Origin of the sequence: Streptomyces sp. NPDC094448 (genome assembly GCF_044763775.1) — a bacterium.
Taxonomy (GTDB): Bacteria; Actinomycetota; Actinomycetes; order Streptomycetales; family Streptomycetaceae; genus Streptomyces.
In genome coordinates this window covers 333,588-382,707 of sequence record NZ_JBIWGU010000009.1, presented here as the reverse complement: position 1 = coordinate 382,707, position 49,120 = coordinate 333,588, and the positions used below count along the sequence as shown (strand labels likewise).

The window sequence follows — 49,120 nt, the reverse complement described above, 5'->3', positions numbered from 1 at the left end:
GGGGCCGTTGGGGGTGCGCTTCCAATTTTTTTTTTCGGTCAACCGGGCGCCCCGCGGCGGGGGCCCCCGCGGCGCGGCGGCCCCAGGCCGCCGCTGGCTCCATGTCTCCGCCACCGCCTGCGACGGCCCCCGTCCGCTCGCGCCGCAATAGCCCGGGGAGCGGGCAGTCAGACCCGTGAAAAACTCCGCCCGCCGCCCCACGGCGAGCACGGCCGCCAGCAGCGGGACATACGCCAGGAACGCGCGGGCCACCGCGGATTGCCCTTCACCCAGATGCGGCCGGGGCGGTCGGCCTCCACGGCTTTGCCCACCTGTTCGGCTCGGGCCCGCGTCGGGCAAGTCCAGGGGGCCACTCGATCAAATTCCGGGCAGGATCAAAGCCTGCCCGAGTTTGCCGGACAGCGTAAGGCCCCCTGAACATGCCCGACCCCAACCCGAACAGGGCACCGGCCAAAGTCGCTCCGGCCGACCGCGTTGACCTGTGCGCAGTCATCGTCAAAAGCCAGGGACGGGGCGGAAATTGACGCACGCGAGCCCCAGCGCGGAGGGGGTGCGCTGGGGCTCGTGCAGGAGGCGCCGATCAGGCGGGGGACGAGGCCGGAGGACGGACCCCTGTCAGGTTCTCCGCGCGTCGGCGCAGGAGCGGGGCCAGCTCGACGTACCAGCCGCGACCCACGGCCTGGAGCATCTCGGCGAGGGCGATCTGTTCGCCGATCAGGCCGGCGGGGGTGTCGAGGACGTGGGCGAACTCGGCACGGATGCGGTCGGCGACGGCGGGGACGCGGAGGCTGTTCACGTAGAGCATCGCGGGGTCGTAGCCGACGGGGACGGCACCCCAGCGCTCCCAGTCCAGGATGACGAGGGGGTCGTGGGTGAGGTTGGCCCACTGGAGGTCGGCGTGCCCGGTGACGCGTTCGGTGATGGCCGGGGCGGGGATCCCCAGGAACTCGGGGAAGACCCGGTCGGCCCAGGACTGGCGGATGGTCTCGCGGGGCGGTTCGGCGGTGCTGAGAGCGTCCAGGCTCTCCCGCAGGGTCCTCCACCAAGAGTCCGGCAGCCCCGGATCCGCAGTGAGATCGGGCGTTTCCGGGGAGATGACGGGCTGGGCGATGTAGTCGATCAACTCCGCCTCGAAGACGTACTCGCCACCGCCCCAGCGGTACAGGTCGTGGAGGTGAGGGCGGGACACCTTGTCGGACACCCGCTCCTCGGCGAGGGCGATCCCCTCGTTCCGGGTGGCGGGGGTCTTGGCTGCCTCACCGCAGTGGACACGGAGCCAGTGACCGCCTGCGGTGCGACTGCCGACAGTGCGGCCGAGCCAGCCCCAGGCCGGCGCCCCCGTCGTCGTGGTGGACAGGTGGGCAGCGGCGTGGGCCAGGGCGTCCGCCATGCGTGCCCTGGTGGTCTCATCCTTGGGCGAGTACATCGGTGACCTTCCTGAGATGGTCCGGATCGAGCGGGGCGGCGGTGATGGCCTTCGCGGTGGCCCAATGGTGGGCAGTGCTGGCAGACAGCAGTACCACGTCCAGGCTCGGGCAGGAGGCCGCAGCGAGAAGGCAGGCGGTGCCCGGCGAGGCTCCCGGGCGGATGAACTCAGCGAGTTCGGGCGTGACGAGGCCGGGTAGCTCGCCGCCGTGCAGGGGCGAAGAGCCGAAGGTGATCAGACCCGCCGCGCGGGCCAGGGCGAGGGGGCCCCTGCTGTCGAGGGCGAGGGCGATCGGCCTTGCCATGACGAGGCTGACCGGCTGTTGGACGGCCCGCAGATGATGTTCACCCGAACCAGCGGCCTCGATGGCCAGGCCAAGGAGTTCGGGCACAGAGAAGGCGTCGTGCTGGAAACCCGACCAGGTGGCCACGCCGTACCCGCCGATCCTGCCCGTGGCAGAGAACGTTTCCAGCACCGCGAACACGTCACGCAGTGCCGGATGCAGCTCCGTGGGGCTGAGGCCGGCGTGCTCCGGGTTGTGGACGAACACGAGGTCGATCCGGCCGAGAGCGGTCAGGGACCTTTCCGTCTGCCAGCGGACGAATCCGGGGTCGAGGCTGTGTCCGGCCCGGACCTGGTCGGCAGTGAGGAGTCCGTCCTGAAGAGCAGTCGCGCCCTCATCCGGGGTGAAGAAGCCCGTCTTCGTCGCCACCATGGCGCGTGGGTGATCGGCGATGACGGGGCCGAGCGCCTGGTGGGCACCGCCGTAGTTGGGGGCGGTGTCGATCCACACCAGCCCGTCGGCGCACGCGGTGCGGCCCGCCTGTTCGACGGCGCGCACCCGGTATGTCCCCAGTCCCAGGGAAGCGGTCACGAGGAGCCCCCGACCACGGCAACGGCTTGACCGGCAACCAGCGCGGAGACGACTTCCGCCACCTGTACGAGGGTGAGATCGGAGGCGGCGGCCAGGTCCGCCAGGGTGGCCGGTGATCCCCCAGAGAGGAGGCGGAGGACCGGGGCGACGGGGAGGGCGAAGGTCCACTCGTTCCCTGCCCCGGCAAAGGTCACGGCCTCGTCGTCCTGGTCGATCCGGGCACGGGGCACTGTGGCATGGACAGTGATGCCGGGTTCAGCAGGAACGGCGGTCAGGTGGGGCAGTGACAGGCGAGGGCGCCCGGGGTGCGTCGCGTCCAGGGTCCTTTCCCAGCGATCGAGAACCGCAGGGTCGTCCAGGGCGGCCAGCACCTCCTTCCGTACGGCAGCCAGGTAGTCCCCCCGCTCCTCCGGGGTGCCGAAACGCGGTACATCCGCCCGGACGGTCACGCTGGCCCGCAGGTCGTCGCACAACCAGCCCAGGAACTCGGCGCCGGTCTGCGTGGCGAGTCCGAAGGTGAGGTGCAGTGAGGCGGTGCCCTGATCGGCGCTCACGGCGTGCCACCAGCCGCGCGGCAGATAGAGAAGGTCGCCGGGCGTCAGCACGACGTCCGCGATCGGGTCGCCCGTCGGGGCCTCAGGGGCTTCCACGTCGCGCCAGGCGGGGGCCTGCCGGGTAGGGCCGTAGATCTTCCACCGCTTGGAGCCTTCGAGCTGGAGCACCACCACGTCGTGGTCGTCCCAGTGGGTGCCGAAGCCTTCCTCGGCGGTCCACGAGGCATACGCGTTGACCTGCACGGGGGTGCGGAAGAACCGTTCGAGGCCGGCCGCGGCTTCCCGGACGGGCGGGTGGATCTGGTCGATCGCGTCGATGACGAGGGACGCGCCCTCGGCGAGCCGGGCGTGGAAGTCGGCAGGCTGGGGCTGGTACCAGGACACCCCGCGGCGGTTCGTGCGGAGGATGGAGTAAGCGGTGGCCGGGACAGCCTCCCCGGCACGCGAGAGCCGCATCCGGGGCGGTTCGAGCCGGTGAGCGGCCACGATCTCGTTGAGGTCTCCCCAGGTCAGTGGCGAGGGGGACGTGTTGCCGTTGGAGCGGATCACTTTGTGGGCCCGGAAGCACGTCTGGGCGAGGAACGTGTCCTCGCCCAGACGCTCGGCCCACGATGCGGAATCAATCACCGTGGGTCTCCTCGGTCGATCAGGTGTCGTTCATGTCCGACTTGCCGCCGGTGTTGTCCGAGGCTTCCTCGGCACGCGAGCGGGCCGCCGCGATGCGGCGAACGCCGATCAGCAGGCCACTGTTCTGCTCGGTGGGAGCGTTCTCGTTCATTCCGTACTCCTTCCTGATCTCGATGGATCCCGCCGGGGTCCCGGAGGGAAATCTGTGAGTCAGCTCCCGGGGCTTCCGGCTACGGCCAGGGTGACCACCAGGACGCTGACGGCGACGACGTACACGAGGACGGCGAGCTGCTGACGCCAACCCCAGGGGGCGCGTGCGGTCAGCCGCGTTCCAGGCTGGAAGGGTCCCCACCCCACCGCCCTCCGGCCGGACGAAGACGGCGTTCTGCATGAGGACGCGAGACTTGGGGTCCTCGAATTCGCCGATGAACTGGACGATGCCGGTGCGGCCGTTCAGCGGGTCGCGGATGCGGGTGTCCCCGCTGACCCAGCCGGGCACGGTCTGACGCTGACGAAAACGGCTCTTGGTGGACACTGCGCCTCTCCTCGGTCTAGGTCGGGCACTGCACTCCGGGGACACAGCGGGCCGCAGGTGTGACGTTGCGGACGGCCCTGCGACCCGCTGCGAGGGGGAGGCCGCCTCTCCGGGCGGCTGAGACCAGTCAACTCCGCTGGCCAAGACCCCAACAGGGCATTCCACTAGGCACGTTGTAGGCACTCAGAAGGCAGATTCCGGCTACGATTTCGGCGCCCGGCTCGACCAGCGGACGGCGGGATGATGGCGAACGAAGCTCTTCGCAGACACAGAAACTCCCAGCGATGGACTCAGACCCAGGTCGCGGAGCGCGTGTGCGCTCAGGTTCAGGCAGCCACCGGGCGCGATCCGGAGCTTGATGCGAACTGGGTCTCCCGCCTTGAGCGAGGAGCCATCACGTGGCCTTCCGGTGACTACAGGGCCGCCTTGTGCGCGGTGTTCCAGGTCGCCAGCGAAGAGGAGCTGGGCCTGTACCCGAAGGGGTCCGCCGCACCGGATGAAAGGCCAGCCGAAGAGGCTCCGTCTGATGATGTCCGATCCCTGGCCGCCGACACGGAGCTGTCAGCCCGGCTGGCTCGCCACGCGGCGGAGACCAACGTCAACGCGCTCGTACTGGAGCAGTTCGACGCTGACGTCGAACGACTCGCCCGGGACTTCGTCAGCCGACCTTTGCCTCTCCTGATCCCGGAGATCCGCACGGCTCGGGGTGCGGTGTTCCGGTTGCTGGAGGGCCGCCAGCGCCCCAGCCAGACCCGTCACCTCTACGTGGTTGCGGGGTGGTTATCCGGTCTCGCGGCGCATGTGTCGCTTGACCTGGGGGACCGCTCCGCCGCAGCTACTCATGCCCGCACGGTGGTGCAGTGCGCGGAGATCTCGGAGCACTCCCCGTTACGCGCATGGGCACGGTCGTTCCAGTCGCTGGCCGCCTACTGGGCGGGGGACTACCGGCGGGCGGGAGACCTTGCACAGTCCGGGCATAGCGAGGGTCGAGGTCCCGGCGCAGGCACGATCAAGGCCCGGCTACTGAGCTTGGAGGCCCGAGCCCGTGCGGCCGAAGGGGACAATCGCAGCGCGCTGCGGGTACTCGCGTTGGCACATGAGGCACGGAGTACTGCGGGACCTGACGAGTTGCCCGGGGTCTTCTCGTTTCCCGAGGCCAAACAGTGGGCCTACGCCGGTACCACCCTGTTGGCCGTCGGGGGCGACGAGCAGACCCGGCACGCCATAGGCGCTTCCAATCGTGCCGTTGAGCTGTACCACGCCGGGCCAGAGGGCGACCGCTCCCCCGGCGATCTACAAGCCGCCCACCTGGACCTGGCCACGGCCTACCTTGCGAGTGGCCAGGTTGAGAGGGCCGGTGCGAAGCTCTCGGAGATCTTCACCGCCGAGATGTTCACGGCGAGCATCACCATCAGGCTCCGCAATCTAGCCGCGCTCCTCGGAAGCGAGCCGTACCGTGGCGCACAGCCGGCAGTCGATCTCCGCGCGCACATTCACGAGGTGACCGTCCGGCCCGCTCTCGCCAGCAACCCCACGGAGCCCCGATGACCGCTCAGCCCACGCCTGATCATTTGGTCACCGACCGCAGCCTTCTTTCCACCAAGGCGTACGGCACGGGTCAGCACCTGGCCGCCCGCCAATCCCTCTACCAATGGCAGACCCCCAGCCACGATCTTCCGGGCATCGTCGTGAACGAACTGGCCGACGTACGCGGTGCGGTCGCGGACGTGGGGTGCGGAAACGGGAAGTTCGTCGCCCGGGTGCGGGAGGACCGTCCCGACCTGGTGGTGCTTCCCATGGACGTGTCTCACGGCATCCTCGGTGCCATTCCGGGGGCCCTCGTCGCGGATGTTCAACAGCTCCCCATCACCACTGGAGCCCTTGGTGCGGTGCTTGCGCTCCACATGCTGTACCACGTCGAGGACCAGGCCCGGGCCGTGCGGGAGCTGGGCCGTGTACTCGCGCCCGGCGGAATCGCGATCGTCTCCACCAACAGCAGGACCGACAAGCTGGAACTGGAGCACCTTTGGCGCCAGGCCGCGGGCGATGTGCTGGGCATCCAGGAGGGACCGGCGCGAGTGCAGTTGTCCGCCCGCTTCACCCTGGAGGACGCGTCGGCGATCCTCGGTACCGTCTTCGGAGAGATCCGCACGATCCCCCTTCCCGGGGTCATCGAGGTGACCGACGCTGAACCGGTCGTCGCGCACTTGGCTTCGTACGAAGCCTGGGCCGGCAAGATGGGCGTTCCGTTCCGGGAGACGATCGAGCGTGCCCGGGAGCGGGTCAACGAGACCATTCAGGTAGAGGGCTCTTTCCGCGTCAGTTGTCTTGGCGGCATGCTCGTCTGCCGGTGAGTCCGGCTGTCCCGTACCTTTTCGCGTCCCTGCCCCCTCAAGCCACAACCACACAAACGCAGAAGAGGGCCACGCCGTAGAGCGCAATAGCAACGTGCAGCAACACCCAGAGGCGATGCAGCCGGATGCGGTGCAGCCGACGAAACCTGTTGTTGTGCTCATCGCGCGCTTGCACGAGCCCCTCTTTGGACCCCAGCACTCCTCGCGCCACCAGGTCGGCGGTCAGAATCGGTGGACGGTCGCGCCAGGCGTCTGGGGTGAGTTGACGGAGCGGGCGTGGGGGGCTCTGCTCCCAAAGGAATCGTAGAGGTGTTGGGCCGTCTCTGGGCCGCCTGAGGGTGGCCCAGGGGCACCATCGCCCACCCACAACCACTGCTTCTCCGTTGCTGCCGCCTACGCCTCCGGGCATCACGAAAGGTCGCGGAAGGGCTCGTCACTTCCTCCGCAACAAGAAGCAGGAGTGGGAGGAGTACCGCTCCGAGGTCACCGCCTTCGAACTGCGGAAGAACCTTCCGGTGCTGTAGTCCGGATCACCGGATCACCGGATCACCGGATTCCGCGGGATTTCCGCGGGATTCCGTGGATTCCGCCGGGTCGCCGAAATCCGCCGGTGGACGCCGGTACGCGCCTTCGCGGGCGCTGCCGGGATCTCCCGGGGCTGCCCGCGGCCCGGCGCGCGGCGGCGGCGCCCGTTCAGGCGCCGCCGGCCGAGACCAGCCCCGACTCGTAGGCGATGACCACCAACTGGGCCCGGTCATGGGCCCGGAGCTTCGCCAGCAGGCGGCGTACATGGGTTTTGACCGTGGAGACGCTCAGCCCGAGGTGCTCGGCGAGTACGGGGTTGGGCAGGCCCCGGGCGATCAGACGGAGCACCTCCAGCTCCCTCGGCGTCAGATCCGACAGCGTCCGGGCGGCGCACGGGCGCGGCTCGCCCCGGCCGGCGAACTCGTGGATCAGCCGCCGGGTGACGGCGGGGGCGAGCATGCCCTCGCCGGACGCGACCACCCGGATGGCGTTCAGCAGATCGGCGGGCAGGATGTCCTTCAGCAGAAAGCCGCTGGCCCCGCCGCGCAGCGCCGCGTACACGTACTCGTCCAGGTCGAACGTGGTCAGGACCAGGACCCGGGTCCGGCCGGCGCCCGGGTCCGCGCAGATCCGCCGGGTGGCTTCCAGACCGTCCGTGCCCGGCATGCGGACATCCATCAGCACCACGTCCGGCCGCAGGCGTAGCGCCAGCTCCACCGCCTGCTCGCCGCTCACCGCCTCGCCCACCACGGTGAGGTCCGGCACGCTGTCGATGAGCAGGCCGAACCCGGTGCGCAGCAGCGGCTGGTCGTCGGCGAGCAGAACGCGTATCGGCCGGTTCACCACGACCGTCCCGGGCCGCCCGGCAGCAGGACATGGACCCGGAACCCGCCCCCGGCCAGCGGGCCCGCCGAGACGACCCCGCCGTGCGCCGCCGCCCGCTCCCGCATCCCGGCGAGCCCGTGACCTCCCCCGGTGTGCTGCTCCCGGGGTACGGCCGGCCCACCGGTCCGGGGCGGCGGGCCGTTGACGATCTCGACCTCCACCGCAGCCTCGGCCTCCACGCCGCCCCGAGTGCCCAGCGGGCCGGGGTCCGCCCGGCGCAGCGTCACCCGGCAGTCGGCCGAATCCGCGTGCTTGACCACATTGGTGAGCGCCTCCTGGACGATCCGGTAGACGGCCGGGCCCAGGTCCGGCGGCAGGTCCAGCTCCGGGTCCACGCACAACTCCACCCGCGGGCCCGCGCCCGCGGCGAGTGCGGGAAGGCCCGCCGCCCCCGGCCCCGTACCCCGCCCCGGCTCCGTACCCTGCCCCGGGTACGGGACCGGACCCGGCCCGCTCTCGTCGAAGGGCGATCTGAGTACGCCGACCATCCGCCGCATCTCGGTCAGGGCCGCCCGTCCCGCGCTCCCGACGAGCGCCAGCGTCTCCCCGGCCTCGCGCGGGTTCGTATCCGACACCGCACGGGCCACCTCCGCACGGACCGTGATCACGGCCAGATGGTGCGCCACCACATCGTGCAGCTCCCGCGCGATCCGCAGCCGTTCGTCCGCCACCGCCTGCCGGGCGGCCAGCTCCGCGTACCGGCGCTGCTCCCGCGTCGCGGTGCCCACCAGCCAGGGCAGGACCATCACCAGCGAAGCGAGGACGGCACCCGACACGGTCCCGGCGGCCGTCGTCGACGGCGACACCACGGCCCCGGCCGCCGCGACCGACGCCAGCGACGCGGCGAGCGCGATCGACGCCACACGCCGGGGCTCCCGCGCGGCCACCGTGTACAGCACGGCGCCCAGAACGACCCAGACGTCCTCCCAGCCGGTCAGCAGCAGGGCGCAGACGACCCCGCCGAGCACCGAGTACAGCACCGGCACCGGCCATCGGCGCCGCACCGCGACCGGCAGCCAGACGGCCGCGGCGGCCGCCCCGGCGGCCCAGCCGTGTTCCACCGTCCCGCCGGCGCCGAACCCGAGCGCGAACAGCACGGCCGCCGCGGTGTCCACGGCCCGCCAGTGTCCCTCGCGCAGCCGTCTGACGACCCAAGGCCGTGACTCCCCGTCATCCATGGCCGCACGCTATCCGCGCCCGGCGGCCCGGCCGGTCAGCCCCGAGGACGTCATCTCCCGGGCCGACTCATCCGTGAGACCGAGGCCTGCCGTACCCCCCTGGGCCGACGCCCGGTTCCTGCCCCCGGGGGAAGCCGCCGGACCGGCCGGCCGGAACAGTGGAAACCATGAAACGGAGAACACTCGTGACCGCGTCCGCCGCGCTGCTCGCCACCGCCGCCACGGCCCCGGGACCGCTGTCGCCCGCGGCCGCCGCCCTGCCCCTGCGGCGGGCGGCGGCGCCCGTACGGTTCGATCTGCCCGCCCCGTCCGGCCCGTACCCGATCGGTACCGTCGCGCTCCGGCTGCGCGACACCTCCCGCCCCGACCCGTGGACCGCCGGCCGGCCCTGCCGCGAACTGATGATCAGCATCTGGTACCCGGCCGCCGGGGGAGCCCCGGCCCCCGCCGTGCCCTGGATGCCGCCCCGGGCCGCCGACCGCTATCTGGGCTCCCTCGGCCTGGCGTCCGGGGCGGTTCTGCTGGGGTACGCCCACGGCCGTGAACGTGCCCCGTTCCGCTGCCCCGGGGGCCCGCTCCCGGTGGTGCTCTACTCGCCCGGCTCCAACGCCTCCCGCTCCTTCGGCACCGGAATCGTCGAAGACCTCGCCGGGCACGGATACGTGGTTGTCACCGTGGACCACCCCTATGACGCGGCGGTGGTCGAGTTCCCCGGCGGCCGGGTGGAGACGGCGCCCCCGGGCGGTCTGCGCGACTACGCCAAAGCCCTCACGGTCCGCACCGACGATCTGCGTTTCGTCCTCGACCGGCTGACCGCGATCCGGGCGGGCGACGACGGTACGGGCCTGCCCGGCGGGCCGCTGCCGCCAGGGCTGCCGGATGCGCTCGACCTGCGGCGTATCGGCATGATCGGGCATTCGCTGGGCGGCGCCGCCACCGCCGCAGCGATGCACGCCGACGGGCGGATCGCGGCAGGCGCAAGCCTCGACGGCGGCGCGGCCGGGCCCGTCGTGGACGCCGGTCTGGACCGGCCGTTCCTGGTCGTGGACACCTATGGGAAGGGCGGTATGGAGAGCAACCCGGCCCTGCGCACCTTCTGGTCGAATCTGCGCGGCTGGCGGCGGCACCTCACCGTCGCGGGGGCCGCGCACCAGTCGTTCGGCGACGAAACGCTGATCCTCCCGGAGATCGCGCACCTCCTCGGCATGGACCGGGCGACCCTGGAGGGAGAGGTGGGGACGATCCCGACCCACCGGGCGCAGGCGTTCCAGCGCGCCTATCCGCGGGCCTTCTTCGATCTGCATCTACGGGGGCGGGGGAGGCTGCTCGACGGGCCGTCGCCCGATTTCCCCGAGGTCCGCTACCGGCGGTGACCGGCCGGGTGGGGAGCGGCAGCGGCCGTCCCCCCGGGGCCTGCCGACATGCGGAACCGGACCGGCGCTGTGACCCTGGAACTGCGGGGGAGCAGCGAGCCGAAAGGGTGACCCCATGTCCGTGTTGGACAAGCTCAAGCAGTTGCTCAAGGGCCACGAGTCCCAGGCGGACAAGGGTGTCGACAAGGCGGGAGACGCCGTCGACGCCAAGACGCAGGGCAAGTACGGCGGCCAGGTCGACCAGGCGCAGGAGAAGCTGAAGGGCCAGTACGGCGGAGGCCAGGGCGGCGGAACGGACCGGCCGCCGCAGCCCTGACGCCCCTTCGGGGCCGCGGTTGTCGCCGGAGCCCGCGCGGGCCGCGCCGCATCGCGTCCCGCGCGGCTCGTCGCCGCTACCGCTGGTCCGGGGCGACGCCGGTCCGGGTCATCCGCTGGTGGCGGTCCGGATCACCGGCTCGTGACGGACCGGGAAGTTCACCGAACGCGCGATGAAGCAGACCTCCGGGACCTTCCCGTGCAGCGCACGGGCCTGCTCCGCAGTCGAAGCGTCGGCGACGGTCACCTCCGGGCGCAGGACGACCTCGGTGATCCGGCCCCCGCCGCCGCTTTCGTCCATCGTCATCACCGCGTGCGCCAGGTCCTGGTAGTCCACCACCGTCACCCCCTCGGTCGAGCAGAAGTGCAGGTACCACAGCATGTGGCACTGGGCGACGGAGGCGACGAGCAGCTCTTCCGGATTCCAGCGGTCGCGGTCCCCGCGGAACGCGGGATCGGAAGAGGCGGCGATCGTCGGCTTGCCCTCGCCGAGGACATCGTGCGCACGGCTGTAGGAGCGGTAGTTCTCCGTTCCCGTACCGAGATTCCCCGTCCAGCGGACGGCCACGTCATAGGTGTGAGTTACAGGCATATGCGCAGCGTGGCACGGCGTCCCGGCGGCCCGCGAGCTTTTTCCGCGGCCGCCGGGGCACCACCGCCGCCGGATCAGCGTTCGGAGAGCGGGGCCGGGGCCTCCTGGACCGTCCAGCTGTTGCCGTCGGGGTCGGCGAAGAAGAGGGAGGAGTTCCACTCCCCGCCCTTGCCCTCGGTCCAGCCGCCCTCGCCCGGATGCATCACGGCCGAGGCGTCAACACCGCCCGCCACCAGCGCCTCCCTGGTGGCGGTGATAGTGGACGCCGGGGGTGGGTACCGGGCAGGGGCGCCGGGCCGTCAGGCGGCGGGCGGGAAGCGGAACCGGGTCTGCGCGTACGGGTCCTTGGCGAAGCCGAAGACGGTCCGCGGCCCGACCCGGTAGACCAGCGCCGGACCGCCCTCCCCGTCGAGGACGCCGTCCCCCACGGCGAACGTCCAGTCGGCGCCGTACTTGGCGACGTAGGCGTCCGCGACGGTCCGGAGCGCCGCCCCGTCCGCCACCCGCTCGGCCGTCCCCTCCACGACCAGGTCGCAGCCCCTGCTCAGGGAGTTGGTGCCGGTCGTCAGGACCACCTCCGGGTTCTCGCGGAGGTTCCCGGCCTTGCGCTCGCCGACGCCGGTGCAGAAGTGCAGGGCCCCGTCCAGCCAGAGGGTGAGCAGCGGTGTGACGTGCGGGCGGCCGTCCGGCCGGACGCTCGACAACCAGAAGATCTCGGCCTCGGCGAGCAGGCGTTCGGCCGTCGCCCAGTCGAGGGCTTCGGCCGCCGGGTCGCTGAAGGCGGCGGCGATCTCGCCGCGGGGGGTGTGTGCGGTCATGGTGTGCTGTCTCTCCTCCGGGGACCTGGTCCCCGTCCGTCCGGTGGGCGTCGTGGTGCGCGCGGTGGGGCGCGTGGTCGTCGGATACGTTGCCGGTACTGACCGCGAACCGTCGGCCAACTCATCCATGCACACAGAAAATTCACTCACGCGTTCGAATTTCCGGGGTGGGTGGTGCGTCCGGAACCGGCCCGTACGCCGGGGTGTTCCGGCCGGTCCGGCGGATGCCGCACGGAGCCCGAGCCACTGAACAGGCCTTAGGCTCGATGTCTGTGACCTCGACCGTGGACGGAGCGGCGGAATGACGACGGCGCCGGGACGCAGAAGCAGTACCTTCACCCGACTGCTGCGGCACGGATTCACCGACCCCGCCACCGCGGAGCGGGTGCTCGCGCTGCCCGCTCTCGCCCCCGTCCGCGAGGACCCCCTCCTCCTCGGCGCGCTGGGCGCCACCGCCGACCCCGACCTCGCGCTGACCGGACTGGTACGGCTGGCGGAGGCCCAGCCCGACGGCGACGACCGGGTCCTCCTCGACACCCTCACCACATCGAAGCCCCTGCGCGACCGGCTCCTCGGGGTGCTCGGAGCCTCCGAGGCGCTCGGTGACCACCTGGCCCGCCACCCCGGCGACTGGCGGGCCCTGGCCACGTACGAAGCCTCCGATCTCCACCCCGGCGTCGCCGACTTCGAGGACTGCCTCGCCGACGCGGCGGACCCGGTCGCCCTGCGCATCGCCTACCGGCGCTGTCTGCTCTCCATCGCCGCCCGCGACGTCTGCGCCACCACCGATGTCGCCCAGACCGCAGGTGAACTCGCGGACCTCGCCATCGCGACCCTGCGGGCCGCCCTCGCCATCGCCCGCGCCGCCGCGCCCGAGGACGCCGCCCGCTGCCGGCTCGCCGTCATCGCGCTCGGCAAATGCGGCGGCCAGGAGCTGAACTACGTCTCCGACGTCGACGTCGTCTTCGTCGGCGAGCCTGCGGGGGGTGCCGACGAGAACACCGGAATCCAGGCCGCCACCCGCCTCGCCTCCCATCTGATGCAGATCTGCTCCGAGACCACCGTCGAGGGCGCCATCTGGCCCGTCGACGCCAACCTCCGGCCCGAGGGCCGCAACGGGCCGCTCGTCCGGACCCTCTCCAGCCATCTGGCCTACTACCAGCGGTGGGCCAAGACCTGGGAGTTCCAGGCGCTCCTGAAGGCCCGGGCGGTGGCCGGCGACCCGCTGCTCGGCGAGGAGTACATCGAAGCCCTCTCGCCCCTGGTCTGGCAGGCCGCCGAACGCGACAACTTCGTCACCGACGTCCAGAAGATGCGCCGCCGCGTCGTCGACAACATCCCCGCCGCCGAAGTCGACCGCGAACTGAAACTCGGGCCCGGCGGGCTCCGGGACGTCGAATTCGCCGTCCAGCTGCTCCAGCTCGTCCACGGCCGCAGCGACACCACGCTCCGCAGCGGCAGCACCCTCGCCGCGCTCCAGGCACTGGCCGCCGGAGGCTATATCGGCCGGGTCGACGCCGCCCAGCTCGACGACGCCTACCGGTTCCTGCGCGCCATGGAGCACCGGATCCAGCTGTTCCGGCTCCGGCGCACCCACCTCGTCCCCGAGGACCCCGCCGATCTGCGCCGCCTCGGCCGCTCCCTCGGCTTCCGCACCGACCCCGTCAACGAACTCCACCGCGAGTGGCGGCGGCACGCGTCCGTGGTCCGGCGGCTCCACGAGAAGCTCTTCTACCGGCCCCTCCTCGACGCCGTCGCCCAGCTCACGCCCGGCGAGGCCCGGCTCAGCGCCAAGGCCGCCGGACAGCGACTGGAAGCCCTCGGCTACGCCGACCCCGCCGCCGCCCTCCGGCATATCGAGGCCCTCGCCTCCGGCGTCAGCCGCAAGGCCGCGATCCAGCGGACCCTGCTGCCCGTCCTCCTCAACTGGTTCGCCGACTCCGCCGACCCCGACGCCGGACTCCTCGGATTCCGCAAGGTCTCCGACGCGCTCGGCAAGACCCCCTGGTATCTGCGGCTCCTCCGGGACGAGGGCGCCGCGGCCGAGAACCTCGCCCGGGTGCTGTCCGCCGGACGGCTCGCCCCCGACCTGCTGCTGCGCGCCCCCGAAGCGGTCGCCATCCTCGGCGACCCGGACGGGCTGCGGCCCCGCCGCCGCGACCACCTCCAGCCGGAGATCCTCGCCGCCGTCGGCCGCGCCGCCAGTGCGGAGGCTGCCGTCGCCGCGGCCCGCGGGGTCAGGCGCCGGGAGCTGTTCCGCACCGCCGCCGCCGACCTCATCGGCTCGTACGGCACCGAGGACAGCCCCGCCGAGACCGACACCGGCGCCCTTGTCGACCAGATCGGCACCGCGCTCACCGATCTGACCGCCGCCACCCTCGCGGGCGCGCTGCGGGCCGCCGTACGCGAACGCTGGGGCGACGAACTCCCCACCCGCTTCGCCGTCATCGGCATGGGCCGCTTCGGCGGCCACGAACTGTCGTACGGCTCCGACGCGGACGTCCTCTTCGTCCACGAACCGCGCGAAGGCGTCGACGACCAGGAGGCCGCACGGGCCGCGGGGCTCGTCGTCGAGGAGATGCGACGGCTCCTCCAGCTCCCGACCGCCGATCCGCCGCTCCTCATCGACGCCGATCTGCGCCCCGAGGGCAAAAGCGGTCCCCTGGTCCGTACCCTCGCCTCCTACGAGGCCTACTACCGCCGCTGGTCCCTGGTCTGGGAGGCCCAGGCGCTGCTCCGCGCCGAACCCGTGGCCGGCGATCCCGAGCTGGGCGCGCGCTTCATGGAACTGGTCGACCCGCTGCGGTATCCGGCCGAGGGCCTGGGGGAGGACGCCGTACGCGAAATCCGCCGGCTCAAGGCCCGGATGGAGTCCGAACGGCTGCCGCGCGGCGCCGACCCCACGCTCCACACCAAGCTCGGACGCGGCGGGCTCAGCGACGTCGAGTGGACCGTCCAGCTGATGCAGATGCGCCACGGCTGGTCCGAACCCGGCCTGCGCACCACCCGCACCCGCGAGGCGCTCGCCGCAGCGCACGCGGCCGGCCTGATGGCCGCGGAGGACGCGCAGATCCTCGACGAGGCGTGGGTGCTGGCCACCCGGGTGCGGAACGCGGTGATGCTGGTCCGCGGCCGCCCGGGGGACACGTTCCCCTCCGAGACGAGGGAACTGGCCGCCGTCGCCCGCTACCTGGGCTTCGGCCCCGGCCACGCGGGGGACATGCTCGACACCTACCGCCGGGTGACCCGGCGGGCACGGGCGGTCGTGGACACGCTGTTCTACGAGTCGTAACCCCGCCCGCGGGGCGCGGGGCGCGGGGCGCGCCCCGCGCAGGGGTGCGGGATGCGCCCGGCGCGGCGGGGGGCTCCTTCGCGGCCGCGCGCCGTGGTCGCCTCTCGCGCAGTTCCGCCCCCTATGCCTTCGGCGATGGGGGGACGCCCAGCATGCCTTCGGCGATGGGGGGACCCCCAACATGCCTTCGACGCTGGGGGGACGCCCAGCATGCCTTCGGCAATGAGGGGACCCCAGTGTGCCTTCGGCGATGGGGGACGCCCAGTGTGCCTTCGGCAATGAGGGGATCCCCAGCGCCCCCAAGAACCTTCCCCCTGTCCGCCCTGGTCAGGACTGGCCCCGTCAGGGCGTCAGGGGTCACCCCTCGCCGCAGGTATGCCGGGAGATCCCCAGCGCCCCCGAACCCCTCCTCCTGGCCGTCCTGGCCGTCCTGGTCAGGACTGGCCCCGTCAGGGGCGCGGGGAACTGCGCGAACGGCCACGGACGGCCCGCGGTCCGAGAACGACCTCGGCAGGGCCGGACGGGTCCGGCACAAGCGGTCGGCCCCCACGGGGAAACGGTCTCCGCTGCGCCGGGCGAATCCCGTAACGCCCCCCGGGGCCCGGGCCCCCACGGGGAAACGGTCTCCGCCGCGCCGGGGTCATGCGCGAAGGGGCGAGGGCCCGAGGCCCTCGGCGTGCACGTCGCGACCCGCAGGGTCACGCGCCCGCAGCCCCCCGCAACGCCGCCAGGCGGACCAGGCAGCCCCCGAGCGCCAGCTCGAACGCCGCGTCCGCCCGCCCCGCCGCAGGGCTTGCGGCCAGCGCGCCCGCCAGCTGCGGAGTCTTCGACTCGTCCGCGAGCACCCACATCGGCTGCGGCGCCGCCAGATCCAGCGCCGAGCCCAGGATCAGATTCTCCAGCGCGATGATCACCTTCATCACCTCGTCCTGCGGGAACCCCGCGGCCAGCAGCACGCCCACCGCCCGCTCGTACTGCGACAGCACCCGCGGCGCCCGCACCGGCGAGGCCATCAGCAGGGGGATCGCCCGGGGATGGGCCGCGAAGGCGGCACGGTAGGAGCGGGCCCAGCCCGCCAGCGCCTCCTGCCAGTCCGCCGCCCCCAGCGCCGTCGCGTCGATCCCCTCGCAGACCCGCTCCCGCAGCAGCTCGACGATTCCGTCCCGCCCGTCCACATGGTGGTACAGCGACGCCGTCCGGACCCCGAGCCGCCGGGCGATCTCCACCACGCTGAACTCGCCCTCCCGGTCGACGAGTTCCAGCGCGATCGTCGCGATCCGCTCCCGGTCGATCAGTGCTGTCCGCGGCCGTCCCATTTATCCGTTCTCTCCTCAGGCTCTTCCCCGATCCCCAGCCGGAGGCTACATTGCGCAAAACCGAAAGCCTTTAGGTTTCTGGTTCCCCCCCACCGCTCGCCGCCGCGAAAGGGCGTCCACAGGTCCGGTTCCCCCAGCAGCACCAGGAAGGCCCCACCCGTATGTCCGCAACCTCCCCAGGGCTCAGAAAAGGCAGCCTCGGCACGTCCGACATCGCCTTCTTCGTGATCTCCGCAGCCGCCCCGCTCACCGTGATGGCCGGGGTCGCCCCCATCGCCCTCACCCTCGGCGGCATCGGCGCACCGGCCGGCTATCTGCTCGCCGGCCTCACCCTGGCGATCTTCGCCGTCGGCTTCACCACCATGAGCCGCCATGTCCGCAGCGGCGGGGCGTTCTACGCGTACATCACCCGCGGCCTCGGCCCGGCCGCCGGAATCGGTGCCGCGCTGCTGGCGATGATCGGCTACAACGGCATGGAGATCGGGGTCTTCGGCCTCCTCGGCTCCGCCACCGCCGACACCGGCGCCGCGCTGTGGGGCACCGATATCCCGTGGCTCCCGGTCTCCCTCGCCGGGCTCCTGATCATCTGGTACGGCGGTTACCGCTCCATCGACTTCGGGGCCAAGGTCCTCGGGGTACTGCTCGTCGCCGAGACCGGCATCCTGCTGCTGCTCGCGGGCGGTGTGCTGCTCGACGGCGGGGCCGGCGGGCTCGAATTCTCCTCCTTCGCCCCCTCCCAGGTCCTGGTCCCCGGCACCGCCGCCGTACTCGCCTTCGCCTTCGCCGCGTTCACCGGCTTCGAGTCCACGGTGATCTACCGGCGCGAGGCCCGCGACCCCGACCGCACGGTCCCGCGCGCCACCTACGCCGCCGTCGCCTTCCTCGGCACCTTCTACGCCTTCATCGTCTGGACCGTCGTCCAGGCCTTCGGCAGCGAGCAGGTCGTCAAGGCGGCCACCGACGACCCCGGCGGCCTCTTCTTCGCCGCCATCACCACCTATGTCGGCCCCTGGGCCGCCGATCTGATGCACATCTTCATCGTGACCAGCATCATCGCTTCGCTCCTCGCCTTCCACAACGCGATCAACCGCTATGCCCTGGCCCTGGCGGAAGAGGGCGTCCTGCCGAAGTCCTTCGGACGGATCCACCCCCGGCACCGTTCGCCGTACGTCGCCGGGATCGCCCAGACGGTGCTCGGCGCGGTGGTCGTGCTCGGCTTCGCGGCCGCCGGAGCCGATCCGTACACCCAGCTCCTCCTCTGGGTGAACACCCCCGGCATGATCGGGCTGATGGCCCTGATGCTGCTGACCGCGATCGCGATCCCCTGCTACTTCCGCCGGATCCGGCACGACGAGGGCGTGCTGCGCACGGTGGTCGCGCCCGTGACCGCCGCCGTGCTCCTTGCCGTGGCGATCTATCTGATCGGGACCAAGATCGAGCTGTTCACCGGGGCGTCGGCGCCGGTCAACACCGTACTGCTGGCGCTGGTCCCGGCGGTGTTCGTGATCGGAGTCGGCCTGGCATACCGGCTGAAGCGGCGCCGGCCGGAGGTCTACGCGAACTTCGCGGCCGAGCCGCCCGGGGTGCCTCGGGTGCCCGGACCGGCCGAACCTGCCGAAGCAGCAGTACCCGAGGGGCCCGAGGAGTCCGTGGGCACCCCCACCACCGAGGAGGCAGTACACCGTGGCAGCAGCTGACATCGTCCTGACCGGAGCGGCGGTCCGCACCCTGGATCCGGCCCGGCCGGCCGCGGCCGCGGTCGCCGTCAAGGACGGCCTGATCGTCGCGGTCGGCGATACCGCGGCCGTACGGGAGTGGCAGGGGCCGCGCACCGAGACGGTGGATCTGGGCGGGGCCACCCTGGTCCCCGGTCTGACCGACGCCCACAGCCACCCCGTCTGGGGGCTGGAACTCGCCTCGGGCACCGATCTGTCGGCGGTCACGGACCTCGCGGGCCTGCGGGCCGCACTGCGGAACGCCGAACGGCGCGACGGCTGGGTGCTGGCCTGGGGCCTCGACCACAACGCCTTCGGCGGGCGCGAACTGCACCATGCGCTCGTCGAGGAGGCCCTCGACGGGGCGCCCGCGTTCATCCGCCTCTACGACGGCCACTCGGCGCTCGTCAGCGCGGCCGCGCTGAAGGCGGCCGGGATCCACGGGCCCCGGGAGTTCGTCCAGCGCGCAAGCGTGGTCTGCGACGCCGAAGGACGGCCGACCGGGCATCTGATCGAACACGCGGCGATGGACCTGATGACCGAAGCGCTGCCGAAGGCCTCCTTCGCGGAGCGCGGCGCCCGGCTGCTGGAACTGCTCTCCGGGATGGCGGCGACCGGAATCGCCTCGGCCCATGTGATGGACCTCGGCGGGGACTCCCTGGAACTGCTGGCGTCCGTCGAGGGTTACGCGGAGCTGCCGGTACGGCTCCGGCTCGCGCCCTGGTGCATGCCGGGCGCCGACGACGAGGAGCTGGAGCGGCTGATCGCCGTCCAGCGGGAGCACGGCCGGGACTGGCGGGTCGGCGGGGTGAAGTTCTTCATGGACGGCACCGTCGAGGGCGGTACGGCCTGGCTGGAGCACGCCGACTGCCACGGCAGCGGTACGGATGCCTTCTGGCCCGACCCGGCGGCCTACAGCGCCGCCGTGCACCGGCTGCACCGGGCCGGGGTGGGCACCGCGACCCACGCCATCGGTGACGCGGCGGTACGCCATGTCCTGGACACCGTCGAGGCGCTCGGCGGGCGCGGACCCGGGGCACCGGTCCACCGCATCGAGCATATCGAGACCGTCCCCGACGACCAGCTCGGACGGTTCGCCCGGCTCGGAGTGGCGGCGTCGATGCAGCCACCGCACACCGCCTACACCCGCGCCGACCACAGCGACGAATGGTCCAAGCGGCTCGGCCCCGAACGCGCCGCCCGCGCCTGGCGCTGCCGCGATCTGCGCGACGCGGGTGCGGTACTGGCACTGGGCTCGGACTGGCCCATCGCCCCGTACGACGCCCGCCGGGTCCTGGCCACCGCACTCGCCCCCCGGGGCGCGGCGGCCGGACGCGGCCTGACGGGCCTGATGGCCCTGGAAGGCTGCACGGTGCACGCGGCCCTGGCGGCGGGTGAATCCACGGTCGCGGGCCGGATCGCGGTCGGCTACCGCGCCGATCTCACCGCCCTCGGTGTCGACCCGGTACGGGCGACGGCCGACGAGATCGCGGACGCGCCGGTACCACTGACGGTCGGCTCGGGCCGCATCACCCACCGCGCCTGACCCGCCCCCACGAGTACGCCCCCGCCCCGGCCCACCGCCCGCCCCCCGGTCCACCGCATCCCGACCGCGGTGGACCGGGGCCTTCCGCCCCCGGCCAGGGCCCCGGCCCGGCGACCGCACGACGGCAGCCCGAGCCGCCGCCCCGGCCCGGGGCGCTCCGGGGCCGGCCCGGGGTCCGGTCCGGAGGATCCCCGCTCCGGCCCTGGGTCCGGGCACCCGGGTCCTACGGGGCCGGTGCCCGTTCCGAGCCCGGCCCGCGGGTGTCCCCCCTCCGGGGCCGGCCCCCGTCCCGGGCGCTCCCGGGAAAAACCGTTGGCCGGGTCCGGCGCCCAGCGGTAACGTGCCGTTCCATGTGTGGAGTAGCAGGTATCGCAGCGATGCGCTTCCGCCGCGTCTAGCGGCGGATCCCCTCCCTTCTTCCAGGGCTTTCGCCGCTTCAGCGCGTACGCGCCGGGCGGCCTTCCCGTGCTGCCCGGCTCACCTCGAAGCCGCGGAGACACAGTCCCTTGCACCCGCACCACCCCCACCCGGGCCGCCATGAACTCGGCCAGAACTTCCTCGTCGACCGGTCCACGATCGACACCATCACCCGGCTCGTGGCCGGCACCCACGGCCCGGTCCTCGAAATCGGCCCCGGCGGCGGCGCCCTGACCCTGCCGCTCCAGCGGCTCGGCCGGGAGCTGACGGCCGTGGAGATCGACGGCCGCCGCGCCGCCGAACTGCGCCGCCGCACCCGGAGGCCGACCACCGTCGTCACGGCGGACTTCCTCCGCTACCGGGCCCCGGCCGCTCCCCATGTGCTGGTCGGCAACCTTCCCTTCCACCAGACGACGGCGATGCTCCGCCGGATCCTGCGCTCCCCGGACTGGACCGATGCCGTGCTCCTGGTGCAGTGGGAAGTCGCCCGGCGCCGGGCCGGAATCGGTGGAGCCACCCTGATGACCGCGCAGTGGTGGCCCTGGTACGCCTTCCGCCTGGTCGGCCGGGTGCCCGCGAGCGCCTTCCGGCCCCGGCCCACTGTCGACGGGGGAGTGCTGACCATGGTCCGCCGCGACCGGCCGCTGGTCGCCGAACGGAACCGGGCCGACTACCAGGAACTGGTCGCCCGGGTGTTCAACGGCAAGGGCCGCGGACTTGCCCGGATCGTCGCCCTCGCCGCCCCCGAACTGCCCCGGCGGCGGATCGACGACTGGCTGCGCGCCCACCGCATCGCATCCACCGCCCTGCCCAAGCACCTCACCGCCGAGCAGTGGGCCGCACTCCACGCGCTCCGGCGCACCTGACGGAACCGCCTGCCCGGGCGGGGCCGAAGTGCCCGAAAAGGCGTGAAGGGTCCCGTCGGGTCTCCTGTTGAGCCCCGACGGGCCCGGACGGGCGGAGGGAGGAGCACCGCATCAGTCGGCGGACGATGCGGTGCCTCTCCTTTCACTGAAGTCACAGGATTCTCATCCAGCCCCATTTACCTCGCATATCCCACCTCGCTCAACTTCCCCGTCTCCACATCGAAGACAAAGCCCCGAATGGAGTTCTTGTGGGGTACAAATGGGTCGGCCTCGATACGGCGGATCGACTGCCGGACGTCCTCCTCCAGATCGGTGAAGGCCTCCGGCGACCACGGCGGCCGAATTCCTGTGTCGGTGTGCAGCTCGGCCTTGAATTCATCGTCCTTGAAGGTCTGCATGCCGCAATCCGTGTGGTGGATGAGCATGATGCGGCGTGTGCCGAGCAGGCGTTGGCTGATAACCACCGACCGGATCGCGTCCTCCGTCACCGCGCCGCCCGCATTGCGGATGATGTGCGCGTCGCCCTCCTTCAGGCCCAGCATCGCGAAGATGTTCAGCCGGGCGTCCATGCAGGCGACCACCGCCAGCTTCCGGGCCGGTGGAAGCGCGAGCGGGCCGCCGAACGCCGCGGCGTAGGCGGTGTTGTTGGTGACGTACTCGTCGATCTCGGGTCCCGAAGCCGCGGCCGCGGCCGCGGCGCCCGACGCGAACTCAGATGTGTCCGACATGAATTCCTCGATGATCGGAAGGAGGCACAGGGCCCGGACGGAGCGTTCCCCGTCCTGCTGAGAGAACGTACCCACCCGAAAATCGAACACAAAAGCATATGGCGAGTGTTCGCCACCGAAGAGACCCGAAGGGGTGTCCGTTGCATACCGTCATGGAAAGGTAAAAGTCTACTGGTGTAGACCTCTTGTGTGGCTTCCGGTTACACGGTTATGTTGCTCCCGCGCCGCACCCGTCCCCCGGGGAAACGTCACTTCTTCGCTCGAACAGAGGAGTTGTGCCCAATGGTGAAACGTCTGGGTATCGCCGTCGCTTCCGTTGCCGCATCCGCGGGCCTCGTCCTCGGCACCGCCGGCACCGCCGAGGCGAGCTTCTGGACCCCCCGCAGCCACCACCCCACCACGACGGCGTGCCAGGAGGTCGGCCGGGCCGGTGCCGCTCAGGGCCTGTGGAGCCCCATCTTCTTCTGTGACCAGATCGCGCCCGGCGTGGTGGAGCTGCGGGTCCGCTTCAACTGACCCCGCGCGCGACCCCCGCGCGTCTCCGGCACGCCCGCCGTGTCCGCCCGGCCTCCGCGCCCCCCTGTGGAGGACGGGCGGACCCGGACGCACCAGATCGGTGGTGCGACGGGTCCAGAAGTCCGCCCGGCACCGGACCGCCCCCGCGGCCCCCGGTGCCGGGCCCCACCGGACTCGGCCCCGGCACCGGAGCACCCATCGGAGCCCGTACCGGACCCGGTGCCCGTACCGGACCCGGAGCCCGCACGGGACCCCTCAGCTGATCCGGCGCCCTACAGGGCAGCCACGGCCTCCGGCCCCCGCTCCCGCCCGCGCGCGAACTCCTCCGCGTACCCCGCCGCGCCCAGAACCGCCCGCGCCCCGGCGGCGATCCGTTCCACGTCGCCCCGCTCACCCGCCGGCAGCGGCACCCCCACCGACTCCCTGGCCCCGGCCGCCGCGCCCAGCAGCCCGGCCGCCCGGACCGCGTCGCCGGAGAGCAGCTCCGCCCCGGCCAGCCCCTCCAGAGCCAGGGCCGACGCCCGCGGATCGCCCATGGCCCGCGCCGCCGCCAGCCCCTCCCGCTGCAACCGCAGCGCCTCCCGCACCCGGCCCCGCGCCTCGGCCACGAAGCCCAGTTCGGCCAGGGCCAGCGGCGGCGCGATCGGCTCGTACCCCATCCGGACATGCAGCTCCAGCACCCTCTCCCAGTGCGCCTCGGCCGCGTCCCACCCGCCCTCGCGGCGGGCCCCCAGCGCCAGCCCGGTCTCCGCGTACAGTTCGCCGAAGACATCGGCCTGCTCGGCCGCGAGCCGCCGGGCCCGCTCGTGGAACTCCCGGGCCCGCGCCGGCTCCCCGGTCAGCAGGGCGATCCGGCCGAGCCCCGACAACTGGTACGACACCTCGGACCAGAGTCCCAGATCCTCCGCCATCCGCAGCCCCTCGCGGTGGAGCCGTCCCGCGACGGCGTAGTCGCCCAGGGCCTCGGCCCGGGTCTGGAGCGCGATCATCGCCTGCAACTGCCCCCAGGTGTCGCCCAGCTCACGGAAGAGCGCCAGACTCCGCTCGCCGTAGTCGCGTACGCCCGTGAAGTCGGCCCGCAGCTTCGCCCGGAACGCCAGACCCGCCAGCGCCGCCGCCGTACCCCACCGGTCCCCCAGGGAATCGAACCCGGCCAGCGACAGCCTCAGCAGCTCCTCCCCGGGGCCGGAGTCCGCCACCCCGTACAGAGGCGTGCTCAGATACCAGCGGGACCAGGCGAGCCCGGCCGGATCGTCCACCCCCTCGTACGAGGAGAGTGCCGTACGGTACTCGGCCGCGGGATCCTGCGTACCGCCCAGCGCCAGCTTCATCCCGCCGAGCCGTGCCGTCGCGCCGGCCGTCCGCCGCGCATGCTCCCGCGCCCCGGCCGCATCCCGCGCTCCGGCCGCATCCCGCGCTCCGGCGAGGGACAGCGCCGTACCGAGCCGTCGCGCCGCCTCCTCGTACCGCCCCCGCAGCCGCCAGTACCAGGTCAACGCGTTGACCAGACGCAGTGACCGGTCCGTGTCCCCGGCTTCGGCGGCACTGTCCAGGGCCGCCCGCAGATTGGCGCTCTCGGTGTCCAGCAGCCTCAGCCACCGCCGCTGCTCGTGCCCCCTCAGCTGCGGCTCCGCCCGCTCGGCGAAACCGGTGTAGTACTCCCGGTGCGCCACCCGCAGCGCGTCCAGCTCGCCGCGGTCCCGCAACTGTTCGACGGCGTAGGCCGATACCGACTCCAGCAGCCGGTACCGCGGGCCCTCCGGGGTGTCCGCGACCACCACCAGCGACGCGTCAACCAGCCCGGCCAGCAGGTCCAGCACCTCGGACCGGTCCACCCCGTCCGCCGGACCGAGCACCTCGGCGGCGTCCAGACCGCAGCCGCAGGCGTGCACGGCGAGCCGCCGCAGCACCGTGCGCTCCCGCTCCCCGAGCAGTCCCCAGCTCCAGTCGATCACCGCCCGGAGGGTCCGTTGCCGGGCGGGCGCGTCCCGTGGTCCCGACGCGAGGACCTGGAACCGGTCGTCGAGCCGGGCCGCCAACTCGGCCACCCCCAGCACCCGGACCCGGGTCGCGGCCATCTCCAGCGCCAGCGGCAGCCCGTCCAGCCGGCGGCAGATCGCCGCCACCGTCGCCGCGTTCTCCCCGCCGACCGCGATCCGCGGCGCCGCGGCCCGCGCCCGGGCCGTGAACAGCGCCACCGCGTCGGCCTCGGCCAGCGGCACCACCTCGTGGAGCCGCTCCCCCCGCACCTGCAAGGGCACCTGGCCGGTCGCCAGCACGGTGAGGGCGGGCGCCGCCGCCAGCAGCACGGCCACCAGCTCCGCCACCGCGTCCACCACGTGTTCGCAGTTGTCGAGCACCAGCAGCGCCGGGCCCTCGCCCAGCGCCTGCACGATCCGGTCCGTCAGCGACTGCGGGCCCGCCGCAGTCCGCGGCGGGGGCGCGATATCGTCCCGTACCCCCAGCACCCCGGCGACCAGCTCCGCCGGTTCCGCCCCGCCGCTGCGGTCGCGGGCCGGTGGCAGCGCGGCCAGCTCCACCAGCCGCACCCCGCCAGGGAAATCGGCCGCCGCCCTTGCCGCGACCGCCAGCGCCAACTGCGTCTTGCCGACCCCGCCCGGTCCGACGAGCGTCACCAGCCGGTGCCGGAGCAGGTCCGACCGGAGTACGGCGATATCCGGGTCCCGGCCGATCAGCCCGCCCGCGGCCCCGGGTACGGGGATGTTCGTCGGCGGCCGGGCCACGGTCGTCGCCGGTGGCGGTACGGCGGCGGGCGGCGCGTCCTGCGCCAGGATCGCCCGGTACACGGCGGTCGGCTCCGGCCCCGGATCGACCCCCAGCTCATCCGCGAGCCGCCGCCGCAGATCGGTGAAGCCGTGCAGCGCGTCGGCCTGCCGCCCGGACCGGTACAGGGCCCGCATATGGGCCGTGCGCAGCCTCTCCCGCAAGGGATGCGCCGCCACGAGATCGCCCAGCTCATCGGCGACCAGGGCGTGTTCGCCCAGCTCCAGCCGGGTCTCCGCCTGCTCCTCCAGCGCGGTGAGCCGCTGCTCCTCCAGGCCCGCCGCGGCCCGTCGGGCGAACTCCTCGTCGGCGAAGTCCGCGAAGGCCGGTCCCCGCCACTGGGCCAGGGCGTCCGCGAGCAGTCCGGCGCGCTCATGGGGTCCCTCGGCGGACCGGGCGCGGGCGGTCAACTGTCCGAAACGGTCGGCGTCGACGGAGCCGGGGGCGGTACGCAGCTCATAGCCCGGGGCACGGGAGACCACGAGGTCCCGGGCGCCGGGCGCCGCGGCCTCCAGCGCCCGGCGCAGCTGCCAGACCTTGTTCTGGAGCGCGGCGGCGGGGCGGGCCGGGGGCCGTTCGCCCCAGAGTCCGGCGACCAGCCGGTCCGCGGACACCGGGCTGCCGCGGTGGGCCAGCAGGTACGCGAGCAGAGCGCGCACCTTCAGCTCGGGAACGCTCACCGTCCGCCCGTCCGCCGCCCACACGGCCAGGGGGCCGAGTACTCCGAAACGCATGTGATCACGCTAGCCGAGCAACGGCGCCCACCGCACGGGCGTTCGGGCGGCGCAGGCGCCCCGGGCCCCGCAGACCGGGAACGGGCCGAGAGCGGGCCGAGAGCGGACCGGGAGAGAACCGAGAGCACGACCGCGCACGCTGGCCGGACCGGGCGGCCGCACCACGCTCCTCCCGCCTGCTTCGACTCCCCGTTCCCCTCGGCGGTCCCGTACCGCCGCCACCGACCGGAAGGCACCCATGTCCTCCACCCCGTCCCCGAACACCGCAGCCGGAAAGGCCGGTGGCCGCGAATGGGCCGGGCTCGCCGTTCTCGCCCTCCCCACCCTGCTGATCTCCCTCGACCAGAGCGTCCTCTTCCTCGCCCTGCCGCACCTCGCCGACTCCCTCGCCCCCACCGGCAGCCAGCTGCTCTGGATCATGGATATCTACGGCTTTATGATCGCGGGCTTCCTGGTGACGATGGGCACCCTCGGCGACCGCATCGGCCGCCGCAGACTGCTGATGACCGGTGCCGTCGCCGTCGGCGCGACGTCTCTGATGGCGGCCTTCTCCAGCAGTGCCGAGCTGCTGATCGCCTCCCGGGCCCTGCTCGGTGTCGCGGCCGCGACCCTGATGCCCTCCACGCTCTCCCTGATCGGCAACATGTTCCGGGATCCGGTCCAGCGCGGCCGGGCGTTCGCCGTCTGGGCCTGCTGCTTCATGGGCGGCACCGCGCTCGGCCCGGTCGTCGGCGGCGTGATGCTGGAGTACTACTGGTGGGGTTCGGTCTTTCTCCTCGGGGTCCCCGTGATGCTCATCCTGCTGGTCGCCGCCCCGCTGGTACTGCCCGAGTACAAGGCCCCGGACGGCGGGCGGATCGACCTGCCGAGCGTGCTGATGTCTCTCGCCGCGATCCTGCCGGTGATCTACGGGCTCAAGGAGAGCGCCCGGGAGGGCTGGGAGCCGGGCGCCGCGGCGGCGATCGCGGCCGGAATCGCTTTCGGCGCGCTCTTCACGGCCCGGCAGCGCAGGCTCTCCCACCCGCTGCTGGACCTGGGGCTGTTCCGGCACCGCGCCTTCACGCTCGCCCTGCTGGTGCTGCTGCTCACCATGGCCGGAATGGGCGGTATGTACCTCTTCATCACCGGCTTTCTCCAGTTGGTGGAGGGCCTGTCGCCGTTCGAGGCCGGGCTGTGGATGGTGCCGTCCGCTCTGGTCTCCATCGTCTCCGCGACGCTCGCCCCCACCCTCGCCAGGAGGCTGCCGGTCGGCACCGTTGTCGCGGGCGGTCTCGCGCTGACCGCCGTGGGCTATCTGCTGCTGGCCTTCGTCGATCCGGTCGGCGGGCTTCCGCTGCTGATCACCGGCTTTGTGATCAGCTTCTTCGGTACGGGGCCGATCGGGGCGCTCGGGGCGAATCTGGCGGTCGGCTCCTCCCCGCCCGAGAAGAGCGGTTCGGCCGCCTCCCTCAACGAGACCAGCGGAGAGTTCGGGGTCGCCTTCGGCCTCGCGGCCTTCGGCAGCCTCGGCGGTGCGCTGTACAGCAGCGGTATCACGGTGCCGGACGGGCTGACCGGTGAGCAGGCGGAGGCGGTTCGCGGCAGTGTGGAGGGGGCGCTGGCCGTCGCGGCGGATCTGCCGGACGGTCCGGCCGACGCGGTGCTGGCCGCGGCCCGGGAGGCGTACGCCGGTGGGCTGAACACGGTCGGCGCGGTCTGCGCCGTACTGGCCGTGGCCACCGCCGTCGTCGCCGGGACCGTGCTGCGCCGGGCGACCGGCGCCGAGCCGGGCCTCTCGGCCCCGGACCCCGCCGCGGCACCCCAGCCGGAGCCGGAGCGGCAGCCGGAGCCCGGGGGCACGCCGACCCGCGCCTGAGCCCCGGCCGACCTCCGCGGGGAGTCCCCGGAGCCGTACCCGGAGTGACACTCCCGGCCGGAAACGCCGCGGGGCCGGACCCCGAAGGATCCGGCCCCGCGCCGCTGCCGGGCGGCTCGGGCTCAGGCCCGCGCCGGGCGCAGCCGCCGCCGCTGCGGATCCCGCACCGGCTGCCGCGGCAGCCGGTGCGGCAGCGCCTGGTACCAGAGGTACGAGACGAGGAAGCCGAAGCCGAGGCAGATCACCCCGCCCACCGCGTCCAGCCAGAAGTGGTTGGCGGTCGCCACGATCACGACCAGCGTCGCGGCGGGGTAGAGCAGGCCGAGGATCTTCGCCCAGGGCGCCTTGGCCACCGCGAAGACGATCAGCCCGCACCAGAGCGACCAGCCGATATGCATGGACGGCATCGCCGCGTACTGGTTGGACATGTTCTTCAGATCGCCCGAGGCCATCGAACCCCAGGTCTCGTGCACCAGGACGGTGTCGATGTAGTTCTGCCCCTCCATCAACCGAGGGGGTGCGAGCGGATACAGGTAGTAGCCGACCAGGGCGACGGCGGTGGTGGCGAAGAGCACCAGCCGGGCCGCCGCGTACCGCCCGGGATGCCGGCGGTACAGCCACACCAGCACGCCGATGGTCACGACGAAGTGCAGGGTGGCGTAGTAGTAGTTCATCGTCACGATGAGCCATGTCACCGAGTTCACCGCGTGATTGACCGCATGCTCGAAGTCCAGCCCCAGGGCCTTCTCGACGTCCAGGATCCAGTCGGCGTTCTTGAGGGCCTGGGCCTTCTGCTCCGGTACGGCGTTGCGGATCAGCGAGTACGTCCAGTAACTCACCGCGATCAGCAGGATCTCGAACCAGATGCGCGGGCGCCGGGGCGACCGCAGCTCCCTGAACCGCGCGAAGCGCCGACGCACCGGCTCGGCGGGCTCTTCCGCCATGGGTGACGGGGTGGCCGTCCGGCCTTCCAGTGTCTTCACGGTCGTTTCACCCATGGGACGAGAGTCTGCCAGATACGCGCCCACCGACCGATCATCCCTCGGTCCCGTTCAGGGCGCATGCTCTCCACCCTGCGGACGAGACCACGGAGCGTATCCCGGTGGGGACCGCCCTGGTCAGGAACGCCCACCGGACCCCGGTACCGAGGCCGTCGAGCCCCGTACGACCAGCTCAGGCATGAAGACGAACTCACTGTACGCGGCCGAAGCGGAACCCGGGGCGCTGGGGGGCAGGTTCCCGGAGATCTCTTCGAGCAGGGTCCGGACCGCGGCCTGCCCCATCGCCGGGACCGGTTTGCGGACCGTGGTCAGCGGGGGATCGGTGAAGGCGATCAGCGGGGAGTCGTCGAAGCCGACGACGGAGACGTCGTCCGGCACCTCCAGGCCCCGTCTGCGGGCGGCCCTGATCGCGCCCAGCGCCATCATGTCGCTGGCGCACACCACCGCCGTGCAGCCCCGGTCCAGCAGGGCCGAAGCGGCGGCCTGGCCGCCCTCCAGGGTGTACAGGGAGTGCTGGATCAGTTCCGCGGTGACCGTCTGCTCGTCGAGGCCGAGCTGATCGCGTACGGCCTCGACGAAGCCTTCGATCTTCCGCAGCACGGGCACGAAGCGCAGCGGCCCCAGCGCCAGCCCGATCCGGCTGTGGCCCAGGGATACGAGATGGGTGACCGCGAGCCGCATCGCGGCCCGGTCGTCCGGTGAGATGAACGGCGCCCGCACCTTCGGGGAGTATCCGTCGACCAGGACGAAGGGCACCCCCTGGGCGCGCAGTTGCTCATAGCGCTGGGTGTCGGCGGTGGTGTCCGCGTGCAGACCGGAGACGTAGATGATGCCCGCGACCCCCCGGTCCACCAGCATCTCCGTCAGTTCGTCCTCCGTGGACCCGCCGGGGGTCTGGGTGGCGAGGACCGGGGTGTAGCCCTGGCGGGTCAGCGCCTGCCCGATCACCTGGGCCAGCGCCGGGAAGATCGGGTTCTCCAGCTCGGGGGTGATCAGCCCGACCAGGCCCGCGCTGCGCTGGCGCAGCCGCACCGGACGCTCGTAGCCGAGGACGTCCAGTGCGGCGAGGACGGCTTGGCGGGTGGTCGCGGCGACACCGGGCTTTCCGTTGAGAACCCGGCTCACCGTTGCTTCGCTGACCCCCGCCTGGGCCGCTATGTCTGCCAGTCGTGCGGGTGCGGTCACGGGATGGGACTGTACCGGGCGCATCTCAGACTTCCCACCACACGCAGGCATCGGCCGGGATGCGCACCGTCCCGCCGGAGGTCTCCAGCGGCGCCGACGACAGCAGCGGGCGGCCCGGCGCGGGCAGCTCCACGCTCTGCCCGAGGGTGTTCAGGGTGCAGACGAAACCCGGGCGGGCGAAGGCCAGCACCCCTTCCGGGGCGTCCTGCCACTCCATCGCGCCGTCCCCGAGTCCGGGCAGCTCCCGGCGGTGGGCGAGGGCCGTGCGGTACAGCTCCAGCGTCGAACCGGGGTCGCCGGTCTGCGCCGCGACCGAGAGGCCCGCCCACTCCGCCGGCTGCGGCAGCCAGCTGCCGCCGGGTCCGAAGCCGTACGGAGCGGTGGTGCCCGACCAGGGGATCGGGACCCGGCAGCCGTCCCGCAGACCGTCCTGGCCGTCGCCCCGGAAGAACGCCGGGTCCTGGCGGGCGGTGTCCGGCAGCTCCGTCACCTCGGGCAGTCCCAGCTCCTCGCCCTGGTAGACATAGGCGGAACCCGGCAGTGCCAGGGTCAGCAGTGATGCCGCCCTGGCCCGTCGCAGGCCCCGCTCCCCGCCGCCGTACCGCGTGGTGTGGCGGACGACGTCGTGGTTGGAGAGCACCCAGGTCGTCGGGGCGCCCACCGATCCGGTGGCGGCGAGGGAGTCGTCGATGACCTCCCGCATCGCGGCCGCGTCCCAGTCGCAGGTGAGGAACTGGAAGTTGAACGCCTGGTGCAGCTCGTCGGGGCGGACGTAGAGCGCGAGGCGCTCGGCCGTGGGGGCCCAGGCCTCGGCGACTCCGATGCGCTCCCCTTCGTACCCGTCGAGCAGCCGCCGCCAGGAGCGGTGGATCTCATGGACCCCGTCTTGGTCGAAGAAGGGCAGCACCTGGGCGCCGATCATCTTCGCCTGCTCCCGCAGGCCGATGTCCGGGAGCCCCTCGGCCTTGACCATGCCGTGCGCCACGTCGATCCGGAAACCGTCGACTCCCAGGTCCAGCCAGAAGCGGAGGATCGACTCGAACTCCTCCCGCACGGTGGGGTGGTCCCAGTTGAGATCCGGCTGCTCGGGGGCGAAGAGGTGCAGATACCAGTCGCCGTCGGCGGTCCGGGTCCAGGCGGGGCCGCCGAAGACGGACTCCCAGTCGTTCGGCGGCAGCTCGCCGTGCGGCCCCTTGCCGGGGCGGAAGTGGTAGAGGCCCCGCTCCGGGGCTCCGGGGCCGCCGTCGACGGCCGCCCGGAACCAGGCGTGCCGGTCGGAGGTGTGGTTGGGCACGATGTCGACGATCACCCGCAGCCCGAGCCGGTGGGCCTCGCGGATCAGCTCGCCGGCGTCCCGCAGATCACCGAAGAGCGGGTCGACGGTGCGGTAGTCCGCGACGTCGTATCCGCCGTCGGCCTGGGGGGAGGCGTAGAAGGGGGTCAGCCAGACGGCGTCGACGCCGAGACCGGCGAGATGGGGGAGGCGTTCGCGGATCCCGCGCAGATCGCCGATGCCGTCGCCGTCGCTGTCGGCGAACGAGCGCACGTACACCTGGTAGATGACGGCGTCCCGCCACCAGCCCGCCGGGGATGCGGCGGACCGGTCGCGAAGGGTGGGAGCAAGCTCCTGGGTCATGTCGTTCCCTTGAGAGTCGTCACGGGGCGTGTCGTGCGTGTTGTGCGAGTGGTACGGGGGTCGTACGGGTCCGGCGAGTCCTGCGGGTGGTACGAGGTCCGGTACGGGCGGTCCGTCCGGCCGGAGGCGGACGGTCGGAAGTGAACGGTCGGAAGTGAACGGTCGGGAGCGGGCAGCGCCGGAATTGAACGGCCGCGGTCGGTAGCGATCTGTGGCGATATGCAGGTATCTGCGGCATGTATAAGGATGTTCTGCCCCGTATGTCGATGGTCAACGCGCATCCTCGTGGCGTGGATACGCCACTCCGGGCCGTGGTTCCGGCGGGCTCTGCCGGAACCACGGCCCGGGGCGCCCCGGGCGCCGTCAGCCCTTGGTGCCGCCCGCCGTCAGACCGGCCACCAGATGTCTCTGGGCGAAGAAGAAGAGCAGCCCCGCCGGGATCATGATCAGCACGGAGGCGGCGGTCATCAGGCCCCACTCCGCCCGGTGCGGTCCCACGAAGGTCTGGAGGCCGACCGCCAGGGTGTACTTCCCCTCACTGCTCAGGAACGAGGTGGCGAAGGCGACCTCGCTCCAGGCGGTCAGGAAGGTGTAGAACATGGTCACCGCGAGCCCCGGCCTGGCGAGCGGGACGATCAGCCGCCAGAAGGTCCCGAACGGGGTGAGCCCGTCCACCCGCCCCGACTCGTCGATCTCCACCGGGATGGTGTCGAAGTACCCCTTCAGCATCCAGGCGCAGAACGGCACCGACACCGAGCAGTAGGTGATGATCAGCCCGCCGTAGCTGTCCAGCAGCCGCAGCTCGCCCAGGATGTTGTACAGCGGCACGATCAGCACCGCCACGGGGAACATCTGGCAGATCAGGAACGTCCACATCAGCGACTTATGGCCGGGGAACCGCATCCGGGAGACCGCGTACCCGGCGCTGGCCGCGATCAGCACGCCCACCAGCATCGTGCCGCCCGCGATCACCACCGAGTTCAGGAACCACGTGGTGAACTCGGTCTTCCCCAGCAGATGGGTGTAGTTGGAGAGGGTGAAGCCCGCCGGCTCCATCGGATGCGTCCAGCCGTTCTCCCCGCGCAGCGACACCAGCACGATGAACACGACGGGGAAGAGCGCCACCAGGGACGCGCAGACCAGGGTGGTGTGCAGGGCGGCCGACGCGATGCGCGAACGCTCGCCCCGCCTCCGTACCGCCGGCCGCGGAGCCCCGTCGGCCCGTACCCCTGCCCGCCCTGCCGCGGCTTCGGCCTGCCCGGCTCCGGTCACGGTGCTGCTGGTCACTTGGCGGCCTCCTGACGGTTGAGCATGCCGCGGTAGAAGACGGAGAACACCAGGAGCAGCGAGAGGATCACGATGCCGTACGCGGCGGAGCCCGCGTAGTCCCGCACGCCCTGGAAGGCCAGCCGGTAGGCGTACGTCACGAGGATCTCGCTCTCGGTCCCGCCGGCCTGCCCGATCACCAGATAGATGACCGGGAACATGTTGAAGGTCCAGATGGTCCCCAGCAGCACGATCGTGGTGCTGACCGGCCGCAGCCCGGGGAGGGTGACATGGACGAACCGCTGCCAGGGCGTGGCGCCGTCCATCTCGGCGGCCTCGTGCAGTTCGCGCGGGATGGACTGGAGCCCGCCCAGGACGGCGACCATCATGAACGGCACGCCCAGCCAGGTGTTGACCGCGATCACCGACAGCTTCTGGATGAACGGATCGCCCAGCCAGTCCACGGGCGCGACGCCCACCTTCCCCAGCAGCGCGTTCAGCACCCCGTTGTCGGTGTTGTACATCAGCTTCCAGGCGAACGCGGCGACGAACGCGGGCACCGCCCACGGCAGCACCAGCAGCACCCGGTAGAGGGACCGGCCGCGCATCCGCCGGTTGAGCAGCATCGCCAGACCGAGCCCGATGCCGTAGTGGAGCACCACACAGCTCACGGTCCACAGGATCGTCCAGGTCAGCCGGGGGTAGAACGACCCCTCCCGGCCGGAGAGGATGTTCCAGTAGTTCTCCAGGCCGACGAAGGTGTACGTCGAGGGGACGGAGAAGTCGCCGATGGTCCGGCCCATGTTGGCTTCGTTGGCGTCGGTGAAGGAGAGGTAGATCCCCCGGCCCAGCGGATAGCCGATGAGCACACCGAGGACGACGACCACGGGCAGGACCATGGCCCAGGCGTACCAGTGGGTGCTGAAGGACCTTCGGGTCCTGAGTATCAGGCTGCTCATCTCTCTCCGTACGTCGTCCCTGCGGGCCCGGGGCACGCCGCCGGGCCTGCGCGGGCCCGGCGGCAGGCGGTCAGCCGATGCTGTAGTCCTTCAGGAGCTTGCTGTTCCACTCCTTCGCGAGGGCGTCGAGGCCCTCCTTCGGCGAGGCGTCGCCGCGCAGGACCTTCACGTAGTGCTGGTCGAAGGCGACGAAGAGGTCACCGACACCAGGGATCACCGGACGCGACTTCGCGACGGACAGCGCCTGCTGGAACGCCTTCTTCGCCGGGTCGGCGGTGACCGCCGGGGTGTAGGCGGACTTCCGCGTCGGCAGGGTGTTGATCTCCTTCGCGGTCAGCTCCTGGCTCTGGGCGGAGGCCATGAACTTCACGAAGAGATACGACGCGTCCTTGTTCTTCGAGCCCCGGTAGACGGAGTAGTTGTGGCCGCCGATCGGGGCCGCGGCCGTTCCGGAGGGACCGGCCGGGATGGTCGCGATGCCCAGGTTGTCCTTGTTCTGGAACGCCTTGCCGCTGTAGTCGTCGGAGACCGACCACGGGCCGTTGATCACCATCGCGATCTTCCCGTCCTTGAAGGACGTCTGGGCCGCGACATAGCCGTCGGTGGAAGCGGGTTTGAGGGCCACATCGGACTGCGCCAGCTTCAGCGCGGTCTCCATGCCCTTGACGGCGCCCGCCGAGTTCACGGTGATCTTCTTGCCGTCGACGTCGAGCATATCGGCGCCCTCGCCGTAGAGGAACGGCAGCGAGAAGTAGCCCTCGGGGTTGAGCTGGGTGCCGGTGACACCGGTCTTCGCCTTGATGGTCTTCGCGGTGGCGATGAACTCGTCCCAGGTGGCCGGCGGCTTCGCGATGCCCGCCTCGGCGAAGACCTCCTTGTTGTAGAGGAGCGCGAGGGTGTCGGTGACCTGCGGGACGCCGACGGTCTCGCCCTTCCACTTCGCCGTGGACAGCGGTCCCGGCAGGAAGTCGGCGGCGTTGTCGAGGGCGGGGGTGCCGTCCAGCGGCTGGAGATAGCCGAGATTGGCGAACCCGGCCGACCAGCCGACATCGGTACGGATCACATCCGGCGCGCCCTTGCCGTTCTGGGCCGCGGTCTTGAACTTCTGCTCCGCCTGGTCGAAGGAGACCGAGGTGCGGTTCACCTTGATCTTGGGGTACTCCTTCTGGAAGGCCGCGACGAGCTTGTCGTACGTCGGCCCCTCGGCCTCGTTCGACGTGTCCCACCAGGTGATCGAACCGGAGACGCCCTTCGGGTCCTCCGCAGCCTTCCGGCCGCTGCTGTCGCCCGACCCGCCGCCGTCGCCGCCGCAGGCGGTCGCCGTCAGAGCCAGTACGCCCGCGATCGCGGCGGCCGTCATGCCCTTGCGCATCATGAACTCCTCATTGAGGTCAAGGCCCCGCCAGTCCTCAACGGGCCGGGCTGCTGCGGCGTGAAGCTAACAGTCCTGCAAGAGCTTGCGAAAGGTCTTGCAGAAAGAAAACAGCCAGATTTCCAGGTTGTGACCTCCTCGTGTCCTACGGATTTCGTGGTGGATGCGGGATCAAGGTCCAAGGTCTTGACCGCAGTTCCGGCCATCTCCTAGCGTCGGCCGCCGTGCGAACCGGAGTTGCTGCAAGATCCCTCAACTCCTTGCAGCAACCTGTGTACGGGTTCCAGTACCGGGTGCCGGTACGCGCACGACCCCCGGCGGCCCGGCCGCCGACGAACCCGAGGAGATGAGACGTGCTCCGCAGCAGACGCACCCGCCGGGGAAGCGCCGGACGGAGGCGCGGCGCCGTCGCCGCCCTCATCGGCGCGCTCTGCGCCGGACTCCTGCCCGGCGCCTCCGCGCTCGCCGCCCCGGCGAAGGCGCCCCGCCCCCCGAAGCCCCCTTCCGACACGGTGCTCGCCGCCCAGCCCGCCCGCCACGACGCCACCCGCGAGCAGTTCTACTTCGTCCTGCCCGACCGCTTCGCCAACGGCGACCGGGCCAACGACCGCGGCGGACTCACCGGCTCCCGCCTCGACCACGGCCACGACCCCGCCGACAAGGGCTTCTACCACGGCGGCGATCTCAAGGGCCTGACCCAGCGGCTCGACTACATCAAGGGCCTCGGCACCACCGCGATCTGGCTCGCCCCGATCTTCAAGAACAAGCCCGTCCAGGGCAGCGGCAAAGACGCGTCGGCGGGCTACCACGGCTACTGGATCACCGACTTCACCCAGGTCGACCCGCACTTCGGCACCAACGCCGACCTCACGAAGCTCATCGACCAGGCCCATGCCAAGGGCATGAAGGTCTACTTCGACGTCATCACCAACCACACCGCCGACACCGTCGACTACGCCGAGAAGGAGTACGGCTACCGGCCCAAGGGCGCCCATCCCTACCTCGACCGCACCGGCCGCCCCTTCGACGACCGCGACGGCGTACCGAAGGACGTGGGCACGGACTCCTTCCCGTACACCCCCGCCCCCCGCGACCGGGACAAGGTCCCCGCCTGGCTCAACGACCCCCGGATGTACCACAACCGCGGCGACTCCACCTTCGCCGGTGAGAGCAGCGAACACGGCGACTTCGCCGGGCTCGACGACCTCTGGACCGAACGCCCCGAGGTCCGCCGCGGTATGGAGCGCATCTACCAGCGGTGGGTGAAGGACTTCGGGATCGACGGATTCCGTATCGACACCGTCAAACACGTCGACATGGGGTTCTGGACCGAGTGGGCCACCGCCCTCGACGCCTACGCGGCCGAGCGCGGCCGTCCGGACTTCTTCATGTTCGGCGAGGTCTACTCCTCGGACCCGGCCGTCACCGCGCCCTACGTCACCCGCGGCCGGCTCGACTCCACCCTCGACTTCCCCTTCCAGGACGCCGCCCGCGCCTATGTCTCCCAGGGCGCCCCCGCCTCCCGGCTCTCCGCCGTCTTCGCCCAGGACCACCGCTACACCACCGACAAGGCCAACGCCTACGGCCAGGTCACCTTCCTCGGCAACCACGACATGGGCCGCATCGGCACCTTCCTCCGCCAGGACCGCCCCGGCGCCTCCGACGGCGAACTCGTCCGCCGGGCCCGGCTCGCCAACGAGCTGATGTTCCTGGTCCGCGGCAACCCCGTCGTCTACTACGGCGACGAACAGGGCTACACCGGGAACGGCGGCGACAAGGACGCCCGCCAGACCCTCTTCGCCTCCACCACCCCCGACTACCTCGACGACGACCAGCTCGGCACCGACCGCACCCACGCCACCGACGCCTACGACCCCGGCCACCCGCTCTACCGGTCGATCGCGGAGCTGTCGGAGCTGACCCGCGAACACCCCGCGCTCCGCGACGGCATCCAGGAGGAGCGGTACGCCGAAGGCTCCGTCTACGCCTTCTCCCGTACCGACGCGAAACGCCCCCACGAATATCTGGTCGCACTCAACAACGGCACCGAACCGAAGACCGTCCGGCTGACCACCGGCTCCCCGGACACCACCTTCCGCACCCTCCACGGCGACGGCCCCGCGGCCACGGTCCGCACCGCCGCCGACGGTACGGCGACCCTCACCGTCCCCGCCCTCGCCACGCTCGTGCTGCGCGCCGACACCCCCCGCCCGATGACCGCCGCCAAACCCGTCATCAGCCTGAAGGTACCGGCCGCCGGAGCCACCGGCACCGTCGAAATCTCCGCCGACGCCGACGGCGGCCCCCTCGGCCGGGTCGTCTTCGCCGCCCAGCGCGGCAACGACCCCTGGCAGATCCTCGGCACCGCCGACCGGGCCCCCTACCAGGTCACCCAGTACCTCGGGCCCGACACCCGGGCCGGAACCCCGCTGCGCTACAAGGCCGTCGTCGTCGACGCCCGGGGCCGTACCGCGAACGCACTGGGCTCCACCACCGCCGGAGCCGCACCCCCGCCCGCGAAGCCGGTCGCCGTCGAGCGGACCTGGGCCGTCGTCCACTACCAGCGGCCCGACGGCGACTACCAGGGCTGGGAACTCGTCGCCGGCGGCACCCGCGCCCCCTTCACCGGACGCGACGCCTACGGCGCCTTCGCCTGGGTCCGCCTCCCCGAAGGAGCGTCCTCCCTCCCGTACACCGTCGAGAAGAACGGCACCGCCGACGGGCCCCGGCGCACCGTCGACCTCGCCCGTACCGGCCAGGTATGGATCGCCCAGGGCAAGGACGGCCAGTCCGACACCGCGCCCGCCGGGGTCTACCCGCCGCAGGACAAGGCCAAGGCACTCCTGCACTACCACCGCCCCGACGGCGACTACGACGGCTGGGGCCTGCACACCTGGACCGGCGCCGCGAACCCCACCGACTGGGCGAAGCCGCTGGAACCGGTCCGCAAGGACGCCTACGGCATCACCTTCGAGGTGCCCCTCGCCCCCGGCGCGACCTCACTGAGCTACATCGTCCACAAGGGCGACCAGAAGGACCTCCCCGACGACCAGTCCCTCGACCTCGCCACGTACGGCAACGAGGTACGCCTCATCGCCGGACGGCCCGGCCATCTGCTGCCGCAGACCGGCGCCGCCCCGAAACTCGACCTCACCAAGGCAGAAGCCCAGTGGATCGACCGCACCACCGTCGTCTGGAAGGTGAAGACGACCCCGGCCACCAGCCGGCAGCTCGTGTACGCGGCCGGGGCACCCATCGCCGTCGAAGACGGCGCCCTCACCGACGAGGGCCGCTGGCTGCGGCTGCGGCCCGGCACCCTCACCGACGCCCAGCAGGCGAAGTTCCCCCATCTCAAGGACTATCCGGCGTTCAGCATCGACCCGCGTGACCTGCGCCGGGTGCCCGAATCGCTGCGCGGCCAGCTGATCGCCACCCAGCGCGCCGCGTCCGGAGCGCTGCTCGCCGCCACCGGCGTCCAGACCGCCGGGGTCCTCGACGACCTCTACGCGCCGGACGCGACCCGGACCGCCCTCGGACCGGTCTTCGGGAAGAACGGCGTCACCCTCTCCGTCTGGGCCCCCACCGCCCGTACCGTCTCCCTCGACCTCGACGGCCGTACGGTCGCCATGCGCCGCGACGACACCTCGGGCGTCTGGTCCGTCACCGGCCCCCGTTCCTGGACCGGGAAGCCCTACCGCTACCGGGTCGCCGTCTGGGCCCCCACCGTGCAGAAGACCGTCGTCAACCTGGTCACCGACCCCTACTCCACCGCCCTGACCACCGACTCAGCCCGCAGCCTCGCCGTCGACCTCAAGGACCCGGACCTGGCCCCCAAGGGCTGGCGGACCCTGAAGAAGCCCGCCGCCGTCCCCCTCAAGGACGCGCAGATACAGGAACTCCACATCCGCGACTTCTCCGTCGCCGACCGCACCGCGAAGCACCCCGGCACCTACCGCGCCTTCACCGACCGGCAGTCCGCCGGAGTGAAGCATCTGACGGAGCTGGCCCGCAGCGGCACCTCGTACGTCCACCTGCTGCCCGCCTTCGACATCGGGACCATCCCCGAGCGCCGACGGGACCAGCAGCGCCCGGACTGCGACCTCGCCGGAGCGGCCCCCGACTCCACCCGGCAGCAGGAGTGCGTCGCCAAGACCGCCGCCAAGGACGCCTACAACTGGGGCTACGACCCGCTGCACTACACCGTCCCCGAAGGCTCCTACGCCACCGACCCCGAAGGCACCCTGCGGACCGTCGAATTCCGCGAAATGGTCGCCGCACTCAACGGCACCGGACTGCGGACGGTGATGGACGTCGTCTACAACCACACCGTCGCCGCCGGACAGTCCGAGAAATCGGTACTCGACCGCATCGTCCCCGGCTACTACCAGCGGCTCCTCGCCGACGGCAGCGTCGCCACCTCCACCTGCTGCGCCAACACCGCCCCCGAGAACGCGATGATGGGCAAACTCGTCGTCGACTCGGTCGTGACCTGGGCCAGGGAGTACAAGGTCGACGGCTTCCGCTTCGACCTCATGGGCCACCACCCCAAGGCCAATATGCTCGCCGTCCGCAAGGCCCTCGACGCCCTCACCCCGGAGCGCGACGGGGTCGACGGAAAGAAGATCCTCCTCTACGGCGAGGGCTGGAACTTCGGCGAGATCGCCGACGACGCCCGCTTCGTCCAGGCCACCCAGAAGCATATGGCCGGCACCGGCATCGCCACCTTCTCCGACCGGGCCCGCGACGCCGTCCGCGGCGGCGGCCCCTTCGACGCCGACCCCGGCGTCCAGGGCTTCGCCTCCGGCCTCTACACCGACCCCAACCCGGCCGCCGCCAACGGCACCCCCGAGCAGCAGCGCGCCCGGCTCCTGCACTACCAGGACCTCATCAAAGTCGGACTCACCGGCAACCTCGCCTCCTACACCTTCACCGACACCCGGGGCCGCCGCGTCAAGGGCTCCGAAGTCGACTACAACGGCGCCCCCGCCGGATACGCCGAAGCGCCGGGCGACGCCCTCGCCTACTCCGACGCCCACGACAACGAGACGCTGTACGACGCCCTCGCCTTCAAACTCCCGAAGGACACCTCCACCGCCGACCGGGCCCGGATGCAGGTGGTCGCCATGGCCTCCGCCCTGCTCTCCCAGGGCCCGGCGCTCTCCCAGGCGGGCAGCGACCTGCTGCGCTCGAAATCCCTCGACCGCAACTCGTACGACAGCGGCGACTGGTACAACGCCATCCACTGGGACTGCCGCGACGGCAACGGCTTCGGCCGCGGACTGCCTCCCGCCGCCGACAACCAGGACAAGTGGGACTACGCCCGGCCGCTGCTCCGGACCCCCGCCCTGACCGCGGGCTGCGGACCGATCGGCGCCGCCTCGGCCGCGTACCGCGATCTGCTGACCATCCGGACCACCGAGCAGACCCTCGGCCTGAGCACCGCACAACAGGTCCAGCAGGCCGTGTCCTTCCCGCTGTCGGGACCGGACGAAACCCCCGGGGTGATCACCATGAAGGCCGGTGACCTGGTGATCGTCTTCAACGCCACACCCCAGCGGCAGACCCAGCGGATCCCGTCCGAGGCCGGGACCGGCTATGCGCTGCATCCGGTCCAGTCGGCCGGGTCGGACCGTACGGTGACGACCTCCGCGTACGAGAAGGGCACCGGCACCTTCGCCGTCCCGGCCCGGACCGTGGCTGTGTTCACCGCCCGCTGACCCCGGCGGCGGGCCGCACCACCGGCAGCGGCCCGGACCCGGCTCGGGGTCCGGGCCGCTGCCGTACGACCGCTGCTCAGCGAGGCGCGGGTACGGCGGCGGGCGCGAGCCGCACCAGCCGGCCCAGCAGCTCCGAGACCGGCCCCTCCACCGGCTCGTCCGCCAGCATCCGGGCGACGATCGCCGCCATCTCGTCGTCGTACGCCGCGCTCACCGCGCACAGCGCCGCGAAATCGTGCACCAGCTGCAACTCCAGCTCGGCGCGCGGGATCCGCCGCCCGTCCAGCCACTGCAGCGCCGTGGACTCCGCCAGCGACACCCAGGAGCGGATCACCAGCGCGAGACGCACCGGGGGCTCACCGATCCGCAGATGGGCCAGTATCTGCTCGTACGCGGCCTGCCGTACCTCGTCGATCATCGCGTTGGTGGTGGTCGAACCGGCGGCCGGACCACCGCGCATCAGCGCCGAGAAGCCCGGCCCGTGCTCGTCGACGAAGTCGAAGTACCGGCGCATCACCCGCAGCAGCCGGGCCCCCAGCGGCCCCTCCGGCGGCTCCCGGAAACGGAGCGCCAGATCGTCGGCCGCCCGGCGCAGCGCCGCCTCGTACAGGCTCTGCTTGCCCGGGAAGTAGTGGTACACCAGCGGCCGTGAGATCCCGGCGGCGGCCGCGATCTCGTCGATGGACACCTCGTCGGGGGAGCGGGCGCTGAAGAGTTCCAGCGCCACGCCGATCAACTGCTGTCTGCGCTCCTCGACGCCCATTCTGCGGCGTACCCCGGTCGTCATGGCCACCAGCGTACCCACTGGCATCCGTTCACCCGTTCTAGAGACCGGGCGGGTGTGCGGGGCCGGTCCGGGTCCGCCGTCCCGGTTCAGCGCACCGACCACCCGCTGAACCGGACCGTGCCGCGGGCCCCGCTGCCGCCGTTCATCGCCGTCATGAAGAAGCCCACGTCCTGCGCGCCGGCCGCGCCCGGCACGGTCACCGTGCCGACCGTGCGCCAGGTCGAGCCCGCGTCCGTGGAGAGCGCCCCCGTGTACGAGCCGCTCGCGCCGCCCGTCCCCCGGGAGAGCCTCAGCAGCACCGGCGCCTTGACGCCGGTGATCCGCCGGTAGGTGTCGAGAGAACCGTCGCCGTTGGAGTCGTACGAAAGGGCCACGCCCTGCCCCGGGGTGACCGCCAGATTGACGAAACCGGGCGCACCCGGCCGGTCCAGACCGTTGCGGGCGACGATCCCGGCCCTGGCCCAGCTCGCCGTGTTGGCCTGCGCGTCGACCCGGACGGTGACACTCGTGCCCGGCCGCAGCGCGCCCGCCCGGTAGGCCGTACCGAAGTGCGCGGTACCCCGCCACAGGTCGTTCCCGGCCCCGTTGACGGCGTAGCGGCCGCCGAACTGCCCGAAGACGGCCGCGTTGTTGCTGTACGTCCGCCAGCCGGCCGCCAGGGGCGCGGCCAGGTGGACCTCGCCGGCCTGGGCGACGGAGACGGGGGACCCGCCTTCGGGCCCGTACCGTGCGGTCAGCCGGTACGGCAGCGCCCGCAGCGGTTCGGTCAGGGCGTCGCCCGGGGCTGTGACCCGCCAGGACACCGCGCCCGATGCGCCCGCCGCCACCGGGGGCAGGGTGCGGGCCGCCGGGGCCTCGGGGGACAGCTCCGCACCGGACAGGGTGAGTTCGACCGGGCCGGTGGCGCGCAGCCCGCTGAGATTGCGGAAGGTCGCCGTCAGTGTGGCCGGGCTGCCGGGGTGGAAGGCCGGCGGGTCCACGGTCACCGCCGTCACCCCCTGGTACGGCGCGGCCGCCAGGGCGTCCCGGACCCGGAGCGCGGTGGTGTACGGGTCGCCGGTCGGCGCGGACGGATAGACCCGCCGGTCCTTCGTCCACGCCTCCTCCTGCGGATACCAGTCGAAGGACTTCGGTGCCCGGCCTGCTTCCAGCGCATCCGCGACCTCGGTCAGGAAGGCGTCCCACTGCGGTACGTGGACATCGGCGATCAGCCCGTTCCAGTCCCGGTTGGCGTAGTTCGACAGGGCGTCGGCGGCGGAACGGCCGGCCCAGGTGGTGATCAGCGCGCGGGCGGTCCGTTCCAGCTCCACCGCCTCCGCCGGGCTGGTCGCCAGCCGTTTGGCGTCCTCCAGCCAGGGCCCGAGCAGGAAGGAACGGTGACAGCCCGCCATGGAGTCCGCGAGCCGCATCAGCTTCAGCCAGAGCGCGGACACCCCCCGGAAGGCCGCCACATCGCGGCTCGCGCGGGCGGCGCGCAGCGCGAACTGGAGCGTACGCGACCGGTTCGCCAGCGCCTGCCGGGCCAGCTCCGTCAGATCGTGGCGGTAGGTGTCGGAGTCCCGCAGCTCCGGACCGGCCGCGAGGAGCGCGGCGAACGCGGTGTCGAAGCCCGCCGGGTCGAAGGCGGTCCCGATCGACGAGGCCAGCGACGGCCTGCGGAGGAAGTGCGAATCGTAGGGCCGGCCGTCCGTGCTGGCCAGCCGGTACGCGGTGGCCGCGAGCGCGCCGAACGCGGCCGCCGCCGAGGCGTCTTCGGAGCCGTAGCGGATGTGCGCGTACTCCGTGAACCAGGCCTCCCGGTCGATCCGCTCCCGCCGCCATGCCAGCTCGCTGAAGAGTTCGAAGGCCGCCGGGTCCCGCTCGGCCGCCTCCGGCATATAGGCGGTGCCCGCCAGGGCACTGCCCGGCCGGTCCCGCCAGACGGTGAACCGGTCGGTCCACCGGTCGGTGTTGGCGCCGAGCGTGGTGCGTCCGCCGAAGTTCGGGATGGTGCCGAAGGCGTACGGCGTGCCGCCCCACTCGGATTCCCGGTCGCCCGTGGTGTCCAGGTCGGAGAGTCCGTCGACGATCAGCATCCGGCGCTTGTCGACGGCGTCGAGGAGGGCCCGGCGGGGGTTGGACTGCCAGCCGAGGATCACCCAGACCGCGTTCGGACGGGCGGTCCGCAGCGCCTTCTCCACCGCGCGCGCCGCGTCCGGCACCGGTACGTCCCCGGCGTTGCCGCCCTCGTGCAGCAGGTCCATCTTGAACAGGTCGCAGGCGCCGAAGAGCTTCGCCTGGTGGCGGTAGAACGCGGCGGCCACCTTGGGGAAGACGGCGGTCCGCGGGTCCAGCCAGTCGGGGCGGCGGAGCCCGTTCCACACGCCCTGGGCGACCACCCGGGCGCCCGGATTGCGGTCCGCGAAACCGTCGGGGACCGTACCGAAGTAGCCGGGGAGCACCGGCCGCATCCCCAGCTCCCGCAGCCGCGAGGTGATCTTCCGGCCCAGTTCGGCGCGGGCGTCGAGCAGGGTCTTCGAGAGCGGGCCGCCGTATTCGCTCATGTTCTGGAGCAGCCACCACGCCTGGTGGGAGGGGGCGGGCAGCCAGGTGCGGGCCTCCGTGTCGGAGTAGCCGAAGTCCTTCAGCAGCCGGTGGTAGACGGCCTCCTGGCCCGGGGTCACCAGGACCTCGTTGCAGCCGTGCAGGGCGAGGACGTCGATCAGCCGCTCCCAGCGGGCCCAGTCGGCGTAGGGGGCGGTGTAGCCGTCGTGGGTGTCGTTATAGGCGAACCGGTGCGGTACGGTCGCCGACCGCTCCAGGGTCCGACCGGGCGCGGGCAGTACGTCCGGCAGGTCGACCCGGCTGCCCGACCACGAGATATGGGCCCGGCACACGTACTTCAGATACCAGTGGACGCCGGTGAGGAGGACCGCGGGGGAGGTGCCGTCGACCGCGATCCGCCCGGCTTCGCCGGTCACCGCGAAACGCTCCGGCCCGTCGACGAGGGCCAGCCGGAACTGCCCGGCGTGCCGGGGCAGCAGCCGCAGCAGCGCGGCCCGCGCCGCGTCCGCCGTCGGCGCCGCTTCCGGCTTCCCGGCCGGTGCTCCGGTACGGGGGGCGGCGACGGCACCGGTGCCGTCGAGGGCAGCCGTCGCGCCGATCGCCCCCGCGGTGCCCAGAACGGCACGTCTCGACAGCTCGAACATCAGGCTCCTCCGTGCGAAACGATGTAACTCACGTCACAGCGGTACAGTCCGGGCGCACGTTACCGGGCGTTCGCCCTCCCGCACGGGCCGCCACGGGGCACGATGACCGGATGCGGACGCCGAAGACGACGGGCGCGGTCCCGAAGGCCCTCGTGGCACTGGCAGTTGTGATGCTCGGACCGCTCACGGCCTGCGGACCGGGTGACGGGAGTGATGGGCGTGGCGGGCGCGGCGGGAGCCCAACACCCCCGCTGGCGGCGACGGGCACGCTGGAGCAGCTCGCGGCCCGGGCGGGGTGCGCCCCCGAGATCCGGGCGGGCGCCGAGGAGCTGCGTCAGGCCCGCTGTACGACCGGGGACGGTACGTACACCCTGGTCACCTTTGCGACCGACCGCGGCCAGCGCGAGTGGATCAACGCCGCCAATGACTACGGCGGTACGTATCTGCTGGGCTGCCGCTGGGTCGCCGCGGGCGGCGAGCGGACGATCACGGCCCTCCGGGCCCGTCTCGGCGGGGATCTGGAGCGGGGCGCGGACCACGGGACCGGGACGGTTCCGCCGGGCCCGGGGGAGGGACACAGCAGTCCCGGCAGCCCCGGCGGCCCCGGGAGTCATGGGGGCCACGGGGGCTGAGGCAGGCGGAAGCCGGGTCCGGCCCCATGGGGGCGGGCCGGACCCGGCGGCTCAGGCGCTCATCTGCTCACCGGCTCGTTTGCTCACCGGCTCAACTGCTCACCGGCAGCGCCGGCCTTCGTTGATGCAGGCGACCATCCGCCGCATCAGCCCGTCGTCGAACACATTGATGAAGTCACCGTGGTCCGTGACCGGTTTGTGCAGTTGTTCGGGGAAGGAGTCGACGGCGAAACCGGGGCCGGGCGGCAGGTTGTAGACGATCCGCTGCACCAGCTGCGGAATGGGCCGGAAGCCCCGGGGACAGCGTCCGGCACGGTCGGTGAAGGCGACATGCGTACGGTGGTTGGCGCTGTCGGTGTTCCGGCCGTCCCAGCAGCTCTGGAAGCGGAAGGTGCGGACGACCCGGCTGCCGCGGGGGCAGAGCGGATACTTCTCCTTCAACTGCCGGTCCTCGAAGCCGGTACAGCTCCAGGAGGCATTGGCGTTGGCCGGGCCGTTGACAAAGGCCTTGGCGTCGCCGGTGATGATCCGCAGCAGCCGTGGCATGGCGGTCACCGGGCCGTTCGGATTCCCGGCGAAGGCCAGCGTCACCTGCGAGGGGGTCTGAATCTCCCCGACGTTCTTGTCCCGGCCGCCGCCGTCCGCGTCGGCGTCGCTCTCGGACCGCCCGTTCTGCAGCCGCAGCACCGGCCAGTAGTACGAGGAGCGGTCGCCGCGATTGCGGCAGGTGGTGGCGCCGTTCGCCAGGTCCCGGTCGCTCGCGAAGGCGTCGTTGGCCTGGTTGCCGATGTAGTCGTGCATATGGTGGGCGCCGTTGGAGACCCCCGGGGCGACGATCACATTGTCGGAGTTGAACAGGCCGTTCGCATTGACACCGCAGTCGGTGGTGAAGACGCCGCGCGAGGCACCCCGGCGGTTCGGGGGCAGTTGTGCACTGGGGCGTACGGAGCGGATATCGGCGAAGTCGGACCGCACCGGCCCGTTCCCCGCCTGCCCGCCGCCCCCGTTCGCGGTCCCGTTGCCGCTCCCGCTCCCCTTGCCCTGCTCGTTCCCGGGCGGCCCGTCCGTGCCGAGGTCGTTCCCGTCGTCGGTGCGCAGGGTGCACGCGGCGAGGCCCTGCATACCGTCGAAGCGGAGCCCGCCCCGGTTCACCGCGGTGACGATCCGCTCGATACCGGCCCGGCGCTGCTCCTGGAGCGGGCCGAGCAGCTCCTTCCGCGCCAGCCCGGCATCCTGCCCGTAACGCTCCCTGCCGTCGGCGAACTGCCGGTATGCCTCGGTGATCCGGGTGTCCATCGCGGCCAGCTCCCGGTCCACGGCGGGACGGGCCGCCGGGGGCAGGGCGCGGGGCAGACCGTCGGCGACCTCGGGGCAGTCGATGGTGGACGCCACCGGAGTCAGGTCCGCCGGCTGCCCGGGACCGCGGCGGTCCGCACCGTCCTGGCCCGCCGAGGCGTAGACGTCGACGAGCACCACCCCGCCGCCGCCCAGCACCAGAGCGGCCACGGCGACGGCCGCACGGGCCGCCGGACGGGAGCGTTTCCTTCTGTTGCGTCGCATGGAACTCCTCCGCTGCTTCGTTGCCGGGGAAGAGCCGGATGCAGGTCTTCTGCCGCCGGCCCCGGCAGAGGGGGAAGCACGCCGTTCCATACGGGCAGGGAGGCCGCGGTGTTCATCCCGCGCTCTCCCCCTGCCCGGGCCCGCGCCGGACGGGGCGCCTATCCCGGTGCCGTTCCCCGGTCCAGATAGGCGAGTACGGCGAGCACCCGGCGGTTGTCGTCGTCCGACACGGGCAGGCCGAGCTTGGCGAAGATATTGGAGGTGTGTTTGGCCACCGCCCGCTCGGTCACCCCGAGCTGCGCCGCGATCGCGGCGTTCGACCGGCCCTGGGCCATCAGCTCCAGCACTTCCAGCTCGCGCGGTGTCAGCCCGCCCATCGGCCGGTCCTGGGACCGGCGCGTCAGGAGCTGGGAGATGACCTGCGGGTCCATCGCCGTACCGCCCCGGGCCACCCGGCGTACCGCGTCCACGAACTGCTCCGCGTCGAAGACCCGGTCCTTGAGCAGATAGCCGATGCCGCCGTTGCCGTCGGCCAGCAACTCCCTGGCGTACAACTGCTCCACATGCTGCGAGAGCACCAGCACCGGAAGTCCGGGCCGGGCCCGGCGGGCGGCCAGCGCGCACTGGAGTCCCTCGTCGGTGTGGGAGGGCGGCAGGCGGACGTCGACGACCGCGACGTCGGGTTCCAGTTCGGCGAGCGCCCGGCTCAGCTCCGGTCCGCTCTCCACGGCGGCGAGGATCTCGAAATCGTAGGCCTCCAGCAGCCGGACCAGGCCGTCGCGCAGCAGGAACAGGTCTTCGGCTAGGACAACGCGCAAGGAATCTCCATGGTGACCATGGTGGGACCGCCGGCGGGTGAGCTGACGGCGAGGACGCCGTCGAATGTACCGAGACGCCGTTCCACCCCGCTCAGTCCGGAGCCCCGGCCCACGACCGCCCCGCCCCGGCCGTCGTCGGTGACGGCGATCCGCAGCGAGCCCGCCTCGTACGAGATATCCACCCAGATCCGGTCGGCGTTCGCGTGCTTGACCGCGTTGGTGAGGGTCTCGCTGACCGCGAAGTACGCCGCGGACTCCACCGGCGCCTCCGTCCGGCCCGGCAGTTCGGCGTCGACTTCCGTGGCCACCGGCAGCCGCAGGGCGAGTGCCTTCACCGCGTCCCCGAGGCCGCGCTCGGCGAGCACCGGCGGATGGATGCCCCGGACCAGGTCCCGCAGCTCGGTCAGGGCCTCGGCCGACGATTCACGCGCTTTCGAGATCAGTTCCTTCGCCTTCGCCGGGTCCTTCTCCACCAGCGCCTCGATGGTGCCCAGGTGCATGCCCATCGCCACCAGCCGGGCCTGCGCCCCGTCGTGCAGATCCCGTTCTATCCGGCGCAGCTCCGCCGCCGACGAGTCCAGCGCGTCGTGCCGGGTCTCGGTGAGCCGGTCGATGCGCTGTTCGAGCTGCTGCTGCCGGTCGGGAGTGAGGACCGCGCCCACCAGCTGGAAGTGCACCCGGACCAGCCCGGGGCCGAACTTCAGCCCGGCGGCGAGCAGCACCAGGCCCAGGAGCGCCGCGAGCAGGGCCGTACCCCAGCCGCCGACGGGGACGAATCCGTACCAGTACGGATCGTCCAGCGCCGTCATGGGCTTCCACAGCCCCGCGCCGATCAGCAGCCCGAAGGCACCGTGCAGCACCAGCCCGGCGGCGAGCAGCACGATCAGCGCGCCCGCGGTCATGTCCACCAGCAGCCAGAGCAGGTCCCGCCAGGTCGCCGGGTCCTTCATCAGGAGGCTGCACCGCTCGACCTGCCCGGTGACACCGGCGCGGAGATCGCGCGGGAAGGGACGGTACGAGGCGGGGATCCGGATCCCCGCCCAGTCCGCGGCGAGCAGCCGGCGATGCCCGGACCAGACGCGGACCAGGTGGATCAGGGGCGGTGTGGTGAACACCCCGAGGCCCAGCGGTATCAGCGCGAGGGAGACCGCGGTCACCACGAAGAGGACGATGG

General features: G+C 72.1%; 35 protein-coding genes and 1 pseudogene (1 of these 36 running past the window's edge). 13 read left to right on the top strand and 23 right to left on the bottom strand.

Annotated elements, in window-relative coordinates; genetic code table 11:
* Positions 1–580: 580 nt before the first annotated feature.
* The 4 genes from ACIQ9E_RS20055 to ACIQ9E_RS20040 are packed head-to-tail and all read right to left on the bottom strand — an operon-like array spanning position 581 to position 4,016.
* Complete coding sequence (locus ACIQ9E_RS20055) at positions 581–1,426, bottom strand: hypothetical protein (protein ID WP_403708780.1); 846 nt, start codon at positions 1,424–1,426, stop codon at positions 581–583.
* Positions 1,407–2,300, bottom strand: a complete 894-nt coding sequence (locus ACIQ9E_RS20050; RefSeq protein WP_403708778.1) for an aldo/keto reductase — start codon at positions 2,298–2,300, stop codon at positions 1,407–1,409. Before ACIQ9E_RS20050 ends, ACIQ9E_RS20055 begins: the two co-directional genes overlap by 20 nt.
* Positions 2,297–3,481, bottom strand: a complete 1,185-nt coding sequence (locus ACIQ9E_RS20045) for a cupin domain-containing protein (protein ID WP_403708776.1) — start codon at positions 3,479–3,481, stop codon at positions 2,297–2,299. The genes ACIQ9E_RS20050 and ACIQ9E_RS20045 overlap by 4 nt, the downstream gene beginning before the upstream one ends.
* Before the next feature lie 19 nt (positions 3,482–3,500).
* Positions 3,501–4,016, bottom strand: a complete 516-nt coding sequence (locus ACIQ9E_RS20040; protein WP_403708774.1) for a hypothetical protein — start codon at positions 4,014–4,016, stop codon at positions 3,501–3,503.
* 240 nt (positions 4,017–4,256) lie between these two features.
* Between ACIQ9E_RS20040 and ACIQ9E_RS20035 the strand changes: the two genes are divergently transcribed.
* From ACIQ9E_RS20035 to ACIQ9E_RS20025, 3 genes and pseudogenes are all read left to right on the top strand, one after another.
* Positions 4,257–5,564: a helix-turn-helix domain-containing protein gene (locus ACIQ9E_RS20035; RefSeq protein WP_403708772.1), complete on the top strand. Its 1,308-nt coding sequence runs from the start codon at positions 4,257–4,259 to the stop codon at positions 5,562–5,564.
* A complete protein-coding gene (locus ACIQ9E_RS20030) occupies positions 5,561–6,370 on the top strand; it encodes a class I SAM-dependent methyltransferase (protein WP_403708770.1) in 810 nt (269 codons plus the stop codon). Before ACIQ9E_RS20035 ends, ACIQ9E_RS20030 begins: the two co-directional genes overlap by 4 nt.
* A gap of 437 nt (positions 6,371–6,807) precedes the next feature.
* A pseudogene (locus tag ACIQ9E_RS20025) lies at positions 6,808–6,894 on the top strand (glutamine synthetase); the annotation flags it as partial.
* 169 nt (positions 6,895–7,063) lie between these two features.
* Here the strand turns inward: ACIQ9E_RS20025 and ACIQ9E_RS20020 are convergent.
* Positions 7,064–7,738, bottom strand: coding sequence for a response regulator (locus ACIQ9E_RS20020; RefSeq protein WP_403708768.1), 675 nt, complete (start codon positions 7,736–7,738; stop codon positions 7,064–7,066).
* On the bottom strand, positions 7,735–8,958 hold the full coding sequence (locus ACIQ9E_RS20015; protein WP_403708766.1) for a sensor histidine kinase: 1,224 nt from the start codon (positions 8,956–8,958) through the stop codon (positions 7,735–7,737). Before ACIQ9E_RS20015 ends, ACIQ9E_RS20020 begins: the two co-directional genes overlap by 4 nt.
* A 167-nt stretch (positions 8,959–9,125) precedes the next feature.
* Between ACIQ9E_RS20015 and ACIQ9E_RS20010 the strand changes: the two genes are divergently transcribed.
* Both ACIQ9E_RS20010 and ACIQ9E_RS20005 read left to right on the top strand, forming a co-directional pair.
* A complete protein-coding gene (locus tag ACIQ9E_RS20010) occupies positions 9,126–10,331 on the top strand; it encodes an alpha/beta hydrolase family protein (RefSeq protein WP_403708764.1) in 1,206 nt (401 codons plus the stop codon).
* 115 nt (positions 10,332–10,446) lie between these two features.
* Positions 10,447–10,647 (top strand): antitoxin, encoded by a 201-nt coding sequence (locus ACIQ9E_RS20005; RefSeq protein WP_403708762.1) that lies wholly within the window; start codon positions 10,447–10,449, stop codon positions 10,645–10,647.
* 108 nt (positions 10,648–10,755) lie between these two features.
* Here ACIQ9E_RS20005 and ACIQ9E_RS20000 read toward each other — a convergent pair whose 3' ends face one another.
* From ACIQ9E_RS20000 to ACIQ9E_RS19990, 3 genes are all read right to left on the bottom strand, one after another.
* The gene (locus ACIQ9E_RS20000) at positions 10,756–11,238 is read right to left on the bottom strand and encodes an OsmC family protein (RefSeq protein ID WP_403708760.1); all 483 of its coding nucleotides are present in this window, start codon (positions 11,236–11,238) and stop codon (positions 10,756–10,758) included.
* Between the two features lie 74 nt (positions 11,239–11,312).
* Positions 11,313–11,471, bottom strand: coding sequence for a hypothetical protein (locus tag ACIQ9E_RS19995; RefSeq protein ID WP_403708758.1), 159 nt, complete (start codon positions 11,469–11,471; stop codon positions 11,313–11,315).
* Positions 11,472–11,537: 66 nt separating this feature from the next.
* Entirely contained in the window at positions 11,538–12,056 is a 519-nt protein-coding gene (locus ACIQ9E_RS19990) for a pyridoxamine 5'-phosphate oxidase family protein (protein ID WP_403708756.1), read from the bottom strand.
* A 301-nt stretch (positions 12,057–12,357) separates the two neighbouring features.
* On the opposite strand from ACIQ9E_RS19990, the gene ACIQ9E_RS19985 reads away from it, so the two are divergent.
* On the top strand, positions 12,358–15,348 hold the full coding sequence (locus ACIQ9E_RS19985) for a bifunctional [glutamine synthetase] adenylyltransferase/[glutamine synthetase]-adenylyl-L-tyrosine phosphorylase (RefSeq protein WP_403708754.1): 2,991 nt from the start codon (positions 12,358–12,360) through the stop codon (positions 15,346–15,348).
* A 698-nt stretch (positions 15,349–16,046) separates the two neighbouring features.
* Here ACIQ9E_RS19985 and ACIQ9E_RS19980 read toward each other — a convergent pair.
* The gene (locus ACIQ9E_RS19980) at positions 16,047–16,664 is read right to left on the bottom strand and encodes a TetR/AcrR family transcriptional regulator (RefSeq protein WP_403708752.1); all 618 of its coding nucleotides are present in this window, start codon (positions 16,662–16,664) and stop codon (positions 16,047–16,049) included.
* 161 nt (positions 16,665–16,825) lie between these two features.
* Here ACIQ9E_RS19980 and ACIQ9E_RS19975 point away from each other — a divergent pair, with 161 nt between their 5' ends.
* The 3 genes from ACIQ9E_RS19975 to erm all read left to right on the top strand — a co-directional run bounded on the left by ACIQ9E_RS19975 (position 16,826) and on the right by erm (position 21,208).
* Positions 16,826–18,361, top strand: a complete 1,536-nt coding sequence (locus ACIQ9E_RS19975) for an APC family permease (protein WP_403708750.1) — start codon at positions 16,826–16,828, stop codon at positions 18,359–18,361.
* A complete protein-coding gene (locus tag ACIQ9E_RS19970; RefSeq protein WP_403708748.1) occupies positions 18,348–19,925 on the top strand; it encodes an amidohydrolase in 1,578 nt (525 codons plus the stop codon). Before ACIQ9E_RS19975 ends, ACIQ9E_RS19970 begins: the two co-directional genes overlap by 14 nt.
* A gap of 506 nt (positions 19,926–20,431) precedes the next feature.
* Positions 20,432–21,208, top strand: coding sequence for a 23S ribosomal RNA methyltransferase Erm (gene erm / locus ACIQ9E_RS19965; RefSeq protein ID WP_403708746.1), 777 nt, complete (start codon positions 20,432–20,434; stop codon positions 21,206–21,208).
* A gap of 176 nt (positions 21,209–21,384) precedes the next feature.
* Here the strand turns inward: erm and ACIQ9E_RS19960 are convergent, their stop codons facing one another.
* On the bottom strand, positions 21,385–21,936 hold the full coding sequence (locus tag ACIQ9E_RS19960) for a beta-class carbonic anhydrase (RefSeq protein WP_403708853.1): 552 nt from the start codon (positions 21,934–21,936) through the stop codon (positions 21,385–21,387).
* Between the two features lie 282 nt (positions 21,937–22,218).
* Between ACIQ9E_RS19960 and ACIQ9E_RS19955 the strand changes: the two genes are divergently transcribed.
* Positions 22,219–22,452, top strand: a complete 234-nt coding sequence (locus ACIQ9E_RS19955; protein WP_403708744.1) for a hypothetical protein — start codon at positions 22,219–22,221, stop codon at positions 22,450–22,452.
* 272 nt (positions 22,453–22,724) lie between these two features.
* Here ACIQ9E_RS19955 and ACIQ9E_RS19950 read toward each other — a convergent pair whose 3' ends face one another.
* Entirely contained in the window at positions 22,725–25,970 is a 3,246-nt protein-coding gene (locus ACIQ9E_RS19950) for a BTAD domain-containing putative transcriptional regulator (RefSeq protein WP_403708742.1), read from the bottom strand.
* A gap of 238 nt (positions 25,971–26,208) precedes the next feature.
* Here ACIQ9E_RS19950 and ACIQ9E_RS19945 point away from each other — a divergent pair, with 238 nt between their 5' ends.
* Complete coding sequence (locus ACIQ9E_RS19945; RefSeq protein WP_403708740.1) at positions 26,209–27,825, top strand: MFS transporter; 1,617 nt, start codon at positions 26,209–26,211, stop codon at positions 27,823–27,825.
* 122 nt (positions 27,826–27,947) lie between these two features.
* Here ACIQ9E_RS19945 and ACIQ9E_RS19940 read toward each other — a convergent pair whose 3' ends face one another.
* The 6 genes from ACIQ9E_RS19940 to ACIQ9E_RS19915 all read right to left on the bottom strand — a co-directional run bounded on the left by ACIQ9E_RS19940 (position 27,948) and on the right by ACIQ9E_RS19915 (position 35,244).
* A complete protein-coding gene (locus tag ACIQ9E_RS19940; protein WP_403708738.1) occupies positions 27,948–28,823 on the bottom strand; it encodes a phosphatase PAP2 family protein in 876 nt (291 codons plus the stop codon).
* 120 nt (positions 28,824–28,943) lie between these two features.
* Positions 28,944–30,035 carry a LacI family DNA-binding transcriptional regulator gene (locus ACIQ9E_RS19935; protein ID WP_366257651.1) on the bottom strand — a complete coding sequence of 364 codons (1,092 nt, stop codon included), beginning with the start codon at positions 30,033–30,035 and terminating at the stop codon, positions 28,944–28,946.
* A 1-nt stretch (position 30,036) separates the two neighbouring features.
* The gene (locus ACIQ9E_RS19930; RefSeq protein WP_403708735.1) at positions 30,037–31,647 is read right to left on the bottom strand and encodes a glycoside hydrolase family 13 protein; all 1,611 of its coding nucleotides are present in this window, start codon (positions 31,645–31,647) and stop codon (positions 30,037–30,039) included.
* 363 nt (positions 31,648–32,010) lie between these two features.
* Positions 32,011–32,934 (bottom strand): sugar ABC transporter permease, encoded by a 924-nt coding sequence (locus ACIQ9E_RS19925; protein ID WP_403708733.1) that lies wholly within the window; start codon positions 32,932–32,934, stop codon positions 32,011–32,013.
* On the bottom strand, positions 32,931–33,872 hold the full coding sequence (locus ACIQ9E_RS19920; RefSeq protein WP_403708731.1) for a carbohydrate ABC transporter permease: 942 nt from the start codon (positions 33,870–33,872) through the stop codon (positions 32,931–32,933). The genes ACIQ9E_RS19925 and ACIQ9E_RS19920 overlap by 4 nt, the downstream gene beginning before the upstream one ends.
* A 70-nt stretch (positions 33,873–33,942) precedes the next feature.
* Positions 33,943–35,244: an extracellular solute-binding protein gene (locus ACIQ9E_RS19915; protein ID WP_403708851.1), complete on the bottom strand. Its 1,302-nt coding sequence runs from the start codon at positions 35,242–35,244 to the stop codon at positions 33,943–33,945.
* A 419-nt stretch (positions 35,245–35,663) separates the two neighbouring features.
* Here ACIQ9E_RS19915 and pulA point away from each other — a divergent pair, with 419 nt between their 5' ends.
* Positions 35,664–40,961: a pullulanase-type alpha-1,6-glucosidase gene (pulA, locus tag ACIQ9E_RS19910; RefSeq protein ID WP_403708849.1), complete on the top strand. Its 5,298-nt coding sequence runs from the start codon at positions 35,664–35,666 to the stop codon at positions 40,959–40,961.
* 76 nt (positions 40,962–41,037) lie between these two features.
* Here pulA and ACIQ9E_RS19905 read toward each other — a convergent pair whose 3' ends face one another.
* Together ACIQ9E_RS19905 and ACIQ9E_RS19900 are read right to left on the bottom strand one after the other, a co-directional pair.
* Complete coding sequence (locus ACIQ9E_RS19905; RefSeq protein ID WP_403708729.1) at positions 41,038–41,748, bottom strand: TetR/AcrR family transcriptional regulator; 711 nt, start codon at positions 41,746–41,748, stop codon at positions 41,038–41,040.
* Positions 41,749–41,834: 86 nt separating this feature from the next.
* Positions 41,835–44,936 carry an alpha-N-acetylglucosaminidase TIM-barrel domain-containing protein gene (locus ACIQ9E_RS19900; RefSeq protein WP_403708727.1) on the bottom strand — a complete coding sequence of 1,034 codons (3,102 nt, stop codon included), beginning with the start codon at positions 44,934–44,936 and terminating at the stop codon, positions 41,835–41,837.
* 110 nt (positions 44,937–45,046) lie between these two features.
* On the opposite strand from ACIQ9E_RS19900, the gene ACIQ9E_RS19895 reads away from it, so the two are divergent.
* Positions 45,047–45,568, top strand: coding sequence for a hypothetical protein (locus tag ACIQ9E_RS19895; RefSeq protein ID WP_403708725.1), 522 nt, complete (start codon positions 45,047–45,049; stop codon positions 45,566–45,568).
* A gap of 99 nt (positions 45,569–45,667) precedes the next feature.
* Here ACIQ9E_RS19895 and ACIQ9E_RS19890 read toward each other — a convergent pair whose 3' ends face one another.
* The 3 genes from ACIQ9E_RS19890 to ACIQ9E_RS19880 all read right to left on the bottom strand — a co-directional run.
* Complete coding sequence (locus tag ACIQ9E_RS19890) at positions 45,668–47,128, bottom strand: DUF1996 domain-containing protein (protein WP_403708723.1); 1,461 nt, start codon at positions 47,126–47,128, stop codon at positions 45,668–45,670.
* A gap of 158 nt (positions 47,129–47,286) precedes the next feature.
* Positions 47,287–47,946 carry a LuxR C-terminal-related transcriptional regulator gene (locus ACIQ9E_RS19885; RefSeq protein WP_403708721.1) on the bottom strand — a complete coding sequence of 220 codons (660 nt, stop codon included), beginning with the start codon at positions 47,944–47,946 and terminating at the stop codon, positions 47,287–47,289.
* Positions 47,931–49,120 carry the 3' portion of a histidine kinase gene (locus ACIQ9E_RS19880; protein ID WP_403708719.1) on the bottom strand. The gene runs 142 nt beyond the window's last position, so the window shows 1,190 of its 1,332 coding nt (coding positions 143–1,332); the start codon falls outside the window, past its right edge; its stop codon occupies positions 47,931–47,933. Before ACIQ9E_RS19880 ends, ACIQ9E_RS19885 begins: the two co-directional genes overlap by 16 nt.

Bases quoted from the DNA above. Each gene is read 5' to 3' on its own strand.
- ACIQ9E_RS20055 (WP_403708780.1), bottom strand. From the start codon at position 1,426: ATGTACTCGCCCAAGGATGAGACCACCAGGGCACGCATGGCGGACGCC.
- ACIQ9E_RS20035 (WP_403708772.1), top strand. From the start codon at position 4,257: ATGATGGCGAACGAAGCTCTTCGCAGACACAGAAACTCCCAGCGATGG.
- ACIQ9E_RS20030 (WP_403708770.1), top strand. From the start codon at position 5,561: ATGACCGCTCAGCCCACGCCTGATCATTTGGTCACCGACCGCAGCCTT.
- ACIQ9E_RS20015 (WP_403708766.1), bottom strand. From the start codon at position 8,958: ATGGATGACGGGGAGTCACGGCCTTGGGTCGTCAGACGGCTGCGCGAG.
- ACIQ9E_RS20010 (WP_403708764.1), top strand. From the start codon at position 9,126: ATGAAACGGAGAACACTCGTGACCGCGTCCGCCGCGCTGCTCGCCACC.
- ACIQ9E_RS20005 (WP_403708762.1), top strand. From the start codon at position 10,447: ATGTCCGTGTTGGACAAGCTCAAGCAGTTGCTCAAGGGCCACGAGTCC.
- ACIQ9E_RS20000 (WP_403708760.1), bottom strand. From the start codon at position 11,238: ATGCCTGTAACTCACACCTATGACGTGGCCGTCCGCTGGACGGGGAAT.
- ACIQ9E_RS19990 (WP_403708756.1), bottom strand. From the start codon at position 12,056: ATGACCGCACACACCCCCCGCGGCGAGATCGCCGCCGCCTTCAGCGAC.
- ACIQ9E_RS19985 (WP_403708754.1), top strand. From the start codon at position 12,358: ATGACGACGGCGCCGGGACGCAGAAGCAGTACCTTCACCCGACTGCTG.
- ACIQ9E_RS19980 (WP_403708752.1), bottom strand. From the start codon at position 16,664: ATGGGACGGCCGCGGACAGCACTGATCGACCGGGAGCGGATCGCGACG.
- ACIQ9E_RS19975 (WP_403708750.1), top strand. From the start codon at position 16,826: ATGTCCGCAACCTCCCCAGGGCTCAGAAAAGGCAGCCTCGGCACGTCC.
- ACIQ9E_RS19960 (WP_403708853.1), bottom strand. From the start codon at position 21,936: ATGTCGGACACATCTGAGTTCGCGTCGGGCGCCGCGGCCGCGGCCGCG.
- ACIQ9E_RS19955 (WP_403708744.1), top strand. From the start codon at position 22,219: ATGGTGAAACGTCTGGGTATCGCCGTCGCTTCCGTTGCCGCATCCGCG.
- ACIQ9E_RS19950 (WP_403708742.1), bottom strand. From the start codon at position 25,970: ATGCGTTTCGGAGTACTCGGCCCCCTGGCCGTGTGGGCGGCGGACGGG.
- ACIQ9E_RS19945 (WP_403708740.1), top strand. From the start codon at position 26,209: ATGTCCTCCACCCCGTCCCCGAACACCGCAGCCGGAAAGGCCGGTGGC.
- ACIQ9E_RS19940 (WP_403708738.1), bottom strand. From the start codon at position 28,823: ATGGGTGAAACGACCGTGAAGACACTGGAAGGCCGGACGGCCACCCCG.
- ACIQ9E_RS19935 (WP_366257651.1), bottom strand. From the start codon at position 30,035: ATGCGCCCGGTACAGTCCCATCCCGTGACCGCACCCGCACGACTGGCA.
- ACIQ9E_RS19930 (WP_403708735.1), bottom strand. From the start codon at position 31,647: ATGACCCAGGAGCTTGCTCCCACCCTTCGCGACCGGTCCGCCGCATCC.
- ACIQ9E_RS19920 (WP_403708731.1), bottom strand. From the start codon at position 33,872: ATGAGCAGCCTGATACTCAGGACCCGAAGGTCCTTCAGCACCCACTGG.
- ACIQ9E_RS19915 (WP_403708851.1), bottom strand. From the start codon at position 35,244: ATGCGCAAGGGCATGACGGCCGCCGCGATCGCGGGCGTACTGGCTCTG.
- ACIQ9E_RS19905 (WP_403708729.1), bottom strand. From the start codon at position 41,748: ATGACGACCGGGGTACGCCGCAGAATGGGCGTCGAGGAGCGCAGACAG.
- ACIQ9E_RS19900 (WP_403708727.1), bottom strand. From the start codon at position 44,936: ATGTTCGAGCTGTCGAGACGTGCCGTTCTGGGCACCGCGGGGGCGATC.
- ACIQ9E_RS19895 (WP_403708725.1), top strand. From the start codon at position 45,047: ATGCGGACGCCGAAGACGACGGGCGCGGTCCCGAAGGCCCTCGTGGCA.
- ACIQ9E_RS19890 (WP_403708723.1), bottom strand. From the start codon at position 47,128: ATGCGACGCAACAGAAGGAAACGCTCCCGTCCGGCGGCCCGTGCGGCC.